General features: G+C 71.4%; 43 protein-coding genes, 1 tRNA gene and 2 pseudogenes. 29 read left to right on the forward strand and 17 right to left on the reverse strand.

Translation table 11 applies throughout. The features are described from left to right. Nucleotides 1–110 precede the first annotated feature (110 nt). The 3 genes from ACWDAG_RS43580 to ACWDAG_RS43590 all read right to left on the reverse strand — a co-directional run bounded on the left by ACWDAG_RS43580 (nucleotide 111) and on the right by ACWDAG_RS43590 (nucleotide 2,751). Nucleotides 111–362, reverse strand: coding sequence for a hypothetical protein (locus ACWDAG_RS43580; protein WP_398950296.1), 252 nt, complete (start codon nucleotides 360–362; stop codon nucleotides 111–113). Between the two features lie 70 nt (nucleotides 363–432). Then, entirely contained in the window at nucleotides 433–2,520 is a 2,088-nt protein-coding gene (malQ, locus tag ACWDAG_RS43585; RefSeq protein WP_450701116.1) for a 4-alpha-glucanotransferase, read from the reverse strand. Next, nucleotides 2,521–2,751, reverse strand: coding sequence for a hypothetical protein (locus ACWDAG_RS43590; protein WP_450701117.1), 231 nt, complete (start codon nucleotides 2,749–2,751; stop codon nucleotides 2,521–2,523). It lies immediately after the preceding gene. 177 nt (nucleotides 2,752–2,928) lie between these two features. Here ACWDAG_RS43590 and ACWDAG_RS43595 point away from each other — a divergent pair, with 177 nt between their 5' ends. From ACWDAG_RS43595 to ACWDAG_RS43605, 3 genes are read left to right on the forward strand one after another with little or no spacing between them, the layout of a single operon-like run. Next, nucleotides 2,929–3,462 (forward strand): PadR family transcriptional regulator, encoded by a 534-nt coding sequence (locus ACWDAG_RS43595; RefSeq protein WP_450701118.1) that lies wholly within the window; start codon nucleotides 2,929–2,931, stop codon nucleotides 3,460–3,462. Then, nucleotides 3,459–4,163, forward strand: a complete 705-nt coding sequence (locus tag ACWDAG_RS43600; RefSeq protein WP_450701119.1) for an ABC transporter ATP-binding protein — start codon at nucleotides 3,459–3,461, stop codon at nucleotides 4,161–4,163. The genes ACWDAG_RS43595 and ACWDAG_RS43600 overlap by 4 nt, the downstream gene beginning before the upstream one ends. Beyond that, nucleotides 4,160–5,515 (forward strand): FtsX-like permease family protein, encoded by a 1,356-nt coding sequence (locus ACWDAG_RS43605; protein ID WP_450701120.1) that lies wholly within the window; start codon nucleotides 4,160–4,162, stop codon nucleotides 5,513–5,515. Before ACWDAG_RS43600 ends, ACWDAG_RS43605 begins: the two co-directional genes overlap by 4 nt. 90 nt (nucleotides 5,516–5,605) lie before the next feature. Here ACWDAG_RS43605 and ACWDAG_RS43610 read toward each other — a convergent pair whose 3' ends face one another. Then, nucleotides 5,606–6,142: an HNH endonuclease gene (locus ACWDAG_RS43610; protein ID WP_030609777.1), complete on the reverse strand. Its 537-nt coding sequence runs from the start codon at nucleotides 6,140–6,142 to the stop codon at nucleotides 5,606–5,608. A 333-nt stretch (nucleotides 6,143–6,475) separates the two neighbouring features. On the opposite strand from ACWDAG_RS43610, the gene ACWDAG_RS43615 reads away from it, so the two are divergent. The 14 genes from ACWDAG_RS43615 (at nucleotide 6,476) to ACWDAG_RS43680 (ending at nucleotide 25,266) form a co-directional block, all read left to right on the forward strand. Next, the gene (locus ACWDAG_RS43615) at nucleotides 6,476–7,573 is read left to right on the forward strand and encodes a mechanosensitive ion channel family protein (protein WP_450701121.1); all 1,098 of its coding nucleotides are present in this window, start codon (nucleotides 6,476–6,478) and stop codon (nucleotides 7,571–7,573) included. A 216-nt stretch (nucleotides 7,574–7,789) separates the two neighbouring features. After that, the gene (locus ACWDAG_RS43620) at nucleotides 7,790–9,001 is read left to right on the forward strand and encodes an ROK family transcriptional regulator (RefSeq protein WP_450701122.1); all 1,212 of its coding nucleotides are present in this window, start codon (nucleotides 7,790–7,792) and stop codon (nucleotides 8,999–9,001) included. Nucleotides 9,002–9,093: 92 nt separating this feature from the next. Next, a complete protein-coding gene (locus ACWDAG_RS43625) occupies nucleotides 9,094–10,431 on the forward strand; it encodes an ABC transporter substrate-binding protein (protein WP_450701123.1) in 1,338 nt (445 codons plus the stop codon). Beyond that, a complete protein-coding gene (locus ACWDAG_RS43630; protein ID WP_450701124.1) occupies nucleotides 10,431–11,372 on the forward strand; it encodes a carbohydrate ABC transporter permease in 942 nt (313 codons plus the stop codon). The genes ACWDAG_RS43625 and ACWDAG_RS43630 overlap by 1 nt, the downstream gene beginning before the upstream one ends. 5 nt (nucleotides 11,373–11,377) lie before the next feature. Next, nucleotides 11,378–12,271: a carbohydrate ABC transporter permease gene (locus tag ACWDAG_RS43635; protein WP_450701125.1), complete on the forward strand. Its 894-nt coding sequence runs from the start codon at nucleotides 11,378–11,380 to the stop codon at nucleotides 12,269–12,271. A 6-nt stretch (nucleotides 12,272–12,277) separates the two neighbouring features. After that, nucleotides 12,278–13,543, forward strand: a complete 1,266-nt coding sequence (locus ACWDAG_RS43640; protein ID WP_450701126.1) for a 6-phospho-beta-glucosidase — start codon at nucleotides 12,278–12,280, stop codon at nucleotides 13,541–13,543. Further along, entirely contained in the window at nucleotides 13,534–14,523 is a 990-nt protein-coding gene (locus ACWDAG_RS43645) for an N-acetylglucosamine kinase (protein WP_450701127.1), read from the forward strand. Before ACWDAG_RS43640 ends, ACWDAG_RS43645 begins: the two co-directional genes overlap by 10 nt. Nucleotides 14,524–14,715: 192 nt before the next feature. After that, complete coding sequence (locus ACWDAG_RS43650; RefSeq protein WP_450701128.1) at nucleotides 14,716–16,170, forward strand: hypothetical protein; 1,455 nt, start codon at nucleotides 14,716–14,718, stop codon at nucleotides 16,168–16,170. A 14-nt stretch (nucleotides 16,171–16,184) separates the two neighbouring features. Continuing rightward, nucleotides 16,185–17,234: a glutamate ABC transporter substrate-binding protein gene (locus ACWDAG_RS43655; protein ID WP_450701129.1), complete on the forward strand. Its 1,050-nt coding sequence runs from the start codon at nucleotides 16,185–16,187 to the stop codon at nucleotides 17,232–17,234. 65 nt (nucleotides 17,235–17,299) lie between these two features. Further along, nucleotides 17,300–18,631 (forward strand): hypothetical protein, encoded by a 1,332-nt coding sequence (locus tag ACWDAG_RS43660; RefSeq protein WP_450701130.1) that lies wholly within the window; start codon nucleotides 17,300–17,302, stop codon nucleotides 18,629–18,631. 25 nt (nucleotides 18,632–18,656) lie between these two features. Beyond that, complete coding sequence (locus tag ACWDAG_RS43665) at nucleotides 18,657–21,149, forward strand: tetratricopeptide repeat protein (RefSeq protein ID WP_450701131.1); 2,493 nt, start codon at nucleotides 18,657–18,659, stop codon at nucleotides 21,147–21,149. Further along, complete coding sequence (locus ACWDAG_RS43670) at nucleotides 21,150–22,484, forward strand: PP2C family serine/threonine-protein phosphatase (protein WP_450701132.1); 1,335 nt, start codon at nucleotides 21,150–21,152, stop codon at nucleotides 22,482–22,484. Between the two features lie 98 nt (nucleotides 22,485–22,582). Further along, nucleotides 22,583–23,929 carry a vWA domain-containing protein gene (locus ACWDAG_RS43675; protein WP_450701133.1) on the forward strand — a complete coding sequence of 449 codons (1,347 nt, stop codon included), beginning with the start codon at nucleotides 22,583–22,585 and terminating at the stop codon, nucleotides 23,927–23,929. An 80-nt stretch (nucleotides 23,930–24,009) separates the two neighbouring features. After that, the gene (locus tag ACWDAG_RS43680; RefSeq protein WP_450701134.1) at nucleotides 24,010–25,266 is read left to right on the forward strand and encodes an FHA domain-containing protein; all 1,257 of its coding nucleotides are present in this window, start codon (nucleotides 24,010–24,012) and stop codon (nucleotides 25,264–25,266) included. Between the two features lie 99 nt (nucleotides 25,267–25,365). Here ACWDAG_RS43680 and ACWDAG_RS43685 read toward each other — a convergent pair whose 3' ends face one another. Beyond that, nucleotides 25,366–26,349, reverse strand: coding sequence for a methyltransferase domain-containing protein (locus ACWDAG_RS43685; protein WP_450701135.1), 984 nt, complete (start codon nucleotides 26,347–26,349; stop codon nucleotides 25,366–25,368). A 218-nt stretch (nucleotides 26,350–26,567) separates the two neighbouring features. On the opposite strand from ACWDAG_RS43685, the gene ACWDAG_RS43690 reads away from it, so the two are divergent. The 5 genes from ACWDAG_RS43690 to ACWDAG_RS43710 all read left to right on the forward strand — a co-directional run bounded on the left by ACWDAG_RS43690 (nucleotide 26,568) and on the right by ACWDAG_RS43710 (nucleotide 34,829). Next, nucleotides 26,568–26,972, forward strand: a complete 405-nt coding sequence (locus ACWDAG_RS43690; RefSeq protein ID WP_030934622.1) for a globin — start codon at nucleotides 26,568–26,570, stop codon at nucleotides 26,970–26,972. A gap of 145 nt (nucleotides 26,973–27,117) precedes the next feature. After that, entirely contained in the window at nucleotides 27,118–30,549 is a 3,432-nt protein-coding gene (locus tag ACWDAG_RS43695) for an FtsX-like permease family protein (RefSeq protein ID WP_450701136.1), read from the forward strand. A 168-nt stretch (nucleotides 30,550–30,717) separates the two neighbouring features. Further along, entirely contained in the window at nucleotides 30,718–33,429 is a 2,712-nt protein-coding gene (locus ACWDAG_RS43700; protein ID WP_450701137.1) for an ABC transporter permease, read from the forward strand. A 191-nt stretch (nucleotides 33,430–33,620) separates the two neighbouring features. Continuing rightward, nucleotides 33,621–34,574 (forward strand): ATP-binding cassette domain-containing protein, encoded by a 954-nt coding sequence (locus ACWDAG_RS43705; protein ID WP_450701138.1) that lies wholly within the window; start codon nucleotides 33,621–33,623, stop codon nucleotides 34,572–34,574. Between the two features lie 93 nt (nucleotides 34,575–34,667). Beyond that, on the forward strand, nucleotides 34,668–34,829 hold the full coding sequence (locus ACWDAG_RS43710; RefSeq protein ID WP_450701139.1) for a hypothetical protein: 162 nt from the start codon (nucleotides 34,668–34,670) through the stop codon (nucleotides 34,827–34,829). Between the two features lie 77 nt (nucleotides 34,830–34,906). Here the strand turns inward: ACWDAG_RS43710 and ACWDAG_RS43715 are convergent, their stop codons facing one another. The 9 genes from ACWDAG_RS43715 to ACWDAG_RS43755 form a co-directional block, all read right to left on the reverse strand. Continuing rightward, nucleotides 34,907–35,584, reverse strand: coding sequence for a hypothetical protein (locus ACWDAG_RS43715; protein WP_450701140.1), 678 nt, complete (start codon nucleotides 35,582–35,584; stop codon nucleotides 34,907–34,909). Beyond that, a complete protein-coding gene (locus ACWDAG_RS43720; protein WP_389070799.1) occupies nucleotides 35,581–35,994 on the reverse strand; it encodes an acyl-CoA thioesterase in 414 nt (137 codons plus the stop codon). Before ACWDAG_RS43720 ends, ACWDAG_RS43715 begins: the two co-directional genes overlap by 4 nt. Before the next feature lie 6 nt (nucleotides 35,995–36,000). Then, nucleotides 36,001–37,665, reverse strand: a complete 1,665-nt coding sequence (gene ettA, locus ACWDAG_RS43725; RefSeq protein ID WP_450701141.1) for an energy-dependent translational throttle protein EttA — start codon at nucleotides 37,663–37,665, stop codon at nucleotides 36,001–36,003. A 132-nt stretch (nucleotides 37,666–37,797) separates the two neighbouring features. Continuing rightward, nucleotides 37,798–38,094: a zinc-ribbon domain-containing protein gene (locus tag ACWDAG_RS43730; protein WP_450701142.1), complete on the reverse strand. Its 297-nt coding sequence runs from the start codon at nucleotides 38,092–38,094 to the stop codon at nucleotides 37,798–37,800. 124 nt (nucleotides 38,095–38,218) lie between these two features. Beyond that, entirely contained in the window at nucleotides 38,219–38,557 is a 339-nt protein-coding gene (locus ACWDAG_RS43735) for a hypothetical protein (RefSeq protein ID WP_450701143.1), read from the reverse strand. 80 nt (nucleotides 38,558–38,637) lie between these two features. Next, nucleotides 38,638–40,047 carry a Cys-Gln thioester bond-forming surface protein gene (locus ACWDAG_RS43740; protein WP_450701144.1) on the reverse strand — a complete coding sequence of 470 codons (1,410 nt, stop codon included), beginning with the start codon at nucleotides 40,045–40,047 and terminating at the stop codon, nucleotides 38,638–38,640. A gap of 260 nt (nucleotides 40,048–40,307) precedes the next feature. Further along, nucleotides 40,308–40,784 carry a single-stranded DNA-binding protein gene (locus tag ACWDAG_RS43745; RefSeq protein ID WP_450701145.1) on the reverse strand — a complete coding sequence of 159 codons (477 nt, stop codon included), beginning with the start codon at nucleotides 40,782–40,784 and terminating at the stop codon, nucleotides 40,308–40,310. Nucleotides 40,785–41,057: 273 nt separating this feature from the next. Further along, entirely contained in the window at nucleotides 41,058–42,932 is a 1,875-nt protein-coding gene (locus tag ACWDAG_RS43750; RefSeq protein ID WP_450701146.1) for a GTPase, read from the reverse strand. A 3-nt stretch (nucleotides 42,933–42,935) separates the two neighbouring features. Beyond that, nucleotides 42,936–44,543 (reverse strand): dynamin family protein, encoded by a 1,608-nt coding sequence (locus ACWDAG_RS43755; RefSeq protein WP_450701147.1) that lies wholly within the window; start codon nucleotides 44,541–44,543, stop codon nucleotides 42,936–42,938. Nucleotides 44,544–44,864: 321 nt separating this feature from the next. Between ACWDAG_RS43755 and ACWDAG_RS43760 the strand changes: the two genes are divergently transcribed. Continuing rightward, nucleotides 44,865–44,937: transfer RNA gene (locus ACWDAG_RS43760), tRNA-Arg, on the forward strand. A 187-nt stretch (nucleotides 44,938–45,124) separates the two neighbouring features. On the opposite strand, the pseudogene ACWDAG_RS43765 reads toward ACWDAG_RS43760, so the two are convergent. Together ACWDAG_RS43765 and ACWDAG_RS43770 are read right to left on the reverse strand one after the other, a co-directional pair. Further along, a pseudogene (locus ACWDAG_RS43765) lies at nucleotides 45,125–45,280 on the reverse strand (transposase); the annotation flags it as partial. A 787-nt stretch (nucleotides 45,281–46,067) separates the two neighbouring features. Beyond that, on the reverse strand, nucleotides 46,068–46,583 hold the full coding sequence (locus ACWDAG_RS43770; RefSeq protein WP_450701148.1) for an AAA family ATPase: 516 nt from the start codon (nucleotides 46,581–46,583) through the stop codon (nucleotides 46,068–46,070). 22 nt (nucleotides 46,584–46,605) lie between these two features. Here ACWDAG_RS43770 and ACWDAG_RS43775 point away from each other — a divergent pair, with 22 nt between their 5' ends. The 6 genes and pseudogenes from ACWDAG_RS43775 to ACWDAG_RS43800 all read left to right on the forward strand — a co-directional run. Next, a complete protein-coding gene (locus tag ACWDAG_RS43775) occupies nucleotides 46,606–46,953 on the forward strand; it encodes an acetate--CoA ligase family protein (protein WP_450701149.1) in 348 nt (115 codons plus the stop codon). Further along, nucleotides 46,950–48,296 (forward strand): 3-hydroxyacyl-CoA dehydrogenase NAD-binding domain-containing protein, encoded by a 1,347-nt coding sequence (locus ACWDAG_RS43780; RefSeq protein WP_450701150.1) that lies wholly within the window; start codon nucleotides 46,950–46,952, stop codon nucleotides 48,294–48,296. Before ACWDAG_RS43775 ends, ACWDAG_RS43780 begins: the two co-directional genes overlap by 4 nt. Then, nucleotides 48,293–49,183, forward strand: a complete 891-nt coding sequence (locus ACWDAG_RS43785) for an amidohydrolase family protein (protein ID WP_450701151.1) — start codon at nucleotides 48,293–48,295, stop codon at nucleotides 49,181–49,183. The genes ACWDAG_RS43780 and ACWDAG_RS43785 overlap by 4 nt, the downstream gene beginning before the upstream one ends. A gap of 453 nt (nucleotides 49,184–49,636) precedes the next feature. Then, nucleotides 49,637–50,743 (forward strand): hypothetical protein, encoded by a 1,107-nt coding sequence (locus tag ACWDAG_RS43790; protein WP_450701154.1) that lies wholly within the window; start codon nucleotides 49,637–49,639, stop codon nucleotides 50,741–50,743. 136 nt (nucleotides 50,744–50,879) lie between these two features. Beyond that, complete coding sequence (locus ACWDAG_RS43795; RefSeq protein ID WP_450701152.1) at nucleotides 50,880–52,790, forward strand: TerD family protein; 1,911 nt, start codon at nucleotides 50,880–50,882, stop codon at nucleotides 52,788–52,790. A 1,209-nt stretch (nucleotides 52,791–53,999) separates the two neighbouring features. Further along, nucleotides 54,000–55,258: pseudogene (locus tag ACWDAG_RS43800) on the forward strand (mobilization protein); the annotation flags it as partial. A 216-nt stretch (nucleotides 55,259–55,474) separates the two neighbouring features. On the opposite strand, the gene ACWDAG_RS43805 reads toward ACWDAG_RS43800, so the two are convergent. Continuing rightward, the gene (locus ACWDAG_RS43805; RefSeq protein ID WP_450701153.1) at nucleotides 55,475–56,041 is read right to left on the reverse strand and encodes a TetR/AcrR family transcriptional regulator; all 567 of its coding nucleotides are present in this window, start codon (nucleotides 56,039–56,041) and stop codon (nucleotides 55,475–55,477) included. Between the last annotated feature and the right edge of the window lie 144 nt (nucleotides 56,042–56,185).

Below are 56,185 nucleotides of genomic sequence, written 5' to 3' on the forward strand. Positions count from 1 at the left end.
ATCTGAACGGTTTTTTTATACTCCTGATTTCACCCCCCCCCCCCAAACCCCGGTTTGTTGGGCCACAACCGTCCCGACGTCCCCCCCCCACACCCTCGGGGAACCTGGGGTCAGGCCTTCGCCTTGGCCTTCGGCTGACGGTCCTTGGACTTGTCCAGCGCCATCACCAGGCCCGCGATGACCGCGAACAGGGCCAGGGGGGCCAGGACGTAGAGGCCCAGCGTCTCGCCGACGCTCAGGCCCTTGCCGGGGTCGTCGCCGTCGTCGCGAATCAGCGCGGAGGCGGGGGACGACATGAGCAGCATCATCAGCGTCGTACCGGCGGCCAGGGCGCCGGCGCGCAGGGCGTTCTTCTTGTCCACGCTGTCAAAAGTATCGAACGACGATTGGGGCCGCTCGTTCGGGGGGTGTTCTACGGGATCCGCCCCCTCCTCACCCCTGCCGCGCCGTCCGCAGCACGTCGATCAGCGCGTGCAGCCGCGGCGACCCGGCCAGGTCCTCCAGTGTCACCGGGCGGCCCTCCGCGTCCGCGATCGGCAGCCGCCAGTTCGGGTACTGGTCCCAGGTGCCCGGGAGGTTCTGCGGGCGGCGGTCGCCGACCGTGTCGGGGAGCCAGATGCCGATCATGCGGGACGGGGTGCGCAGCAGAAAGCGGTGGACGGCCTGGATCTCGGCCTCCTCCTCCGACACGCCGTGCCCGCCGCCGGTGCCGTGCAGCAGGCCGAGGCGGGCGAGCAGGCCCAGCCACTCCCCCGTGTCGTTGGCCGCCTCCGCGCGCTCCTCCTCCAGCGGGCGGGTCAACAGGCCCAGGCGGTCGCGGAGTTCGACGTGTTCGCCGGTGAGGCGGGCGGCGGTGGGGGGCAGGTCGTGGGTGGTGGCGGTGGCGAGACAGTCGGCACGCCAGGCCTCCGGCGGGAGGGGCTGCCCGTCGCCCTCCCAGTCCCGCTCGAACCACAGCACCGAGGTGCCGAGCACCCCGCGCTCACGCAGCGTCTCCCGCACCCCCGGCTCGACCGTGCCCAGGTCCTCGCCGATGACGACCGACCCGGCGCGCGAGGCCTCCAGCACGAGGATCGCGAGCATGGCCTCGGCGTCGTAGCGGACGTAGGTGCCCTCCGTGGGCGGATGCCCCTGCGGCACCCACCAGAGGCGGAACAGGCCCATGACATGGTCGATGCGCAGGGCGCCCGCGTACCGGAACAGGGCTCGGAGCAATCGCCGGTACGGCGCGTAACCCGACTCGGCGAGGCGGTCCGGTCTCCAGGGCGGCAGGCCCCAGTCCTGGCCGCGCGCGTTGAAGGCGTCCGGCGGAGCGCCCACCGACATCCCGGCGGCGAAGTACTCCTGCTGCGCCCAGGCGTCGGCGCCGCCGGGGTGCACGCCCACCGCCAGGTCGTGCACGATCCCCACCGGCATCCCGGCCTCGCGCGCGGCGCGCTGGGCGTCGGTGAGCTGGGCGTCGGTGAGCCAGGCGAGCCGGGAGTGGAAGTCGACGCGGTCCATCAGCTCCCCGCGGGCGCGGGCGGTTTCGGCCGAGCGGGGGTCGCGCAGGGCGGCGGGCCAGCGGCTCCAGTCGGAGCCGTGCACCTCGGCCAGGGCGTACCAGGTGGCGTGGTCCTCCAGGGCCTCACCCTGCTCGGCGAGGAAGTCGACGTACGCGGCGCGCCGGCCGGGCCCGAGCTCCACCTCGCGGATCAGCTCCAGCGCCTCCCGCTTGAGCTCCCACACCGCGTCCCGGTCGATCAACACGCCCTTCTCCAGCACCGCTTCGCGCAGTTCGGCGGCCCGCCCGAGCAGCGCCCGCACCCGCTCCTGGTCCTCGACGTGGGCGTATTCGGGGATGTCCTCGACACGCAGGTGTACGGGGTCGGGGAAGCGGCGGGAGGAGGGGCGGTACGGGGAGGGGTCGGTGGGGGCGCCGGGTACGGCCGCGTGCAGCGGGTTGACCTGCACGAACCCGGCACCGAGCGCGCGCCCGGCCCAGGCGGCGAGTTCGCCGAGGTCACCGAGGTCGCCCATGCCCCAGGAGCGCCGGGACAGCAGGGAGTAGAGCTGGACCATCAGGCCGTACGAGCGCGTGGAGGGCGTGGGCAGCCGGGGCGGGGCGACGACGAGGTGGGCCTCGGCGCTGCGGCCGTCGGGCGCGGTGGCCGTCAATCGGTGGACGCCGGGCGGGAGGTGCTCGACGGAGGCCCGCGTCTCGCCCTGCTCGGTCTCGATGCGCAGTCGGGTGCCGGCCGGCAGGGCCGCGAGGGTGGCGGACGGGGCGCCGCTCCACAGGACCACCGTCGGCGGCAGCAGCCGTTCGCCGAGCTCCCGCTCGCGGGCGGCGAGCGCGGCACGGGTCACGTCGTCGGTGCTCGTGTCGATGCCCAGGGCGGCGAGGGCGAGGGTGACGGCGGTGGCGGAGGCCGCGACCGTGCGGTCCGGGGAGGGGCTGTAGGAGGTGGCGACGCCGTGCAGTGCGGCGAGCCGGGACAGCTCCTCGGAGGGCGGGTCGGCCGACCCCTGCGCTGTCATCTAGTGCCTCGGAGCGTCCGGCTCGGGGGCCACCGCCTCACTCGTCAGGGGCGCGGCGTCGGCGAGCGGCGGCTCACTGGTGAGGGGCTCGGCCTCGGGCAGCGGCGGTTCGCTGGTCAGCGGGGTCTCGGCGCAGGCGCCCTCCGCGCTGAAGACGCAGAAGTGCGGCTCGGGGTCGAGGGACGGCAGCTGCGCCACGGGTTTGGAAAGGGGGTAAGCCGGTGCGGCCACGGGGGCCTCCTTGTCGAGTACGTAAGAGCTTGCGGGTTAACGCAGCCCTACCCACCGGACGCGGCGGCAGACGTACAGAAAGGGACTACGTGCCTCTCCTCACATTCTGCGTCAACTTCAGGACCCCGCAGCCGTCACTATTCACTCAGTACATGTATCGAGTGTATAATGATCGGCATGAGCACCCGCCACATCCTGCTCGGGCTGCTCGCTTCGGGGCCGAGCCATGGCTACGACCTGAAGCGGCGGCACGACGAACGCTTCCCGCAGGCCCGTCCGCTGGCCTACGGGCAGGTCTACACGACCCTGCAGCGCCTGGTCCGGGACGGCCTCGCGGAGGTCGAGGGCACCGACTCGGACGGCGGCCCGGAGCGGACGACGTACCGCTCGACCGACGACGGGGCGCGTGAACTGGCCGCCTGGGCCGGGGAGATCGCCCCGCCGGCCCCCTTCGTGACGAACGAGATCTTCGCCAAGGTCGTCGTCTCGATCCTCTCCGGTGGCGACGCGGGCGCCTATCTGGCCGCCCAGCGCGCCGCCCACATGCAACGGATGCGGGAGCTCACGGCGGTCAAGACGGCGCCCGGCGCCGATCTCGCGACCGTGCTCTCGGCGGACTACGCCCTCAACCATCTCGACGCCGACCTCCGCTGGATGACCACGACGGCGGCCCGGCTCACCACCCTGACCGCGGAGGTCGACGCAGCATGAGCAACGGGGACAGCCCAGACAGCACAGTGCCGCTCCTGGCGGCCCGTGACCTCACCAAGGCGCACGGCAGGACCGAGGCGCTGCGCGGCGCCTCGGTGGAGCTGCGGGCCGGCGAGATCCTCGCCGTGACCGGCACCAGCGGCAGCGGGAAGTCCACGCTGTTGCACTGCCTGGCCGGCATCGTCCGCCCGGACGCGGGCTCGGTGACGTACGACGGGCAGCGGCTCGACCAGCTGCCTCAGAAGCGGCTGAGCGAGCTGCGCCGGACCGCCTTCGGGGTGGTGTTCCAGTTCGGTCAGCTGATTCCGGAGCTGACGGCGCTGGACAATGTCGCGCTGCCGCTGATGCTCGCGGGCGCCGCCCGCAAGGATGCCCAGTCGGCGGCCGGCGAGTGGCTGGAGCGGTTCGGCGTACGGGGGCAGGAGGCACTGCGGCCCGGCGAGATGAGCGGCGGCCAGGCCCAGCGGACGGCACTGGCGCGGGCGCTGGTCACCGGCCCCGAGGTCGTCTTCGCCGACGAGCCGACCGGTGCGCTGGACTCCCTGGCGACCGAGCAGGTGATGACGGCCCTGGTCCATACGGCTCGCGAGGCGGGCACAGCGGTCCTGCTGATCACGCACGACGCCCAGGTCGCGGCCTACGCGGACCGCGAGGTCCGGCTGAGCGACGGGGTCGTGCTGCCGGTGGGGGTGACCGCATGAGGGCCGAACTGCGGCTGGCCTGGCTGCTCACCCGGGGTTCGGACCGCCGCGAGGGGTGGCGCGTGCTGCTCACCGCGGTCGGCGCGGCCCTGGCGACCGGGCTGGGGCTGGTGATCGCCGCGCTGCTGTCGCTGGAGGGCCAACTCACCGTGTCCGTGGGCGGCGGTCTGCTCGACCAGCCCGGCACCCGTATCGGCGTGATCTTCGCGCTGCTGATGCTGTTCATCCCGGTGCTCGGCTTCCTCGGTCAGTGCGCCCGGATCGGCGCCGTGCACCGGGACCGCAGACTGGCCGCGCTGCGGCTGGCGGGGGCCACACCCGCCCAGGTGCGGCGGATCGCGGCGCTGGAGTCGGGGCCTGCGTGCCTGGTGGGGTCGGCCGTGGCCACGGTGATCTCCGTGCTGACCCTGCTGCGGCTGTGGCACAGCCCCGCCCCTCTGGCCTGGGCGGGCATCGCCGTGGTGGCCGCCGGGGTGCCGGTACTGGGCGCGGCCGTGAGCGCGCTGGCGCTGCGCCGTGTGGTGACCTCGCCACTGGGGCGGATACGGCGGTTGCGGCCCGCCGAGGGTCCGGGGCGGATGTTCCGGGTGGCGACCGCGGCGCTCGCGCTGACGGTGGCGTACATCGTGACCATCCCCTTCTTCGACGACGTCCCGTTCGAGTTCGCGCTCGCCCCGCTCACCGTGTTCGTGGTGTGCCTGCTGGTCGGCGCGGTGGCGGTGTGGCTGACCGGGGCCTCGGCCCGGCAGCTGGGCGAGGGGCTCACGGCCCGCGCCAAGAGCCCCGCCGTGCTGATCGCGGCGGGACGGCTGCGCGACGACCCGTGGGCTGCGGCCCGCACCCATGCCGCGGTGCTGCTGGTGACGGTGGTGGCCTCGGCCTTCGCGGGCGTACGGCAGGTCCTGCTGTCGCAGCTGCACTCCTCGCACGCGCACTACGCCGAAAGCAACGGGTTCTACGAGAACGGTCTGAACCTGACCGGCGCCGCGATCCTCGCCGCCCTCGCGCTGCTGCTGACCGCGCTCGCCGTGGGCACCGCCGAGTCCGTCGCCACCCGGCGCCGGGGCCTGGCGGCACAGGCCGCCGCCGGAGTGCCGCACGGCGTACTGGCCCGGGCGCTGCTGCTGGAGACCGCGGTGCCGCTGGCGCCCGCGATCGCGGCGGCGGGCCTCGGCGGCACGGTGATCAGCTTCTGGTACGGCTCGATCGCCTCGGAGCACCTGGCACTGCCCGTGCCGTACGCCGCGCTCCTGGTCCCGCTCGCCGTCCATCCGGCCTGTCTGCTCGCGGCTGCCACCTCGCTGCCGCTGCTGCGCCGCTCGGTCCGCCCCGCGGAGCTGCGCTACGCATGACGGTCCGGCCCCGGGAGTACGGGGGACTCCCGGGGCCGGACCCCTGTGACCGCAGGCCCCGTGACCGGGGGTGTGCGAAGGCCCGGATCGTCAGGCGGAAATGCCGTCGATCCGGGCCATGGCGTCCTCCGCGCCGTACGGCTGCAAGTACGGCAGCCAGCGCGGGTCCCTATGACCGGTGCCGATGATGCGCCAGGCCAGACCGGAGGGTGGAGCGGGTTTGTGGCGCAGCCGCCAGCCGATCTCGAAGAGGTGTCGGTCGGCCTTCACGTGGTTGCAGCGGCGGCAGGACGCCACCACGTTGTCCCAGACGTGTTTGCCCCCGCGGCTGCGCGGAATGACATGGTCGACGCTGGTTGCGACGCCACCGCAGTACATGCACCGGCCCCCGTCGCGCGCGAAGAGCGCCCGCCGGGTGAGAGGAACGGGCCCCCGATAGGGAACCCGGACGAATCGCTTGAGCCGGACCACGCTGGGTGCGGGGACTGTGACGGTTGCGCTGTGCATGAAGGCGCCGGATTCCTCCAGGGAGACAGCCTTGTTCTCCAGGACGAGGACGAGCGCGCGGCGGAGCGGTACGACGCCGAGTGGCTCGTACGACGCGTTGAGGACCAGGACATGCGGCACGGATGCCTCCTTGGGCGTCGGCGGCGCGTGGCTCGCGCCGGGACGATCTGTAGTCAGTCTCCCCTCTTGCCTGGTGGAAGCGCCACCATGTCCCGGTAACGGGCTGGGAGTGTTTTCGACCACACCTGATTCATCCCCCGGAGAGGCATCGGTTTATCCCGCCTGCTCAGCTCGGGGTGAGCACGGTCTCTCCTCAGAAGACGGCAAGAATCCGCACATGATGCCCCGATAGTGTGGTGGAGCTGCCGCCCGGTGACCTTTTCGTGACCTTGACCAAGTCGGACCATCAGGACCGTGCCGGACGGCAGACCGTTGCACCTGGAGGTACCTGCCGTGTCCTTGCCCGCCGTCCTATTGGCCGCCGGTTCGTCGCCGTCGCCGTCTCCCTCGGAGCCGACGACCCCGACGGTGCCCTCGTCGATCCAGGACGCCCAGCAGAGCGCGACCAACGCCGCCAGCTGGGTGGAGCAGAACTGGTCGAACTGGCTCGCGATCGGCCTCAGGGTCGTGCTGATCCTGGTGGTCGCGGGAGTGCTGAGAGTCGTCGTGCAGCGGGCGATCACCAAGCTGATAGACCGGATGACCCGCACCGCCGAGGCGGTCGACGGCACCTCGCTGGGCGGCCTGCTGGTCAACAACGAGCGCCGCCGCCAGCGCTCCCAGGCGATCGGCTCGGTGCTGCGCTCGGTGGCGTCCTTCCTGATCCTCGGCACCGCGGCCCTGATGGTCCTGGCCGCGTTCCAGATCAACCTGGCACCGCTGCTCGCCTCGGCCGGTGTCGCCGGTGTGGCGATCGGTTTCGGCGCCCGCAACCTGGTCACCGACTTCCTCTCCGGCGTGTTCATGATCCTGGAGGACCAGTACGGCGTCGGCGACTCGATCGACGCGGGCGTGGCCTCCGGCGAGGTCATCGAGGTCGGCCTGCGCGTGACGAAGCTGCGCGGCGCGAGCGGCGAGATCTGGTACGTCCGCAACGGCGAGGTCAAGCGCATCGGCAACCTCTCCCAGGGCTGGGCGACGGCCGGTGTGGACGTGACGGTGAAGGCGAACGAGGACCTGGACCGGATGAAGTCCACCCTCGACGAGGTCGCCGAGAAGATGAGCGCGGAGGAGCCCTGGAACGAGCTCCTGTGGAGCCCGATCGAGGTCCTCGGTCTGGACAGCGTGCTGCTGGACTCGATGGTGGTCCGCGTCTCCGCCAAGACGATGCCCGGCAAGTCCCTCGCCGTCGAACGCGAGCTGCGCTGGCGCATCAAGCGCGCCTTCGACGCGGCAAACATCCGCATCGTGGGCGGCGCGACGGCGCCGCTGGACGAGGAGCCCGCCGACTCGACGGCATCGGTCGCGGCCCCGTCGGTCCTCGCCAACCCCGACTCCCCGCAGACGGAAGCGGCATCCCCGATCGCCCAGCAGCGGCCGGCGGTGAAGTAAGGGGCCGGTCCCCCGCCGAACTCTCCCACCCGCCCCCGAGGTAACGAGTCTGTTGCCTCGGGGGCGGTTTCTATTGACGCCCACTTCGCCCTGGGCTTACGTTCCTCTCCAGCCAATAGGAAACTTTCCTAACAGTGATCAACGGCCCATCCACAGCGACCCACCAACGCAGTGATCAATGAGAAGCTGGGCAGTCGAAAGGCAGGTGTCGACCACATGGCAGGAACAGCCGGTACGCCGGGCACCCCGCGCGTCCTGCGCGCCATGAACGACCGCGCCGCCCTGGACCTCCTCCTGGAGCACGGGCCGCTGTCCCGCACGCGGATCGGCAAGCTCACCGGCCTCTCCAAGCCGACCGCCTCCCAGCTGCTCGCCCGCCTCGAAGCGGCCGGGCTGGTCCTCGCCACCGGCACCACCGAGGGCCGCCCCGGGCCCAACGCCCAGCTCTACGAGGTCAATCCGGCCGCCGCGTACGCCGCCGGGCTCGATGTCACCCCCGAGCGCGTCCTCGCCGCCGTCGCCGACATCACCGGCCGCACGGTGGGCTCCTTCGAGCTCCCGACCCCGGGCAGGCGGCCCACCCAGCCCGTCGTCCGGCAGGTCACCGACGCCCTCGACGGTGCCGTGAAGGCCGCCGGGCTCGCCCGTGACGACATCCACCGGCTCGTCATCGGCACCCCCGGCGCCTTCGACCCCAACACCGGCCGCCTGCGCTACGCCTCCCACCTCCCCGGCTGGCACACCCCGGCCCTCCTCGACGAAATCGCCGCGGCCCTGCCGATGCCGGTCGAGTACGAGAACGACGTCAACCTCGCCGCCGTCGCCGAACAGCGGCTGGGTGCGGCCCGCGGGCACGAGGACTTCGTACTGCTGTGGAACGAGGGCGGCCTCGGTGCCGCCCTCGTCCTCGGCGGGCGACTGCACCGCGGCTGGACCGGTGGCGCGGGAGAGGTGGGTTTCCTTCCTGTTCCCGGCGCACCACTGGTCCGGCATGTCACCAAAGCCAACAGTGGCGGCTACCAGGAGCTCGCCGGCTCCCAGGCCATCCCGCACCTGGCCGGTGAGCTCGGCATCGGGAACATCCCCTCGGGGCCGTACGCCGAGGTCGCCGCCGCCCTCGTCGAGCGGGCCGCCGCCGAGGACACCGTCCTCCATCGCAAGCTGCTGCAGACGTACGCGACCCGGCTGGCCACCGGTCTCGCCTCCCTCGTCTCCGTCCTGGACCCCGAACTCGTCGTCCTCAGTGGCGCCTCGCTGACCTCGGGCGGCGAGGTGCTGCGCGCCCTCGTCCAGGCCGAGCTGGAGGAGCTGGCGGCCTCCCGGCCCCGGCTCGTGGTCGGCGACGTCCGTGACCACCCCGTGCTGCGCGGCGCATTGGAGAGCGCCCTCGCGGCCACCCGCGACGAGGTCTTCGACACCTCGCGCTGAGACCCCGTACGCACCGCGTACGGGCCCCGGTACTCACCCCCCCGCCTTCCCTCACCATCCCCTGCCCTGCCCTGCCCCTGGGAGACCCTGCCATGCCCGGAATATCCCGGAAAGCGGCCCTCGCTCTCGCCGCCTCCGCCTCCTTCGCCCTGCTCGCCACCGCCTGTACCGGCCAGTCCTCCTCCAGCGCCGACGACGACGCCTCGAAGGACACCACCATCAACTTCTGGCACGCCTGGAGCGCGCCCAATGAAGTGAAGGCCGTCAACTCCCTGATCTCCGGCTTCGAGAAGGCACACCCCAACATCCATGTGAACGTCGTCGCCAACATGACCGACGACAAGATCAACCAGGCGCTGCGCACGGGCGGCGACAAGGCCCCGGACGTCATTTCCTCCTTCACCACCAACAACGTCGGAAAGTTCTGCTCGTCGGGTGCGCTGGTCGACCTGGGCCCCTTCTTCAAGAAGGCGGGCATCGACCCGGAGACGACCTTCCCGAAGGCGATGAACGAGTACACCCAGTTCGACGGCAACCGCTGCTCGGCACCGCTGCTGGGCGACGCCTACGGGCTCTACTACAACAAGACGGCGTTCGCGAAGGCGGGAATCAAGACCCCGCCGAAGACATGGTCCGAATTCGAGACCGACGCCAAGAAACTGACCGTCCCGGACGGCGACAGCTACAAGCAGCTCGGCTTCATGCCGGACTACCACGGCTGGGAGACCACGACCGAGCACTACTTCGGCCAGTTCTCTCCGACGTACTTCGACAAGGCCGGCAAGTCGCAGCTCGCCACGGACCCCGCCTTCGAGGCCGGGTTCACGCTCCAGAAGAAGCTCGTCGACGACCTCGGCGGCTTCAAGAAGCTGGAGACCTACCGCTCCAAGCTCGGTGACGAATGGGGCGTCAAGCACCCCTTCCACACCGGTCAGGTGGCCATGCAGCTGGACGGCGAATGGCGCCTGGGAATGGCCCTGGACGCCAAGCCGAAGTTCGACATCGGCGTGGCCCCGCTGCCCGTCCCCGACGACCAGGCGAGTCAGTACGGCAAGGGCTACATCACCGGCACCATCACCGGTATCTCCGCCGCCAGCCACAAGCAGAACGCGGCCTGGGAGCTGGTGAAGTACATGACCACGGACACGGACGCGGTGGTGGACTTCTCCAACGCCATCCACAACGTGCCCTCGACGCTGGCCGCCCTGAAGTCCCCGAAGCTGAAGTACGACCCGCGCTTCAAGACGTTCCTGGACATCGCCGCGAACCCGAACTCGACCACCTCTCCCGCTTCCATCAACGGCGGCGTGTACCTCGCGACGATCCAGAACTTCGGCTACGACTACGAGAGCGGAAAGGTCACCGACCTGAAGGCGGGCCTGAAGAAGACGGCCGCGCAGATCGACACGGACATCGCACAGGCGAAGTAATGGCCACGATCACCCTGGCGTCGAAGCGCCGCAGGTCGGCGCTTCGAACTCTCGCCTTCATGTCGCCCTGGTTGATCGGGTTCTCGGTCTTCTTCGCGTACCCGATGATCTCGACGGTCTACTTCTCGTTCATGCACTACGACGGCTTCAAACCGCCGACGTGGAGCGGGACGAAGAATTGGACGTACGTCTTCGAGCACTATCCCTACTTCTGGCCCGCCCTGCGCAACACCCTCTGGCTGGTCGTGATCACGGTGAGCCTGCGCGTTCTGTTCGGGCTCGGGATCGGCCTGCTCATCACGAAGATCAAGACGGGGACGGGAGTCTTCCGCACCCTCTTCTACCTGCCTTACCTGGCCCCGCCGGTTGCCGCGACCATGGCTTTCGCCTTCCTCCTCAATCCCGGCACAGGGCCCGTCAACTCGATCCTGGAGAAGATCGGTATCCCGGCCCCGGGCTGGTTCAACGATCCGGACTGGTCCAAGCCGGCGCTGACCCTGCTGTTTCTGTGGGGCATCGGCGACCTGATGGTCATCTTCATGGCCGCCCTGCTCGACGTACCGAAGGAGCAGTACGAGGCCGCGGAGCTGGACGGCGCGTCGGCCTGGCAGCGGTTCCGGTTCGTCACCGTTCCCAACATCTCGCCGATCATCATGTTCGCGGTGGTCACCGGCGTGATCGCGGCGATGCAGTGCTACACGCAGCCGCTGGTCGCCGGGAAGGTCGCCTCGGGCGTGATCCAAGGCGCGGGCACCCAGTTCGAGCCCGGCTATCCGGAGAAGTCGACGCTCACCCTCCCCCAGCTCATCTACAACCTCGGCTTCCAGCGCTTCGACTACGGCTCGGCGTGTGTCGTGGCCCTCGTCCTGTTCGTCCTGTCGATGGCGTTCACCGCGCTTCTGATGCGGCGCCGGGGCGGTCTCATCCAGGCAGGTGACTGATCCTCATGACCCAAGTACTCGACCGTCCGGTGGAGTTGCGGATCCCACCCTCGCCCGCCGAGCGCACGGCCCGCCGCAAGGCGGTCCTGGAGTGGATCGCGATCCACTCCCTCGGCATCGCCGCGGCCCTCTTCTTCACGCTTCCCTTCGTGTTCGTGTTGCTGACCTCCCTGATGAGCGACTCACAGGCACTCAGCCGGGACCTGATCCCGCACACCTGGGAATGGGCCAACTACAAGAAGGTCTTCGACACGCCAGGCTTCCTCACCTGGTGGAAGAACACCTTGATCTACGCCGGACTGGGAACAGTCCTGACAGTCGTGTCCTCGATCCCGGTCGCGTACGCACTCGCCAAGTTCCGCTTCCCTGGCCGGAATCTTGCGCTCATGCTGGTGATCTCGATGATGATGCTGCCGCCCCAGGTGATCGTCATCCCGATGTACCTGTTCTGGGCAAAGCAGCTGGACCTCTCGGGCACCCTGTGGCCGCTGATCATCCCCCTGGCTTTCGGTGACGCGTTCTCCATCTTCCTGCTGCGCCAGTTCCTGATGACCATCCCGAACGAGTACCTGGACGCGGCGAAGGTGGACGGCTGCGGAGACCTGCGCACCCTGCTGAAAGTCGTCCTTCCGATGGCGAAGCCCGGCATCGCCGCGGTGGCTCTCTTCCAGTTCTTCAACGCCTGGAACGACTACTTCGGCCCCCAGATCTACGCCTCGGAGAACCCGGGCGCCTGGACGCTGAGTTACGGCCTGGAGTCCTTCAAGGGCGCGCACCACACCGACTGGAACCTCACCATGGCCGCGACCGTGCTGGTCATGGCCCCCGTGATCCTCGTGTTCTTCTTCGCCCAGAAGGCGTTCGTCGAGGGCGTCACGCTCACCGGAGTGAAGGGTTAACCCCGTATGAAACTCACCGTGGTCGGCGGCGGCTCGACCTACACCCCCGAACTCATCGACGGCTTCGCCCGGTTGCGCGACACCCTGCCGGTCGAGGAACTGGTCCTCGTCGACCCGGCCCCCGAGCGGCTGGAGCTGGTGGGCGGCCTTGCCCGCCGTATCTTCGCCAAGCAGGGGCACGGCGGCCGGATCGTGACGACCGACGATCTGGACGCCGGCGTCGAAGGCGCCGACGCCGTGCTGCTGCAGCTGCGCGTGGGCGGACAGGCGGCCCGTGAGCAGGACGAGACCTGGCCCCTGGAGTGCGGCTGCGTGGGCCAGGAGACCACCGGCGCGGGCGGCCTGGCGAAGGCGCTGCGCACGGTCCCGGTGGTGCTGGACATCGCGGAACGCGTCCGCCGTACGAACCCGGGCGCCTGGATCGTCGACTTCACCAACCCGGTCGGCATCGTCACGCGCGCGTTGCTGCAGGCGGGCCACAAGGCGGTCGGCCTGTGCAACGTGGCGATCGGCTTCCAGCGGAAGTTCGCGGACCGGCTCGGGGTCTCACCGGCCGACGTCCACCTCGACCACGTGGGCCTCAACCACCTCACCTGGGAGACCGGGGTACGCATGGGCGGCCCGGAGGGCGAGAACGTCCTGCCCAAGCTGCTGGCCGAACACGGCGACGCGATCGCCTCCGACCTGCGGCTGCCGCGGGCGCTGCTCGACCGCCTGGGCGTCGTCCCGTCGTACTACCTGCGCTACTTCTACGCCCACGACGAGGTCGTACGCGAACTGCGCACCAAGCCCTCCCGTGCCGCCGAGGTCGCCGAGATGGAACGGAACCTGCTCAAGATGTACGGCGATCCGGCTCTCGACGAGAAGCCGGAGCTGCTCGCCAAGCGGGGCGGCGCCTACTACTCGGAGGCGGCGGTGGACCTGGCGGCCGCCCTGCTCGGCTCGGCCGGCAGCCCGTACCAGGTGGTGAACACCCTCAACCGGGGCACGCTGCCGTTCCTGCCGGACGACGCCGTGATCGAGGTGCAGGCGGCGGTGGGCCCGAAGGGGCCGCTCCCGCTGCCGGTACCGGCCGTCGACCCGCTGTACGCGGGCCTGCTGGCGAACGTGACGGCGTACGAGGACCTGGCTCTGGAGGCGGCGCTGCGAGGCGGCCGCGACCGGGTGTTCAAGGCCCTCCTCGCCCACCCCCTCATCGGCCAGTACGAGTACGCGGAAGCGCTCACCGACCGACTGATCGCACACAACCGGGAGCATCTCGCGTGGGCATGACCGCACGTGTCCTCGCCGTCGACGCGGGCAACAGCAAGACCGACGTCGCGGTCGTGGCGGCCGACGGAACCGTCCTCGCAACGGCCCGCGGCGGCGGGTTCCGGCCGCCCGTGGCGGGCGTGGAGGCAGCCGTCGACAAGGTCGCCGAGGCCGTGGGACGGGCCTTCGCCGCTGCCTCGGTGAGCTCGGTGGACCATGTCTCCGCCTGTCTCGCCAACGCCGACTTCCCCTTCGAGGAGGAGCAGCTGGCGGCCGCGCTGCACGCGCGCGCGTGGGGCGCGGGCGTGGAGGTCCGCAACGACACCTTCGCCATCCTGCGCGCGGGCGTCACCGAACCCCGGGGGGTCGCCGTCGTCTGCGGTGCCGGCATCAACTGCGTCGGCATGCGACCCGACGGCCGCACCGCGCGCTTCCCCGCGCTCGGCCGCATCTCCGGCGACTGGGGCGGCGGCTGGGGTCTCGCCGAGGAGGCCCTGTGGCATGCGGCGCGGGCGGAGGACGGCCGCGGCGACCCCACAGCCCTCGCGCACACGCTCCCCGCCCACTTCGGCCACGCCACCATGCTCGCGCTGATCGAGGCCCTGCACCTGGAGGAGGTGGAGCCCGCCCGCCGCCACGAGTTGACACCGGTCCTCTTCGCCACGGCGGCGGACGGCGACCCGGTCGCCCGCGCGATCGTCGACCGGCTGGCGGACGAGGTGGTGACCATGGCCACGGTGGCACTGACCCGCCTGGACCTGCTGGAGGAGGAGACCCCGGTGCTGCTGGGCGGCGGCGTCCTGGCCGCACAACATCCTCAACTCAGCGATGGAATCCGCGAGTTGCTGTCGGCGCGCGCGCCGAAGGCAGTACCCCGGGTGGTGACGGCGAGCCCGGTGTTGGGGGCGGCACTGCTGGGCCTGGACGAGGTGGGAGCGGAGGCGGAGGTGCACGAACGAGTAAGGGCCCACTTCGAACACCCCAGCCCGTCCGGCGTTTGAGGACGAGGCCGTTCAGGGCCGAAAGGCGGGGGCCTGGGGCGGCAGCCCCCGGACGGAACCGAACTGATTCCCAAAACGTGTTCATGGGCAGGGGGGATACGGGATCCTGCAAGCCGCCGGCAGGCACCCCGTGCGGATGTCAGTCCCGGCGGTGATACTTGCTGTGACGGATGACCATGGGGGAGGTCAAAAGTGGCACACCCGCCGAAGAGCAGCGCGGCAAGGCCGGGCACCGCCGTGCCCACGATGCCGTCCGTACCGCCTCAGCCGAGCCGGCCCGTTCCCCCCGCACCGACGGGCCCCGCAGCCGTTCCCGACGTCGTCTCCGCACGCCGTACGGCCTTCGCGGAGGGCGTAGACCGGCTGCGCGAGGCCGCGACCACGGAGCCGGGGCGGCTGCGCATCATCGGCGCGCTCCTCGCGCTCCTCGTCGTCGCGTTCGGTGCGGTCACCGCCTGGCAGATGACGGCCCGGGCGACGGCCGCCGAGGACGTGCTCACCCGCAGCCAGCCGCTGAGTTCCGACGCGGCCGACATCTACCGCTCGCTGGCCGACGCCAACACGGCGGCGGCCAGCGGCTATCTCGCGGGCCCGCAGGAGAAGCCCGAGACCCGGCAGCGGTACGAGAACGGCATCAGGAGGGCCGCGGAGAAGCTGGTCACGGCCGCCTCCAGCTCGCAGCCGGGGTCCGAGTCGGCGAAGACCATCGCCGAGCTCAACAAGCTGCTGCCCCGGTACAAGGGCCTGGTCGAGACGGCCCGGGCCAACAACCGGCAGGGCTACCCGGTGGGCAGCGCGTATCTGCGGGCGGCGAACGAGCAGATGCAGCAGCAGATGCTGCCGAAGGCCGAGGCCCTGTACCAGAAGGAGAACCAGCGGCTGAGCTCCGACTACGCGGACGCGAAGTCGTTCCCGTGGGCGGCGGTCGGTCTCGGTCTGCTCGCCCTCGGCGCTCTGGCCTGGGCCCAGCGCCGCAACTACCTGCGCACCAACCGGGTGTTGAACCACGGCCTGGTCATCGCCTCGGCCGCGTCCGTGGTGGTCCTGCTCTGGCTGGCCGTCGGCCACACGGTCGCCCGCTCGGGGCTGAACGCCTCGTACGACCACGGCGTACGCTCGCTGAACGTGCTGCATGACGCCCGTATCGCGTCCCTGACGGCCCGCAGTGACGAGAACCTCAGCCTGATCCGCCGCGGCGCGGACACCAAGGTCGTGGGCGGCAGTCCGGTGGACGCCTACGCCGCGGGGTACGACGAGCAGATCGGCGAGTTGGCGAAGTCGCTGACCAGGGCCGACGGTCTCGCGGACGACTCGGCGGGCCGGAAACCCGTCCAGGACGCGAACGGCTACATGAAGGCGTGGAAGCAGCGGCACGAGGTCGCGCAGGGCTGGAACGACAAGGGCGAGTACCAGCAGGCCCGGGACAAGGTCATCGGTGTCGGCAAGGACCCGACGAGCGAGTGCTTCGACAACATCGACATCGCTCTGGAGACGGCGCTCGACCATGAGCAGGCCGAGTTCAAGCAGTCCGCGGGCGACGGCCGGGACGCGCTGACCGGCCTTCCGTACGGGGCGGCGGTCCTGGCGGTGCTGGGTGCGGCCGGCGCGGTGGTCGGCATCGGGCGCAGGCTGTCGGAGTACCGGTGAAAGGGGGCGTGACGATGGATGCACGGCGTCTGGCACAGCGTCTGCGGGCCGGTCTGAGGGGCTGGGGCGGGGTGGGCGCGATGGCAGCCCTGTGCGCGCTCGCGCTGGCGTTCGCGCTGCTGCTGCCCCTGACCCAGTCGAGCGGCACGGACGACGCCGCGGGCAGCGGCGGACCGGGGGTCGCCCAGGGCCTGCAGGCCAGGGCGGCGGTCACATGCGACAACCCGCAGGACCGCAGCCTGTCGCCGTCGGGCGGAGACGGCAGCACGCCGATCATCGACAGGATCAAGGCCCGCAAGGACCGGCGTCTGATCGTCGGCATCGACACCAACAGCTACCGCTGGGGCTATCTCAACCCGAACAACACGTCCGGTGCGCCGGAGGGCTTCGACATCGACCTCGTCCACCAGATCGCCAAGGACATCCTGGGCGACCCGGACGCGGTCTCGTTCAAGGCCATCCCGACCAGCCGCCGGATCAAGGCAATTCAGGACGACGAGGTCGACATGGTGGTCCGCACCATGACGATCAACTGCGACCGGATCAAGCAAGTCGCGTTCTCCGCCCCCTACTTCAGGACCGGCCAGCAGGTCCTCGCCCCGCGGACCTCGGCGATCACGGGCTACAACAAGACCCTCGCCCACAAGAAGATCTGCGCGGCGGACAGTTCGACGGCGCTGGACCGGCTGCAGAAGGACAAGGCGAAGGGCGCCCTCCCCACCGGGGCGGACATCGGGACTGTGGTCCCCAACCAGCTCGACTGCCTGGTGAAGTTGCAGCTCGGCGAGGTCGACGCGGTCGTCACGGACGGCGCGCTCGCCGCGAGCCAGGCCGCCCAGGACCCGACGGTGCAGCTGAAGGGCGGCCTGTTCAGCGACGAGTACTACGGCGTGGCGATGAAGCTGGGCTCCCAGGATCTGATACGCCAGGTCAACCGGACCCTGCAGAACTACGTCAAGGACGGCGACTGGGCGGCCTCGTACGAGAAGTGGCTGCATCCGACCATGGACCAGGGCGGCGAGAAGTCGGCGTCGGCGACCCCTCCCGAAGCCCACTACAAGTGACCGATCATCAACTGACGGACGTACGGCACCATACGACGGAACACGACAGCAGCGAGAGGTGATCGATGGGCGTCACGGACCCCGCCGGGCCGGTGATGGACCGGGACGAGGTGGACCGTGCGCTGGCGCGGCTCGGCGCGGAGCACGAGGCGATCGAGACCTCGCTCCTCGCCCTGCAGGACCACGCGGGCCGCAGACTCCTCGAGGGCGCCGAGCTGACGGGCATCACCAAGGAGCGGTGGGCGTCCACGGAGGCGTCGATCACGCTGCTGTGGGCGTACTTCGACGCGTACACGGACGCGTTGCGCTCCGCCCGGGAGATCCGCTCCCGCCGCCGCTGGTCCAGCCGCGAGGACCTGGTGGAGCTGACGGAGCTGCTGCGCGGCGAGTCCGTCACGGTCGCGGGCTCGACGACGGCCGCGGCGAACGCGCCGACGCTGCTGTCCGCCCCCGGCAAGCTCAGCCGGCAGTTCTCCCTGGCCGCCCTGGTCGACCTGATGAACGAGCTGTACGCGTCGAGCCTCGACATGGTGGTCGCGGCCGACGCGGTCTGGTCGGCGCTGCCGGCCCGGATCGATTTACTGGCCGCGGAGCTCCAGCGCACCCGTGCGCTCGCCCACTCCGTCGGTGTGCGCCCCGGCGAGCACCCCTCGGGGGACGACCTGGAGCGCATCACCCGCACGCTGACCACCCTGCGCGAGCAGGTGATCTCCGACCCGCTGGCGTACTGGATCCCCGCGCAGGGGAGTTCGGCGCCGGGCGGCGGCCGGCCGGACACCACGGTCTACGACCGGGAGGCGCGCGCCCTGGAGGAGGTGCGCCGGGAGATCGACGCCGTGCTCACCGTCCGGCAGGACGCGGAGCAGCGGCTGGTGAAGCTGCGGGACGTGCTCAGCCGCGCGGACCGCACGCTCGCGGAGGCGCGCAACGCGCGCGGGGAGGTCCTCGCGAAGATCGCCGCGACGGAGGTGCCGGTCGTCAGCGGCCCGCCGACCGCGCTGCAGGAGCAGCTGGCGACGGCCGCCGAGTACCGCAGACACGCCCAGTGGCACCGCCTGTCCCCGCTCCTGGAGTCCCTGGAGCAGAAGGCGGAGGACGAACTGCTGCGTGCCCGCGAGTCGTTGACCGCGGTCACCGCGCCCCTGGCGGTCCGCGCCGAGCTGCGCGGCCGCCTCGACGCGTACAAGGCGAAGGTCGCCCGGCTCGGGTACGCCGAGGACCCGTTCCTGATCGAGCGGTACGACGCGGCGCGCCGCATGCTGTGGAGCGCCCCGTGCGACCTGCGCGTCGCCGAACAGGCCGTGCTGCGCTACCAGCAGGCGGCCGCCGAAGTGCTGGGCGCCCCGCGCGTGCCGGGGCAGGGCGGGCCGCAGGACCGCAGGGGGCCCGGAGCATGAGCGACAAAGGGGGTACGGCGTCGTCATGAGTGAGGCACAGCAGACCTGCCAGCGACCGGACTGCGAGGGCACGTACGAGGACGTGGGCGGCGGCGAGCTGTACTGCGACACCTGCGGTCTCGCACCGGTCGTGTCGGCGAAGGGCATGGTGAGCTCGCCGGCCACCGGCATCAGCGGCGGTGGCAAGGGCTCGCAGGACAGCGGCAGTTCGCGGGCCGGGAGCCGCGGCAGCTCGCGTACGTCCTCGCAGTCGTCGAAGTCGAGGCGCTCGGTGTCGGGGCGGCTCTCGCGCTCCCTGTCGGGGAGGTCCACGGGCCGTTCGGTGTCGGTGCGCAGCTCCGGTTCCGGCACCAGCACCGGTTCCCGCGGCCGGCTGGGCGTGGGCCTGGTGCAGGTGCCGGACGTGCCGCGGCCGGACCCGCGCGTCATGGTGCTGGAGAACCCGGAGGTGCCCGAGCGCAAGCGGTTCTGCTCGCGCTCCGACTGTGGTGCGCCGGTGGGCCGTTCACGCGGGGAGCGCGCGGGCCGCACCGAGGGCTTCTGCACCAAGTGCGGCAACCCGTACTCGTTCGTACCGAAGCTGAAGGCCGGCGATGTGGTGCACGGCCAGTACGAGGTCGTGGGCTGTCTGGCGCACGGCGGCCTGGGCTGGGTCTACCTCGCCGTGGACAAGGCGGTCTCCGACCGCTGGGTGGTCCTCAAGGGCCTGCTGGACACCGGTGACCAGGACGCGATGGCGGCGGCGATCTCCGAGCGGCGCTTCCTGGCCGAGATCGAGCATTCCAACATCGTGCGGATCTACAACTTCGTGGAGCACCTGGACCAGCGCACCGGTTCGCTCGACGGCTACATCGTCATGGAGTACGTCGGCGGCAAGTCGCTGAAGGAGATCGCCAACGGCCGCCGTACTCCCGACGGCAAGCGGGATCCGCTGCCGGTGGAGCAGGCCTGCGCGTACGGCATCGAGGCGCTGGAGGCGCTCGGCCATCTGCACAGCCGCAACCTGCTGTACTGCGACTTCAAGGTCGACAACGCGATCCAGACCGAGGACCAGCTCAAGCTGATCGACATGGGCGCGGTGCGCAGGATGGACGACGAGGAGTCGGCCATCTACGGCACGGTGGGCTACCAGGCGCCGGAGGTCGCCGAGGTCGGCCCGTCGGTGGCGTCGGACCTGTACACGGTCGCGCGCACGCTGGCCGTCCTGTCCTTCGACTTCCAGGGCTACACGAACGTGTTCGTGGACTCCCTGCCCGACCCCGACAACATCGAGGTCTTCCGCCAGTACGAGTCCTTCTATCGGCTCCTGGTCCGCGCCACCGACCCCGACCCGGCCCGCCGCTTCGCCTCCGCGCAGGAGATGGCGGAGCAGCTGACGGGCGTGCTGCGCGAGGTCGTGTCGTTGCAGACGGGGCGTGCGCGGCCCGCGCTGTCCACGCTGTTCGGCCCCGAACTGAAGGTCACGGACACGGAGTTGTTCCCGAAGCTGGAGGGGGACGTGTCGCGGCTGGGGGCGCGGGTGGTGCAGCCGCGGAAGGGGCAGCAGCCGCAGCTGCCCGCCTCCGCGGGCGGCAAGGCCCTCGTCAAGGACGTCGACTCGTCCACCGCGGCCCTCGCCCTGCCCGTCCCCCGGGTCGACCCCTCCGACCCGAACGCCGGTTTCCTCGCGGGCCTGATGACGACCGCGCCGGCCGAGCTGCTAGGGGCGCTGGCCGCGGCTCCGGCGGCGTCGGTCGAGACCCGGCTGAGGCAGATCCGCGCCTGGCTGGAGAACGGCGACTCGGCCACGGCGCGGGGCGCCCTGGAGACCCTGGAGACCGAGCGGCCCGACGACTGGCGGGTCGTCTGGTACCGGGGCGTGGCCGCGCTGGTGACCGGCGACGAGGAGGGCGCCGCGCTCGCCTTCGACGCGATCTACGACGCGTTCCCCGGCGAACCCGCGCCCAAGCTGGCGCTCGGCCTGTGCGCGGAGATGCTGGGCCAGCTGGACAACGCGGCCGAGTACTACCGCCTGGTCTGGTCGACCGACCCCAGCTATGTGAGCGCCGCGTTCGGCCTGGCCCGCGTCCAGCTCGCGGCCGGGGACCGGCGCAGCGCCGTACGGACGCTGGAGTCGGTGCCGGAGTCCTCGATCCACTACACGGCCGCGCGGGTGGCCGCCGTACGGGCGCGGCTGCGCGGGCGTACGGCGGCCGCTTCCGACGTACCGTTCCTGGAGGACCTGGGGGCCGCCGCCGGGCAGGTCGAGGCGCTGGACGCGTACGGTCTGGATCCGGCGCGCCGGGAGCAGTTGTCCGCCGAAGTCCTCGGTTGCGCGCTGGACTGGATACTCTCCGGTGGCCAGGTGGTTGCTCCCACCGCGCAGCGCGTGCTGCTCGGCAGCGACCTGGACGAGCGGGGACTCCGCTTCGGCCTGGAGCGTTCGTACCGCACGCTGGCCCGGCTGGCGCGGGGCGGCGAGGAGAGGATCGACCTGGTGGAACGTGCCAACCGTTACCGCCCCCGGACGTGGGTGTAGTTGATGTCGCAGATGCCCCAGCAGGCCGCCCTGTCGAACTGCCCGAGCTGCGAGTGGCCGCTCGAGTCGGGTGACCGTTTCTGCGGTGCGTGCGGATACGACCTGTCCGTCGTACCCGCACGGCCGGACGACCATCCGACGATCGCCCTGAACGGCTCGGACCTGCAGCCGGGCGACGGCGACGGTGCCGCCTGGCCCGTCGCCGCCGTGCCGGGCGGCTCCGACATCCCGGCGGCGACCCATCTGCCGACGGACCTGCACGGGACGGACTCGGGCGGCTCCCCGCTGCCGGAGCAGCCCACGGGATCGCCGGTCTCCCCGGCCTCCGGCGTGCGCTTCGACCGGCCGCCGCAGCCCGACGAGTACCCGCTGCAGGCCCCGGACCCGCGCGTCGCCTCGCTCGCCGCGCCCGCCGAGGAGGCCAAGCTGTGCGTGGCCTGTCGTGCGGGCCGTGTCGACGACGACGGCTACTGCGAGAACTGCGGGCACGCCCAGCCCCGGGAGCGCGATCACATGGAGCAGGAGTCCGGCCCGGTGGCCGCCGTCAGCGACCGCGGTCTGCGCCACCACCGCAACGAGGACGCGTTCGGCATCGGCACCGCCACCCTGCCCGACGGCGCGCCCGCCTCCGTGGCGATCGTCTGCGACGGCGTCTCCTCGGCGACCCGCCCCGACGACGCCTCGCTCGCCGCCGCCCGCGCGGCGAACGACGCGCTGCTCACCGCCCTGCCGCGCGGCACGCACCCGCAGCAGGCCATGCACGACGCGATCGTGGCCGCCTCGCACGCGGTCAACGCCCTGGCCGACGAACCCGCCACCGCCCGCGAGCACTCCCCGCACCAGAACGCGCCCGCCTGCACGATCGTGGGCGCGGTCGTGACGGCCGGGCTGCTGGTCGTCGGCTGGGTCGGCGACAGCCGCGCCTACTGGGTGCCGGTGGACCGCAGTTCGCCCCCGGCCCGCCTCACCGAGGACGACTCGTGGGCCGCGCAGATGGTCTCCGCGGGTCTGATGAGCGAGGCCGAGGCGTACGCCGACGAGCGCGCCCACGCGATCACCGGCTGGCTCGGCGCGGACGCCTACGAACTGGAGCCGCACACCGCTTCCTTCAAGCCAGACCGGCCAGGTGTAGTGGTGGTGTGCACGGACGGACTGTGGAACTACGCGGAGGCGGCCGAGGAGATGGCCGAGGTCGTGCCCCCGGATGCCGCCGTACGTCCGCTGCACAGCGCCCGTGTGCTGGTCGGTCACGCCCTGGACGGCGGGGGCCACGACAACGTAACAGTGGCCGTCGTGCCGTTCCCCGCCGTGCCTCAGGGGGCAGGATCGGCCTGAGGCCGTATACGGGGATGCCTCAGCGGACCGGAGGGGACCGGTCCGCATACAGTCGTCACCCCGCGAACGCGGGGTTTTCGAGGGGGATTTGAGTAGGCATGGCCAATTTCTCGAAGTCCAGCGTGCCGCAGTTCTCGATGGACGTGTACCAGAACGAGTACCTGCCGGAGGGCGGCCGCGAGGTCAACGCCATCGTCACGGTCACCGCCACCGGCGGCGGCACGGTCGGCAGCGCGGTCGGCGCGCCCCATCTCTATGCGCCGGGGCGGGGCCCGGCCGCGGGGGTGGCGATCATGGTCGACTGTTCCGGCTCGATGGACTACCCGCCGACCAAGATGCGCAACGCCCGCGACGCGACGGCCGCCGCGATCGACACCCTGCGCGACGGGACGCACTTCGCGGTGATCGGCGGCACGCACGTCGCCAAGGAGGTCTACCCGGGCGGCGGGCGCCTCGCGGTCGCCGACGCCGCCACCCGCAGCCAGGCCAAGGAGGCCCTGCGCAAGCTGAGCGCGGGCGGCGGGACGGCCATCGGCACCTGGCTCAAGCTCGCCGACCGCCTGCTCTCCTCGGACGACGTCGCGATCAGGCACGGCATCCTGCTCACCGACGGCCGCAACGAGCACGAGTCGCCGGAGGACCTCAAGCGGGCGCTCGACGAATGTGCCGGACGGTTCACCTGTGACGCACGTGGCGTGGGCACCGACTGGGAAGTGAAAGAAGTCACAGGGATCGCCTCCGCGCTGCTCGGCACCGCCGACATCGTCGCCGACCCGGCGGGCCTGGCCGCCGACTTCACGCAGATGATGGAGGCGGCCATGGGCAAGGAGGTCGCCGACGTCGCTCTCAGGCTGTGGACTCCGGTCGGCACCGCCATCAAGTTCGTCAAGCAGGTCGCCCCCACCGTCGAGGAGTTGACCGACCGCCGTACCGAGGCCGGCCCGCGCGCCGGGGACTACCCCACCGGCTCCTGGGGAGACGAGTCCCGTGACTACCACGTATGCGTCGAGGTCCCGGCCGCGGGCCTCGGCCAGGAGATGCTCGCCGCCCGGGTCTCGCTGGTCGTCCCGCAGCCCGACGGCAGTGCGCAGAACCTCGGCGCCCAGGGCCTCGTAAGGGCCGTGTGGACCGACGACATGGTGGCTTCCACCTCGATCAACCCCCAGGTCGCCCACTACACCGGGCAGGCCGAACTGGCCCAGGCCATCCAACAAGGGCTGGATCTTCGCAAAGCGGGCGATATGGATGGAGCAACGGCCAAACTGGGCCGGGCCGTTCAGCTCGCGAGCGCCTCCGGAAACGCGGATACTGCGAAACTGCTTGCGAAGGTGGTGGACGTGGTCGATGCCGCGACAGGTACTGTGCGACTGAAAGCGAAGGTCGAGGAGGCCGACGAGATGACTCTCGAGACACGGTCGACAAAGACTGTTCGTGTAAAGAAGTGACACCGGACGTCACGTCGCCGTACAGATCACACACATCACAGGACCGAGTAGGACCCTGCAGGAAAGGGGGAAGCGCCGACATGCCGACCTGCCCGAACGGACACCAGTCGGGTTCCGACGACTGGTGCGAGGTCTGCGGTCACCGCATGGCCGGTGCCGTGCCTCCGCCCCCTCCCCCGCCGCCCCCGCCCGGCGGCGGCTACGGCTTCCCGCCCCCCGGCCAGGGCCCTCAGCCCGGCGGCCGCCCGCTGTCCGCGGTGCCGGACCACGAGCCGGAGCTCTGCCCGCAGTGCCGTACGCCCCGTGAGGGCGGTGCGCCGTTCTGCGAGGAGTGCCGGTGGAACTTCCTGACGAACACCGCGACCTCGTACACCCCGGCCGCCCCGCGCCCGCCGGCGCCCGGCCCCGGCGGGCCCTTCCAGCAGCAGCCCGGACCGTCGTACGGCGGCGACTCGTACGAGTACCAGGGCTCGCGCCCGTCCCAGATGAACCGCCCGGCGGAGCCGATCCCGCCGAGCCCGTTCGGCAACGAGCCCTCGGGCCCGCCGCCGAGCCCCTTCGGCAACGGGCCGTCCGCTCCGCCGAGCCCGTTCGCCGACCGGTCCGGCTTCGGCTCCGACCCGTCGCGTCCGGTCCCGCCGCCCCCCGGACCCACACCGCACGGGGGTCCCGGTGGTCCCGGTGGCGCCCCTCAGGCGTTCCAGCAGTCAGGTCCGCCCGCCCCGCCCCGCTTCCCGCAGGAGACGGGACGGCCGCCGCAGCAGGGCGGTCCGTCCTTCGGCGGCGGTGACGACGACTGGGTGATCTCCCCGCCGTCCGGCAGCCCCGGTCCCGGCGCTCCCGGTCAGGGCGGTGGCTACGGCTATCCGCAGCCGGGCTCGACCCAGGCGCCGCCGCCCGGCCAGGGGTACCCGCAGACCCACGGCGGGCCGGTGACCTGGACGGCGACCATCGGTCCGGACCGTGAGTACTTCATGGCGATGATGCAGCGCTCCGGCCCGGAGGCCGCGGGCCTCAACCTGCCCGCGTACTCGCCGGAGCAGCAGCGCACGCTCAGCGGCAACCAGATCACCATCGGCCGCCGCCGGCACTCGACCGGCGACACTCCCGACATCGACCTGGCGGTGCCGCCGGAGGACCCGGGCGTCTCGCACCAGCATGCGGTGCTTGTGCAGCAGCCGGACGGCAGTTGGGCGGTCGTGGACCAGAACTCGACGAACGGTACGACCGTCAACGGCTCTGATGAGCCGATTCAACCTTTTGTGCCGGTGCCGTTGCAGGACGGGGATCGGGTCCATGTCGGTGCGTGGACGACCATCACTATTCGCCGTGGATAGCTGATGTCGTTGTGGGGTGCGGCGCCGTCGTGGCTGGTCGCGCCCACGCGGCGGTAGCCGCATATCGACACAGCCCCGCGCCCCTTAAAAGCCGCTGACTCAACGGAGGGGCCAGACGTACGGTCCCTCCGGGTCGTCCAGCCATGCCCACGCACGGTCTGTGCCGATGGTGATGCCATAGCGCTGGCGCTCCGGCTGTTCCTCGTGTTCCCACAGGGCGAGGGCCTCGTGGGGGTCGAGGGTGCCGCGGGTCAGGGCCACGAGGAAGCGGAAGAGTTCGTGGTCCCTGGCGCGGCGAGGGATGGTGCCGAGTTGGAGTGACTCCGGGTCGGGGCGGGTCTCGCCGCGCAGGGGTACGAAGTAGGCGGGGGTGTGCAGGAAGCGGCCCTCGGCGTGCTTGGGGTCCTGGACCGTGAGGGCGATCAGGCCCGTCGCGAACGGGGCCAGGATGCGGGCGCCGGGGTTGCACTGGGCGAGCCAGGCGCGCGGGATCGAGGTCAGGGTGCAGGTCGCGATGATCCGGTCGTAGGGGCCGTGCTCGGGGACTCCGCGCGCGCCGTCGCCGGTGACGACGGCCGGGTGGTAGCCGGCGGCGGCCAGGTGCTGCCGGGCCGACTCGGTGATCTCCGGCTCCAGATCGACGGTGGTGACCAGGTCGTCCTCGCCGAGCCGGTGGGCCAGCAGGGCCGCGTTGTAGCCCGTGCCCGCGCCGATCTCCAGCACCCGGTTGCCGTCCTCGACCCTCAGCTCGGCCAGCATCTTCGCCATCAGCGACGGCTGGCTGCTGGAGGAGAGCAGCTCGCCGTCGCGCAGCCTGGTGGCCAGCGGAGCGTCCTCGTAGGCCCCGCGCAGCCAGCGCTCGCGGGTCCGTGGATCAGGGCTCTCGCCCCATCTCCGCTCGTAGCCGCCCACGACTCCGACGTAGTAGTACGGCACGAAGAGATGGCGCGGCACGGCCTCGAACGCCTCCCGCCACACCGGGTCGTCGTCCCAGGCCCCGCTCGCGTCGATCTCCCGTACGAGCTCCGCGCGCACGGTGGCCGCGAGGTCGTCCAGTTCCTTGTCGAGAGCAGCTGCGCCCATGGGTCCACTGTCCTGCGGCAGAGGGCACGAGGCGAGTACCGGGGCCGCCAGATCCGGAATGTCCGCTTCCCGGATGTGGGGCGGGGACCTAAGCCTCAAGTCCTCCGCCGAGCGGTCTGAGAGCATGGGGAGCGTACTGCAATTCCCGGGGGACAACCCCCGGACCCCCGGCAGAAGAACTCGGGCGGACCGGAACAACCCATGCGAGGCAGCTCAAAGTGACCGAGATTCGGCGCGGCACGCTTCAGGAGCAGACCTTCTACGAGCAGGTCGGCGGGGAGGAGACCTTCCGCCGCCTCGTCCACCGTTTCTACGAGGGTGTGGCCGAGGACCCGGTGCTGCGGCCCATGTACCCCGAGGAGGACCTCGGCCCGGCCGAGGAGCGCCTCACGCTGTTCCTGATCCAGTACTGGGGCGGCCCGACGACGTACAGCGACAACCGCGGCCACCCCCGGCTGCGTATGCGGCACGCCCCCTTCACCGTGAACCGTGAGGCGCACGACGCCTGGCTGCGGCACATGCGGGACGCGGTCGACGAGCTCGGTCTGTCCGAGGAGCACGAGCAGCAGCTGTGGAAGTACCTGACGTACGCCGCGGCCTCGATGGTGAACGCTCCGGACTGACCCTGACCGTATGACGTGCGGATTCCGGTCGTACGACGCCGGAATCCGGTCACGATCCGGTCAAGCCCGCCCTACAAGCGCTTACCGAGGGGCCGCCCCTCTGACAGCATCGCCCGGAGGTCTGGACAACCACGGGGGGTTGGGCGTGACGGCGTTCGGTGCGGTGGTGCGGTTCGTCCTGTTACGTGCCCGTGCGCACCGTCTGCTGCTCGCCGCCGCGCTGCTCACCGTCCTGCTGACCACGGCCGTCCTCGCGACCCTCACCGCCTACTCGGGCGCGATCGGTGACGCGGCCCTGCGCCACTCGCTGCAGGACCCGCAGAACGCCGCCGACGCCGCGCTGATCGTCAAGGCCGAGGTCCCGGCGGACCGGCGCGCCGCCGCCGACGAGGCCGTACGGCAGGGGGCGCGGCGGACGTTCGACGGGCTGCCGGTGACCGTGCGGACCCTGGTGCGGTCGGGGCCGTACGGGCTGCCGCGCTCACTCCAGCCGCCGACCGAGCGGTCCGGGAACCCCGCTCTGACGTATGTCGCGGCGCTGGATCCGACGCAGGTCCGGTTCGTCTCGGGACGGGCACCTCGGACGGTCTCCGGCGCGGGCATCGAGGCGGCCCTCCCGCAGACCGCGGCCCGGCGCCTCGGTCTGAAGCCCGGCACCCGTCTCACCCTCGCCGACCGGCTCGGCGGCCCGAAGGTGCACGTCACGCTCACCGGCCTGTATCGGCCCGCCCGGGCGGACGCGCCGTACTGGCGGCTGGACGACCTCGGCGGCCGGGGCGTCACCACGGTCGACTTCACGACGTACGGCCCGCTGCTCGCCGCCCCCGGCGTGCTGAGCGGCGGCAGGGTGAGCGCCGGCTCGTCCGGGTGGCTGGCGTCGGCCGACTTCTCGACGCTGACGACCGGGCGGATCGGCGAGCTGCGCAGCACGGCCGGAGCGGGTGGGCCCGCCCTGCGCCGGCAGCCCGCGCTCAGCGGCACGGCGGTCGCGGGCACTTCCCTGCCCGACGTTCTCGACCGCGTCGAGCGCTCGCTGCTCGTCTCCCGTTCGACGCTGCTGATCGTCGCGTTGCAGCTGGTGCTGCTGGCCTGCTGTGCGCTGCTGCTGGTGGCCCGGCTGCTGGGCGCCGAGCGCGCGGTCGAGGTCCGGCTGCTGCGGGCCCGTGGCGCCTCCCGTGGGCGGGTCGCGGCGCTGGCCGCCCTGGAGGCCCTGTTCCTGGCGGCGCCGGCGGTGGTGTGCGCACCGCTGCTCTCTGGCCCGCTCACCCGACTGCTGGCCGGCCAGGGGGCGCTGGCGCGTCTCGGGCTGCGGCTGGAAGTGCCGGCGGGCGGGGGGCTCGCGGTGTGGGTGGTGGCGGGGGGCGTGGGGCTGGGGTGCGCGCTGGCGGTGACGCTACCGAGCGCTCCGCGGGGGGCCGTTGATCGTGTGCGGGTGCGTCGTGGCTGGTCGCGCAGTTCCTCGCGCCTTTTCAGGGCGCTGTCGATCCGCACGGTCGTGCAGCCCGGCCTTCAAGGGGCGCGGGGCGGTGTCGATTTGCGGCTCCGCCGCGGGGCGCGAGCAACCACAAAACAGCCGCACCCGGCGAACTACGGAAGTGCCCGAGTTCTCAGCCGTACAGCAGCCCCCGCGCGCGGCGGCGCCGACCTGGCCCTCCTGGCCGTGGCCACCATCGCGTACTGGCAACTACGAAAGCAGACGTCCGGCGCCGTGAACGGCGACAGAACCGGCACCCTGGGCATCGACCCGCTCCTGGTTGCCGCGCCCGCGCTCGCGCTGCTCGCCGGCACGGTGCTGACCCTCCGCCTGCTGCCCCTGGTCGCGCGGCTCGCCGAGCGCCGGGCGGCCGGTGGGCGCGGGCTGACGGCGGCGCTGGCGGGCTGGCAGCTGAGCCGCCGCCCGACGCGCGGGGCGGGCCCGGTGCTGCTGCTCGTCCTGGCCGTCGCGCTCGGCATGCTGGCCATCGGGCAGCGCGCCTCCTGGAACCGCTCGCAGGAAGACCAGGCGGACTTCGGCGCGGGCGCCCCGGTGCGCGTTCTCGCCGCCGGGGAGGACGACCTCGGGCGCACGGAGACCTATGCGGCGATCCCGCACGTACGGGGGGTCGCCCCGGCCCTCCGTACGAACCTGCCGTTGTCCGGCGACCGCACGGCCGCACTGCTGGCGCTGGACACCGCGCGGGCGGCGGACACGGTGCTGATGCGCCGGGACCTGGCCTCGCAGCCGGTACGGCCGCTGCTCGCGCCCCTGGGTCCCAAGGGGCCGACGGCCGGCGCGAAGGTACCCGTGCACACCGCCCGGCTGCGGCTGACGGCGACCCTGGGCAGCTCATCCCGGAACGGGGCGGGCACGGCGGCGGACGTGACGGCCACGCTGGTGGACCGGTACGGGACGCCGTACCAGGTGCCGGCCGGTGAGCTCCCCGGCGACGGGCGGGCGCACACGCTGAACGTGCCGGTTTCCGAGGGGTCCCTGACGCTCACGGGCCTGCAGCTGGTGCTGCCCCAGCCGGTCGGGGAACCCGAGCAACATCGCCTGACCCTGGGCGAGTTGACGGCTACAGGAACGGACGGGACCGTGCGGACGGTCCCGCTGCCCGCCTCCTGGAAGGCGTCCGTGCGCAGTGACGGGCAGGTCGCCTCGCCGGACGAGAAGACGAACCCGACGCAGCCGGGCGTGAGTTCGTCGGGGCCGCTCACGGTCGAGTACGGCACGGGGTATGTGCCGGCCGAGGAGACCTGGGTCACCGCGTCGTTGACGGTGCGGGTGCAGGTCGTACAGCCGAGCGCGCCCGAGATCACGGCGGTGGCGACCGACCGGTTCCTCGCGTCGGCGGGCGCGCGCACCGGGCAGCGGGTGGACGTGACGGTCGGCGGGGAGAACGTACCGGTGCGGATCGTCCGTGCGGTACGGGAGTTGCCGACGACCGGCGATGCCGACGGGGGCGCCCTGCTGGTCGATCTGCGGTCCATGAACCGGCTGTTGGAGGCGCGGTACGGGACGGGCGCCACGCCCACCGAGTGGTGGCTGCGGACGGACCCCGGCGAGTCGGCCGGGGTCGCGGCGGCCCTGCGGGCGCTGCCCGAGCTGGACCCGGCGCAGGTCGTGGTGCGGGACGAGACGGCCGCCCGGCTGCGGGACGATCCGTTCGGCGCGGGCGCGGAGGCGGCCTTCGCCGCGGCGGCCGGGGTGGCGGCGGCGTTGGCGGCCGTCGGTTTCGCGGTGAGCGCGGCGGGCTCGCTGCGGGAGCGGGGCGCCGAACTGGCGGTGCTACGGGCCCTGGGCGCCCCGCGCCGCCACCTGGCCCGCATGATCGCCGTCGAGCAGGGCGTCCTGGTGGCGCTGGCACTGGCCGTGGGAGCCGCCCTGGGGACGGTGCTGACCCGGGCGGTGATCCCACTGATCGTGCTGACCGCACAGGCCACGCGTCCGGTGCCACGAGTGCTGGTCGAGCTGCCGGCGCCGCATGTGGCCGTACTGCTGGCGGCGGTGGCGGCGACGCCCCTGCTGGTGACGGCGGCGCTGGCGATGCGACGCGGGGACCCGGCGGTGTCCTTGCGCGAGCAGGGGGGTGAGTGACATGAACACGATGCCGCCCCTCTGGCTCCGCACACGGCCGCACACGGCGCCCGCTGCGGACGGTACGACGGCATCGCTCATGACGCCCGCCCCTGCCCGTGACCACCGCACCCGCAATGCCACAGACGGACCCGACTCCCGCCGTGCGGACGACAGGAAGCGAGCGACGTGAACCCCATACCCGCTCCCTGGGTCCGAACGCGGTTGCGTGCCGCGCCCGGTGGCGCCTGGGCGCTGGCGCTGCTGGTGGCGCTGACCGCCTGCCTTGCGGCTGCGTTTCCGCGGGCGGTCGACCGGTACGAGGACGCCGCGCTGCGTCGGGCCGTCGAGCGGGCGCGGCCCGCGACCACCAGCGTGGGTGTGTGGGCCGAGCAGCCCAGTCTGCTGCTGCCGAGGGAGCGGCGCGAGGAGGCGCTGCTTCCCGGCACGCTCGCCACCCAGTACACGAAGGTGCGTGCCGCCGTGCCGCGGCCGCTCGCCGTCGACGCGGACCAGTCGACGTACGGGGTGCGCACCAGTCCCCAGGCGGTACCGGACCCTTGGCTGCCCCGGCCCAGCGGTCTGCCGGCGCAGCTGTCCCTCGCCGCGCAGCACGGCCTCGCCGACCACGCGACGGTGCGCAGCGGACGTCTCCCGCGCACCGCCGGCCGGGTCACCGCCGCCACCGCCGGAGTGGAGGCCGCCGTCACCGTCGAGACCGCGAAGAGCCTGCACATCAAGGTCGGTTCGGTCGTCCACGTGCCCGGCGTGGGACGCGCACCGCTCGCCGTCCGCGTCACCGGCATCGTCACCCCGCGCGACCCGGAGGGCGCCTACTGGGCCACCCAGCCCCTCCTGCGCACCCCCGACCTCGTCCTGCTGCCGGGAAACGGCGCCGATCCCGACAAGTACTGGGTCGGCTCTCTGCTGCTCGCCCCCGAGGCGGCCCCGGCGATGCTGGGCACATCCCGAAGCCCTTGGCGCTACTGGCAGTTGGCCCCCTCGGCCACCGCCCTCCACGCCTACGAAGCGGGCCGCCTCAAGTCCGCCGTCGCCTCCCTCGAGTCCGGCCCCACCCTGCGCAAGGTCCGCACGCTCACCGACCCGTCCACGACGGTGAACACCGACCTCGACGACGTACTGAACGGCTTCACCGGCCTCCGGTCGGGCGTCCGCCCACTCGTGACCGTCGCCGCCTTCGGCACCGGCACGGTCGCCGCCGTGGTCCTGCTGATGGCGGGCGGCCTGGCCGCCGACCGCCGCCGCGCCGAACTCACCCTGCTGCGCGCCCGCGGCGCGTCCCTGCCCGGCCTGGCGGGCCGTCTGCTCGCCGAGACCGCGGTGGTCGCGCTGCCCGCGGGGGCCGTGGGCCTGGCGATCGCCCTGCTCGCGCTCCCCGGCAGCCGCGCCCCCTCCGCGATCGCCGCGGCGGCAACGGTCACAGCCGTCGCCTGCGCGGCCCTGCCCCTGCGAGCTGCTGCCGCGCACCGGGCCGTCCGTCTCCACGGCGGCCGCGCGGACGTGACCTCCGTACGACCGTCCCGACGCCGTACGGTCGCCGAGCTCACCCTGGTCGTGGTGGCCCTGGGCGCGGTCGAGACCCTGCGCAGACGGGGCACGACCGGCGATCAACTCACGGCGCTGGCACCGGTGTTGGTGGGGGTGGTCGCGGCCCTGCTGCTCGTCCGGCTCTACCCGCTCCCGCTGCGCGGCCTGGCCCGTCCGGCGGCCCGGCTGCGCGGCGCGCTGGGCCACCTGTCACTGGCCCGCGCGGGCCGCACCTCCGCCTCCGCGGTCCTGCCCCTGCTGGCCCTGCTCACCGCCCTCACCACGGCGGCCTTCGGCGGCTCGGTCCTCGCCGGTGTACGTGAGGCCCGTGACCAGGCGGCCCTTCTCGCGGTCGGCGCCGACGCCCGCATCGAGGCGACGTCCCCGCTGCCTCCGGGCCTGCCGGACCGGATCCGCCGGACGCCGGGGGTTCAGGGGCTCGCGGTCGCGAGCATCACCTATCAGGCCAGGCCGACGGACCTCACCCGGTCGGTGCCGCTGGCCGGGGTGGACCCGCGGGACTACGCGGTACTGGCGAGCCGGACGGGCCTCGGCCCCTTCCCGGAAGGGGAGTTGAGGCGCCGGCCGGGCCACGGCCCGCTCCCCGCACTCGCCTCCCCCGCGGTGGCGCGGACCTACGGCACCCGGCCCTTCCCGGTACGCCTGGAGGACGGCACCTCTGTCACCGTCCGCATCGCGTCCGTCCGCGACCGCACCCCTGCCGTCACCGGCGACAACTTTCTGGTCGTGGACCGCGCCGGCCTGAACGGGCCGGCGTCCCTCCCGACCGCACTGCTGCTGACCGGCACCCATCTGAGCGGGCCCGCCCTGCGCAGAACGGCACCCGACTCGGCGGACGTACAACTGCGCACCGAAGTACGCGCGCGATACGCCGACTCGCCCCTCCAGACCGGCGCCGAACGCGTCTACACGACGGCGGTCGCCGCAGGCGCCGGCTACGCCGTGCTGTCCCTGCTCCTGTCCCTCCTGCGCACGGCCCCCGAACGCACGGCCCTCCTGGCCCGCCTGCGCACCATGGGCCTGACCCGCGCCCAGGGCCGCCACCTGCTGATCCTGGAGTCCCTGCCACAGGCGGCACTGGCGGCAGCAGGCGGCACCCTGACGGGCTGGGCGACGATACGGCTGCTGTCCCCGGGCGTCGACCTGACGACCATCGCACTGGCCTCGGCCCAAACTCCGGCAACGGACGCGGTGCTACGAACAGACGCGACGTCACTACTACTACCGGCAACGGCGATCGTCCTGCTGACGGTGGGGGTCGCAACGGCTCAGGCTTGGTGGACCGGGCGGCGCGGAGGGGTGGCGGAACTGAGGGCCGGGGATGCCCGATGACCCACACACTCGGGTACGACCGCGGCCGGCAACCCCAGCTGCGGACAACCGCCGTGGCTGCGGGCAGTCGTGCCGCTGGGGCGGCTCCCGACCCAAGGAAAGCGGCACCCCGGCGCGGGCAAGCAGACCCACCCCCACAGCAACCCCCACCCCGGGCCACTGTCGACCGAAACCGATGCCCAGGAGACCCGATGCCCCCGGCAAATCCCACCCTCACCGACCTCGCCACCCGCGCCCGCGCCACCCGCAACCGCCCCGCCTACGGCCACGACGCCCTCATCACCTGCGACCGCCTCGTCCGCATCTTCACCACGGACGGCACAGAGGTCCAAGCCCTCCAAGGCCTCGACCTCCTCGTCCACGAGGGCGAACTCATGGCCCTCGTAGGCGCATCGGGCAGCGGCAAGTCCACCCTCATGAACATCCTCGCGGGCCTCGACACCCCCACCGCCGGCACGGCCCGCGTAGCCGGCCACAACCTCCTCACCATGACCGCGAAGGATCGCCTGGCCTACCGCCGCACCACCGTCGGCTTCGTCTGGCAGCAGACCTCCCGCAACCTCCTCCCCTACCTCACCGCGGCCCAGAACATCACTCTCCCGATGCAGCTCAGGGGCACCCGACGAAAGCGCCATCAGCGCACCGAACGCGCCCTGGAACTGATGGAGTTGCTGGAGGTCGCCGACTGCCGCGACCGCCGCCCCCACCAGATGTCCGGCGGCCAGCAGCAACGCGTCGCCATCGCCGTGGCCCTCGCCAACAACCCCGCGGTCCTGCTCGCCGACGAACCCACCGGCGAACTCGACTCCCACACCGCGGAACAGGTCTTCGCCGCCTTCCGCACCGCGAACGAACACCTGGGCACCACCATCGTCATCGTCACCCACGACCAGGCGGTCGCCGGCGAGGTCCGCCGTACGGTCGCCATCCGCGACGGCCGCACCTCCACGGAGGTCCTGCGCCGCCGCGAGGTAGACGCGACAACCGGCCACGAGACGGTGGTCGCCCGCGAGTACGCGATGCTCGACCGCGCCGGCCGCCTGCAACTCCCCGCCGAGTACACGGAGGCCCTGGGCATGCGCGACCGCGTGGCCCTGGAACTGGAGCCGGACCACATCGCCGTACGACCGGACGACAGCAAGTGATCACGTGCCGTCGCCAGGTCGAGTCGGCCCTGTTCGGCAGGAACGGCACCACAGCAGCCCTCCGCTCCGGCACCACGGTCATCCTCACCAGCGATGCCGATCGCGTACGGCGTCGCCCGTGCCTCCGACGACTCCGCCCTCCGCGCCCGGCGCGGCTGGGACCGTACGCCCAACACGAGCGTGATGGGCTCGGCCCTGCCGTCCGTGACGATGGTGATCTTGGTGGCGGCGCGGGCGGTGTCCGGAGGGTCCTGATGGCCACGATGGGTGGCCTCGGCTTCGGGCTGACGGCCAAGCTGCGGCCGCCGGCCGGACGAGCAGCGGCGGAGTGACTAGCGGACGCTGACGTCCAGCGCCCCAAGTCCCGCCCTCCGTACGGCAATCGACCCGTACGGCGTGCGCAGCCGCAGCCAGGCGCCCGACGAGACCAACGCCAGGTCCCCCGCGCTCTGCGTGGACCGGAGGAACCCGAGCGACTGTGCCGCGTGTACGGCTCGTACCGGAAGGTGTGTGCCGCCGACCGTCCGGGACCAGATCTCCCGTCCGATGCGGTCGAGTTCGGCGCGCGTGCGCAGCTCGGGCGCCAACTCCCCCGTACGGGAACGGAATTCGGCGACGGCCGCGCCCACCATGGCCCGCAGGGCATCGGGCGCGGGCAACCCGGGCTCGGGCCGCCATCCGCCGCGCGGCGGGAGGACGCCGGCCCACGGCGGCCCGGTGACCGCCGCCGGAACGCCGACCGTCGCGGCCGACTCGTCCACCGTCTCCAGGAGTTCACCGGCGGACACGGTCACGTCGAGCGTGACGTCGAGCCCGTTCTCGTACGGCTTGGCGAGCCGCACCGCGCGGATCGCGAGTACCTCGAAGGACGGCGGCCGCCCGAAGACGGCGAGCGCGGTCCCGGCGGCCTGGAGGCGTACCGCGGCCCCACGGTCGTAGTGGAGCAGCCGCGAGAGGAAGGCGGCGAGGTCCGCCGCCTCCCCCTCGTCGGCAAGGTGGAGCGCCGTCATGCGGCGACGGCCTCCTCCTCGGCGTCGTCCCGGTACCCCTCGAGGAACTCCCGCTCCTCGGAGGTGATCCGGCGCGGCCGCTGCGTCTCGAAGTCGAACGGCACGACGACGGTCGAGGCCCGTACATAGACCAGGTCCTCGTCCTTCACCTCGTAGGTGACGGTGAAGGACGCGGCCCTGATCTCGGTGACCCACAGCTCGATGTCGACCGGGTCGGGCCGGTGGACGAGCTGCCGCTTGTAGTCGATCTCATGGCGCGCCACCACGGACCCCTGCTTGGACTCCTTGCCCCGAAGGGACAGGAAGTCGATGCGGGCCTCCTCCAGATACCGGAGGAAGATCGCGTTGTTGACATGGCCGTATGCATCCATGTCCGACCAGCGCAGGGGGCAGCGGTAGATGTGACGCAAGATCGATCAGCCCCGGGTCAGCTTCTTGTAGGTGGCGCGGTGCGGACGCGCGGCGTCCGGTCCGAGCCGCTCGATCTTGTTCTTCTCGTACGACTCGAAGTTGCCCTCGAACCAGAACCACTTGGAGTCGCCCTCGTACGCGAGGATGTGCGTGGCGACTCGGTCGAGGAACCACCGGTCGTGGGAGACGACCACGGCCGCGCCCGGGAACTCCAGCAGCGCGTTCTCCAGGCTCGACAGCGTCTCGACGTCCAGGTCGTTCGTCGGCTCGTCGAGGAGCAGCAGGTTGCCGCCCTGCTTGAGGGTGAGCGCGAGGTTGAGGCGGTTGCGCTCACCACCGGAGAGGACTCCGGCGGGCTTCTGCTGGTCGGGGCCCTTGAAGCCGAAGGCGGAGACGTAGGCACGCGACGGCATCTCGACCTGGCCGACATTGATGTAGTCGAGCTCATCGCTGACGACGGCCCACAGGGTCTTCTTCGGGTCGATGTTCTCGCGGCTCTGGTCGACGTACGAGATCTTGACGGTCTCGCCGACCTTGATGGAGCCGGAGTCCGGGGTCTCCAGACCCTGGATCATCTTGAAGAGGGTGGTCTTGCCGGCGCCGTTCGGGCCGATGACACCGACGATGCCGTTACGCGGCAGGGTGAAGCTCAGGTTGTCGATGAGGAGCTTCTCGCCGAAGCCCTTGCTGAGGTTGTTGACCTCGACGACGACATTGCCCAGACGCGGGCCCGGCGGGATCTGGATCTCCTCGAAGTCCAGCTTCCGCATCTTGTCGGCCTCGGCGGCCATCTCCTCGTAGCGGGCGAGACGCGCCTTGGACTTGGCCTGACGCCCCTTGGCGTTGGACCGCACCCACTCGAGCTCTTCCTTGAGCCTCTTCGCCCGCTTGGCGTCCTTCTGCCCCTCGACCTTGAGACGGGTCTGCTTGGTCTCGAGGTACTTGGAGTAGTTGCCCTCGTAGCCGTGGAGGCGGCCGCGGTCGACCTCGCAGATCCAGCCGGCGACGTTGTCCAGGAAGTACCGGTCGTGGGTGACGGCCACGATGGTGCCGTCGTACTTGGCGAGGTGCTGCTCCAGCCAGTTCACCGACTCGGCGTCGAGGTGGTTGGTGGGCTCGTCGAGGAGCAGCAGGTCGGGGGCCTCCAGCAGCAGCTTGCAGAGCGCGACGCGGCGCCTCTCACCACCGGAGAGGTTGGTGACGGGCCAGTCGCCCGGGGGGCACCCGAGGGCGTCCATGGCCTGCTCGAGCTGGGCGTCGAGGTCCCACGCGTTCGCGTGGTCGAGCTCTTCCTGCAGCTTGCCCATCTCGTCGAGCAGCGCGTCCGAGTAGTCGGTGGCCATCAGCTCGGCGATCTCGTTGAACCGGTCGAGCTTGCCCTTGACCTCGGCGACGCCCTCCTGGACGTTCTCCAGGACGGTCTTGTCCTCGCTGAGCGGCGGCTCCTGGAGCAGGATGCCCACGGTGTAGCCGGGCGACAGGAACGCGTCACCGTTCGACGGCTGCTCCAGCCCCGCCATGATCTTCAGGATGGTCGACTTACCGGCACCGTTCGGGCCGACCACACCGATCTTCGCGCCGGGCAGGAAGTTCAGCGAAACATCGTCAAGGATGACCTTGTCGCCGATTGCCTTGCGCGTCTTGCGCATGGTGTAGATGTACTCAGCCAAGAGAAACCGTCCGGCAGCTTGAAATCAGGCAGTGGGCAGATACACCCCATCTTGCCTGAGGTCCAGCCTTGGGTGGTAACCCATATGGCCGGGCGCCTGTGACCTGGGGTTTCGCTGTCGGCGTCGGTGGGCTCAGGCTCCGGGGTGCTGGTGGGGCTGCTGTGGCTGACCGTAGGGCTGACCGCCGGGGGCGCCTGTGGCTTGCGACTGGAGCTGCTCGGCCTGTTCCTTGGTCACCTTGTGTTCCGTGCCGCAGAAGGTGCACTGCGTCGCGTACCTCGTCGAGATGGGGAACAGCGGCACGAAGAACAGCGTGAACTTCGTGACCCGCTTCCTGAGCGTGTGGGCGGCAGGGTTGCCGCAGCCTCCGCAGACCAGCGTGAGTATCGCGAGCTGGTACAGGTATCCCTTGGTGCCAAAGATGATCACGAGATCGGCCCTTCTCGGGTCGGTGTCCGCCGCCGGTGGAAGACGCTGACCGAGATCCTCTCTCAGATCTACCCCGGCGGTGCCAGGGTCACTGTCAGTCGTCGCCGTTCACCTTCGGCAGCGCCTAAGCCAACAGCAGGGTCGCTACGGCTGCCGCAGCCACCACACCGGCCGACCGGAAGGCGCGGGAGGAACGCCAGGACAACACCGACCACCGGGACTGCGCGGACAGCAGCGATCCTGTGCTCAGCCAGGATCCGGCCGAGATCAGCGACAGCGCCGAGCCGATCGATCCGACGGAGAGCGTGCTCCCGACCGAGGCGACGGACAGGGCGGAGCCGACGGACCCGATGGACAGCACCGACCCCACCGAGCCGATCGACAGCACCGAGTCCTGCGACCACAGGGACAGCGCCGAGCCCGAGGAGGTGTGCGGCGCCGGCGATACGGATGGCTTCGTCATGGGTCCATCCTGCCCATCGATCTCGCCGGGCTCCATGGATGTGGCCGAACACGTCCTGGAGGAGCGTGTGTTGGGGAGGCTCAGTCCTGCGTCGGTGCGTCCTTCTTCCCGACGAGGACCAGGGCCGCGCCGCCGATCACCACGAAGGCGATGGCGATGCCCGCGATCAGTGGGGTCGCGGTGGACCCGCCGGTTGCGGCGAGGTTGGTGTCGTCCGCCGTGCCGCCGACCGTCGCGGGGCTCGGTTCGCTGAGGATCTGGGTCGCGTTGCCGGTCCGGGAGGCCTGGGTCCGGCAGTCGAGGATGCCGGTGAAGCGCTTGTGGAAGCCGAGGGGTCCCCTGATCGTGAAGTCGTAGGGCTGGTCTTCCTGCAGCGGCATCGTCACGGTGCGGGACTCGCCTGCCGGGATGCTGTGCTCGATCCCCATCAGCTCGAAGGTGAACGCCTCGTCGCCCTGGTTGGCAGCGGTGATGTCCACACCGCTCCTGGCGCAGTTCCTGGCCGCGGAGAGGGCGGGTATGGCGCCCTTCTTCGCCCAGGTCGCGTCGGCCGTCGCCGAGACCGTCGACTCGCTGGAGCCGGCCAGGATCTGCGTCTGGCTGCGGGTGTCGGAGGCGAAGGCGCGGCCCACGGGCACGGTGGTCGAGGCCTGCACGGTGAGCTCGGCCGAGCCGTCGGCCGCGTGTTCGGGCACGTCGAAGAAGACCTGGCTGCCGTCGACCGCGGAGGTGAGGGGCTTGCCGTCCTTGCCGACGATCCGCACCCCGGTGGTCGCCGCGTTCGCCGGCGGCGTCACGGTCACACCCGCCGCGTTGGTGTGCACGGTCACCGGGCCGAGCAGCTCGCCGGGGTGGCCGGAGACCGCGGGCGGGTCCAGCGTCAGCGACGCCTGGGGCTCCGCCATGTCGACCGCGCTCTTCTCCAGGTAGTCCGCGAGCTTCTCGGCCTCGGGGTCGACGGCGTCGACGTCGGCGTGGTCCGAGTAGCGCCAGATGGCCACCTGGGTGCCGGCCGCCGCGTCCTGCTCGGTCAGGCCGCCCTGGACGCCCGCCTTCGCCGCGAGCGCCACGAGGTCGTTGACCTGCGGGTAGGAGTTCTGCAGGATCCAGCGGATCCTGCCGGCGTTCTTGTTGGCGCCCAGCGAGGTGCCGCTCCAGGCGGTCTCGTGGTACTTGGCGTCCCGCTGGGTGGGGTTGTGGATGTCGACGCAGTACGTCTGCAGGGTGCCGCCCCCGTCGACGGACATCTCGAACAGGCCTGCCGAGACCTGCTGGTCCCCGGTGTCCTCGTGGATCACGGCGGTGCCGTACGTCTTGAGGCCGCCTATGGTGGCGGTCGCCCCGCCCTGGCTCTGTGTCGTCTCCTCCGCGGTGGCCGTGCCGGCGCCGGTGAGCACCCCGACGGCGACGAGACCGGACACCAGCGTCGCGGCGGCGAGGCGCACGGCCCCTCGCCTGCGCGCGGACGGCGCAGAGAAAGAAGAAAACACCAAATTCCCCTTCGAGCAGGACCCATTGACGTGGGGGGTGTGGTCCCACCAGCAGAATCAGAAGCCCCGAGAGCTATGCCGGGCATCCTATGGAGGCGGCGCACCACGCTCGCCGGTCATACCGTCGGACAAGCGATCCGACTCGGAATCGTTATCGCCAAGACGGCACATGAGCAGGGCTTATCGACAAATCCACCGGACCCTTCGGAACGCATTCGTCGATAAGCCGCAGTACGGTCAGCTCGGGGCACCGTCTCACATCACGTCACCGCGGCCGGCTCCGGCTCCCGTTGGGTCGAGTCGGTCGCCGAACCGCCGGGCGGGGTCTCCCAGTTGGGCTCGGGCTGCTGGGGCGCAGCAGCGACCGGCTCCGGTTCCGGCCTGCCCGGCCGCCGGAAGGCCGAGGTCCCCCGCGTGAGGTCGTGGCCGATCGCCACGGCCTCCAGATCCGCCGAGGCCCAGTTCTGCCCCTCGCGCACTTCCTGACGCACCTTGAGCCTGCCCTGCACGATGACGGGATCGCCCACGTCGAGCGAGGCCGTCACGTTCGTGGCCAACTGCCGCCTGGCCCACACCGTGAAGAAGTTGGTGTGGCCGTCGGTCCACTCGTTCTTCTCGCGGTCCAGATAGCGCGTGGTCACCGCGAGCCGGAAGCGCGCCGACGGCCCCGACGCCAGCTCCCGGAACGCCGGCTTCGTGGCCACGTTCCCCACGGCGCAGATGATCGTCTCGTTCATCACGACCCCCTCCCTCGCCCGACCGCCGGGGCCGGGCGGACATGCCTACGGGCCCGTCCCGTACGGCTGCGTCTGCCGCGGCGACCGCGTCCCTCGCGATCGCCGCACCGCCAGACTGCCTGTGCCGGGCCGAGCCCGCCGAGCCCTGTGGACCGTCCCCCACCTGTGGAAAACTCCATCACCCGGACGAGTGAGCCCAGAAGGACCCCCACGAGTGATCATCTGCAGAAAGGCTCAGCGTCACCCTCCGGGGCTCACCGCCCCGTCCGGGTGTCACCGGGGGCCGTTCCCCACCCCCGTCACCCGCCCGTACTGCTCCCGCACCTCCCGGTAGCGCAGCAGCTCCGCCGCCACCGGATCCAGCACCCGGGCCCGACCGCACCCGGCGGCCGCCTCCCGCAATCGCCGTTCCGCGTCGGTGCCGTAGCGGCGGGCCGGCCCGCGCGCCGCCATCCGGCAGCTCCACTCGACGATCGGGCCGCCGATGATGCCCGCCGCCATCAGCAGCACCGGGACCCCGAGGTTCGGCGCCATGAACCCGATGATCTGCCCCAGCAGCCACAGCCCGCCCACGACTTGAAGAAGCGTCATGGAGACCTGGGCCATGACGGCCAGCGGCCACCAGCCCGGCCGCGGTGGCCGGCCCGGCGGCAGACCCGCCCGTACCGCCAGTTCGTCCAGCGCCTCGGGCAGCCCGTGGGAGCCGCGTACGGCCGCCTCGCGCACCGCCTGGGCCCAGGGCGCGGGCAGCCCGGTCGAGGCCCGGTCGGCGAGCGTCCGCACCGCCTGCTCGACGCGCTGGCGTGCCGTGACCTCCTCGTCCGTCTGGGTCGGCAACGGCACCCGTCCGGTGGTCGGTTCGGACCGGTCCCGGTACCAACGCCACAGCCGCAGCCATGGCGTTCCGCAGGCGCGGTTGGCGTTGCGCAGCCAGGCGCGCTCGGCCGCCTCGCCCGCCGCGGAAGCGCCCACCGCGTCCGCGAGCCGGGCGGAGAACTCGTCCCGTGCCTCCTCACTCAGGCCGGTCCGCCGCCGCGCCGCGTAGAGGGGCCGCAGCTCTGCCGCGGCCGCGTCGAGATCGGCTGAAATTCGCCGCGCAGGAGCGCCGCGTTCCGCCACAAACTGCCCAAGTGCCTCGCGCAGTTCACCGACGCCGTCTCCGGTGAGCGCGGACAGCGCGAGCACGGTGGCACCGGGATCGCCGTACTCGCCCAGCGCGATCCCGTCCTCGTCGAGCAGCCGCCGCAGGTCGTCCAGGACCTGGTGGGTGGCCTCGCCGGGCAGCCGGTCGGTCTGGTTGAGGACGACGAACATGACCTCCGCATGCCCCGCCATGGGCCGCAGATAGCGCTCGTGGAGGACGGCGTCCGCGTACTTCTCGGGGTCGACGACCCAGATGACGGCGTCGACGAGGGCCAGGACCCGGTCCACCTGTTCGCGGTGCTGTACGGCCGCCGAGTCGTGGTCGGGCAGGTCGACCAGGACGAGCCCGCGCAGTTGCGCCTCCGTCTCGGGGTTCTGCAGCGGGCGCCGCCGCAGCCGGGGCGGGATGCCGAGCCGTTCGATGAGACTCGCCGCGCCGTCGCTCCAACTGCAGGCGATGGGTGTCGCGGTGGTGGGCCGCCGTACTCCGGTCTCCGAAATGGGCACCCCGGCCAGGGCGTTGAACAGCTGCGACTTGCCGCTGCCGGTCGCGCCCGCGATGGCGACGACGGTGTGCTGCCCGGAGAGCCTGCGCCGCGCAGCCGACTCGTCGAGCACCCGTCCGGCCTCGGCGAGCGTCTGGCCGTCCAGCCGGGTGCGGGAGAGCCCCACGAGTTCCCGCAGCGCGTCGAGCCGCGACCGCAGGGGGCGGTCGTAGGTGAGCGGAACCGTCGGCTGGGCGCTGAGCGCCCGTGTCTCCACCACCGGGACGTGCTCGGACCCGGTGTTCTCCTCGGTGGCGCGCCGCGCGATCAGCCCGTCGTCCCAGGCGCTCGCGGAGTCCGTACGACGGGCGGTGGCGCCCTCCACCACGCGCGCGTGGCCGCCTTTGTCACGTACGCCGGACTCCTGCTTCGCAGTCCCGCCCCCTCCGTTCGGGCCCTTGGCGCTCTCTTCGGGGTGCTCGGCACGGCCCGTGTGGTCCTCGTCTGTGACGGCGGTCACCGGTCACCTCTCCTTCTGCAGTACGGACAGCGCGGCGATGAGTTCGGCCTGGGGTTCGGGTTGGATCTCCAGGGCGTCGAGGGGTGCGAGACGGCGCTCGCGTTCGGTGTTCATGACGCGGTCGAGGTGCTCGGTGAGCAGCCGCCCGCCCCGGTCGCGCAGCCGCAGCGCCCCGTGCGCGCCGATGCGTTCGGCGAGGCTTTCGCCGGCCGAGCGCGCCCGGCGGCCGCCGAGCAGCGCGGTGGTGACGAGGGCGGCGACGACCTCGGGGTCCGGTGCGACGTTGCGGTCGAGGTCGCGGATCTCTTCCTCGGCGTACTCCTCGAGCTCGCGCCGCCAGCGCCGTACGGCCATCCCGATGCGGTCCTCGGCGCTCTCCGGGGACGGTTCCTGCTGCGTCAGCTCCGGGGCGCCCGCCGCGGGTTCGCGCCGCCAGGCCTCCCGGATGCGCTCGTCGGCGGCGGTGACGGCGCACAGCAGGAGTGTGGCCAGGCTCTCCACGAGCGCGTCCAAGAGCTCTCCGGCGGAGCAGTCCAGGGGGAACGCGCGCCACCGCTTGAGGGCGTCTCCGGCGAGTACGGCGCCGGCCTGCAACCGCCCTCGTACGCGCGCGTGCTCGCTGTCGTACGCCCCTTCGACGGCGTTGGTGAGCCGCACGGCCGCCGCGTACTGGGCGGCGGCGGCACTGGCCAGTTCGGGCAGCCGGGTCTTGAGGGAGTCGAGCATCCCGTTCGCGGTACGGGACATGGCCTGCTGCCGGGCGGCCGGGTCCTGCGCCAGGTGTACGAGCCAGGTCCGCAGCGATGCCACGGCGGTGGCCGGCAGCAGCCCGCTCCCCCAGGCGGACTCGGGCAGTTCGGGCACGGTGAAGCGCGGTACGTCGCCGAGTCCAGCCTTGGTGAGCAGCGCGCCGTACTGCCGTGACACCTCGGAGACGACCTGGTGCGGCACGCGGTCGAGCACCGTCACGAGGGTGGCGTCGTACTCCTTGGCGGTGCGCAGCAGATGCCAGGGGACGGCGTCGGCGTAGCGGGCGGCCGTGGTGACCATCACCCAGATGTCGGCCGCGCAGACGAGTTCGGCGGCCAGGACGCGGTTGTCGGCGATCAGGGAGTCGATGTCGGGGGCGTCGAGGAGGGCGAGCCCGCGCGGCATCGTGTCGGCGGTCTCGACGCGCAGCACGCGCGCGGGGTCCTCTCCGGGCAGCAACAGGTCTTCCCCGGGGTCCTGATGGGGCACCCACACGCGGGTGAGGTCGGGCAGCACCCTCATCCCGCTGAACCAGTGATGGTCATCCGGGTGGCACACCAGTACCGGGGTCCGCGTGGTCGGCCGCAGCACGCCCGCCTCGCTGACCCGCCGCCCCACGAGGGAGTTGACGAGAGTCGACTTGCCGGCTCCTGTCGATCCGCCCACGACGGCCAGCAAGGGCGCTTCGGGCTCCCGCAGGCGGGGCACCAAGTAGTCGTCGAGCTGTGCGAGCAGTTCGTCGCGGTTGGCACGCGCGCGTGGAGCCCCGGCCAGGGGCAGCGGGAAGCGTGCGGCAGCGACACTGTCGCGCAGGGCGGAGAGTGCGTCGAGCAGCTGAGGCCGTACGTCCAAGGTCACCACATGCGGAGAATGCCCGATTTTAGGGGAATTCTGAAGCATATGAGCATGTCTGCGCGCCGATAGGACACAAGGGACGGAAGGGACGACTGGGACGCAGGCACAGTCCAGGCATAACGAGTGCACAACACCCGGTGCGCGAGAGCCCAAAAGCGATGCACGATTCGTACCTGCCTGCGATTATCAGGACCGCTTCACTGAACCTCCACATCGAGCCACGGAGGCGAAGCAACAGGGACAAGGACACGGGAGCCCTATCCTTGTCCCCGGCAACGTCACGGATCGGCCCACACCCGGGCACCCACGACAGCGGCCACACACCCGGCCCCCGTAGCTCAGTGGATAGAGCAGGCGCCTTCTAAGCGCTTGGCCGCAGGTTCGAGTCCTGCCGGGGGCGCCCAGTCTCCGCCCTCCCATCGGGAGGGCGTTTTTGCTGGTCAGAGGCCGCTTATAGGGCTCGACGGAGAAGCTTCGCAAATGCGGGTGGCCCCTCGGGCGGAGTCGGCGAGTGTCCGGCTGGAGACGATTTCACCCGGCCCTCGGCGGGTGTTCTTCCCGAAAACTTCCCGAAGTTTCGGGGGTCTTCAAAGTTGAGCGGTGCGGAGGTGTCCGCGGGCTCGACGAGTCGTGACGCAGCGTGTGCGTAGGCGCTGGTTCGTAGCGTTGCGGAACCCGAAGGCGGCGCGGGCGACAAGCTTGATCACGCGGTTGATGCCCTCGCTTTTGGCGTTGCTGTGTCCGAGACCCCGCAGGCCGGGCAGGCCCGCGCCGAGGCACCCGCCGTGGCCAGATGGACCCGGCGCCCAACGTCCTCGCCCAGCTCGACCCGTATGACGGACACCCCGTCGAGGTCCAGCAGCAACGTCGTATCGTTGACCAAGCCCGTGGCTCCCCAGTGATCCTTCTGCGTAGAGAACAGAAATGTTCACCCAGGACCACGGGCGTCCTACATCCAGGGCCGACAACCACCCCACCCATCACAGACCGTGACGGGCAGTCAGCGGCCACCGACCCTGCACCGCTCAACTTCGAAGACCCTCGATGGCGACCGGCAAGCCAGCCGGGTCACCGTGGCGGCGCAGCCTGGCCGGCGCACTGGCGATCCCGGCCTCGGTATGGGCCGGCGCCCATCGGTCGGTCCTCGTCCCGGCCTGGTCGATCACGGTTACATCGTGCGAGCCGGTGGCCCAGTCCCATCCCGCGAACACGCGCGCGGCGCTCCTTCGTCAGTGCTGAAGGACCAGATCGGCTGTGAGGACGCCCGCCGGAAGCTCACTGATCGGCCCTCGCAGGGGCATGTTCCCAAGGCCGGCCAGGCGGCCTCGGCCAAGTGGGGCCGGCAGTACTCATGCTGGCCGTCAAGCGGCACGCACAAAGGGTCATGCACCCCCCGGGACCGAGTGGTCACAACCCTGCCCCTCAGGGCTGCAGAAAGGATGGTGGCCTAGGGTCTGTCCGGCGGATCTTCCGGGCCCGGCGCTCCTGGCACGGTTGCGCTACTGGGCCGCACCAAGGCTGGCCGGACAGTCACGCGAGCGATGGCCACCGATCGGCGGCCCACTCCAGCCATCCTGACCACCCATGAGGCGGACCTCCAACCTCATGTCCATCGAGTTCCGTGGCGTCGGGCTCCTCGAACAGCGTCCTCCAGTGCACGAGGTCCGCCTCGCTCATCGCGAAGGTCTGATCAGGGGTGGTCGACTGGCGATGGGCGATCCGAGCACGTTGGGTCTCATGGTCCACCGGCACGTACACAAGTTGACAGGACGCGCCCACAGACATCACCAACCAGCGGATCGCGGACCTCTCGTCACGAGACCAGCAGCCGAAATCCAGGACCACGTTCGTTCCCAGCTTCAGCGCCTCCAGACCCAGCCAGAGCAGCCGTCCTTCCAGCACATCGCGCTTCCCGGCCGGCTGCGGATCGCCGAACAGCGGGCGCATCCACTCATCCGGCGTCAGCCGCAGCGCGCTGTGCTCCTTGGCCAGCTGCCGCGCTGTCGTGGTCTTTCCGGCCCCTGGCAGGCCGACCGTCAGGAACAACGTCGCACCCGGGCTCGAACTCGTGGTGGGCGCCAAACGGCACGCCGCGTGGGGCCCCGTCGTCCTGGTGGGCCTCGGCGGGATCTGGGTGGAAGCGCTGGCCGACACCCGGCTGCTGCCACCCGACCTCGCGGTGCCGCACATCGTCGATGAGCTCCGGCAGCTCCGGTCGGCGGCCCTGCTCGGCCCGTTCCGCGGCCGGCCGGCCGTCGACGTGGAGGCCGTGGCGAGGGTCGTGTCCACGATCGGCGGGCTGATGCTCGCGCGCCCCGAGATCGAGGAGATCGACATCAACCCGCTGGTCGCGCGACCGGACGGCATCACGGCGCTCGATGTGCTGCTCACGACCACCGGGGAAGGTGCGCGGTGAACGCGAAGTCCGAGACTCCCGAGGCGCGGGCCGCGCTGGCGCACGTGCGCCGGGCGGTCGAGCGAGCCGGGCAGCTGCCCGGCCTGCCCCCTGACGAGGCGGAGTGGAGGCCACTTCGGGCGGCAGTCGTCGGCGCCGGGACGATGGGCGTCGGCATCACGGAGGCCCTCGTCACGGCAGGAGTGCCCGTCACGCTCGTGGACCGGACCGAGGCGGATGTCGCGCGCGGCCTGCGCGGGCTGGACGCGATCCACGCCTCCAGCGTGCGGCGCGGGCGCCTCGACCAGGCCGTCGCCGATGAGCGGCGCAGCCTGGTCACGGGGGCGGCCGAACTCACCGCGGTGGCCGGCGCCGACCTCGTCATCGAGGCGGTGTTCGAGGAACTCTCGCTCAAGCGCGAGGTCTTCGCCGGCCTGGACCGGCACGCCGCCCCGGGCACGCTGCTGGGGACCAACACCTCCTTCCTGGACATCGATGTGATCGCCGAGGCCACGGGGCGGCCCGAGGACGTCGTGGGAACCCACTTCTTCAGTCCCGCACAGGTGATGAAGCTGCTGGAGGTCGTGCCCGGAGCACGAACCTCGCCCCGGACCGTGGCCCGGGTGATGGCCCTCGCCCGCCGGATGGGCAAGGTGGCCGTGCGCGCCGGCAACGCCAACGGCTTCATCGGCAACGCGATGATGGAGGACTACCTGCGCGAGGCGTGGTTCCTCGTCGAGGAGGGCGCACTCCCGGCCGACGTCGACCGGGTCCTGACGGAGTTCGGCCTTGCCATGGGTCCCTTCGCCATGACCGACATGGCGGGCCACGACATCGGGGTCGAGAGCAGGCGGCGCGAGATCGCCACCCGGCCCACCGGCCGCCGTTACTCGGACATCGCTCTGCACCTGGTGGATCTCGGCCGGCTCGGCCAGAAGAGCGGCGCGGGCTGGTACCGCTACGAGGCCGGTGACCGGACCCCGCACCCCGATCCGGAGATGGAGCGGCTGCTCGCCGAGCACTCCGCCCGGATCGGGATCGAGCGGCGCCCGATCGGCGACGAGGAGATCCTGCAACGCACGATGTTCGCGCTGGTCAACCGGGCCGCCTGGCTGCTGGGTGACGGCATCGCCGCGAAGCCTGGCGACATCGACGTCGTCTACACCACCGGCTACGGCTTCCCGGCGTGGCGGGGCGGGCCGCTGTACTGGGCGGACTCCGTCGGCCTGCCGACGGTCCTGGCGACCGTGGACAAACTCCACGGCGGCCACGATGCCTGGTGGGAACCCGCTCCCGTGCTGAAGCAGCTCGTGGCCGACGGCAGCACCTTCGGCGAACTCGACGACAAAGGACCCTCAGCATGAGCACGACCTACCGGCCGGCGATCGACGTCGCGGGCATCGACGCACTGGACATGCACACCCACGTGCATTCCTCGGTGCACGACGACCCGTCGGCGGTCAACGAGACGCTGCGGGAGATGGCCAAATACTTCAAGTCCGACGAGCTTCCCCCCGGGACGGTGCCGGACCTCGCCGAGTACTACCGCAAGCGCAACTTCGCCGCCGTGACGTTCCACGTGGACAACGGACCCGCCGCACCCGGCGAATCCGCGCTCACCAGTGACGAGATCGTCGAGCAGGCCGCGGTGAACAACGACGTCCTCATCCCCTTCGCCTCGGTCCACCCGGATCGCGGTGAGGAGGGAGCCCGGCTCGCCGAGCGGCTGATCACGCAGGGCGGGGTACGTGGCTTCAAGTTCCACCCCAACACGATGCACTTCCTCCCGAACGACCGGAAGGCCTACGACCTCTACGAGGTGCTCAACGCTCACCAGGTCCCGGCCCTGTTCCACACCGGGCAGAGCGGCGCCGGCGCGGGCACCCGGGGTGGTGGAGGCTACCGGCTGAAGTACTCCAACCCACTGCACCTCGACGACGTCGCGGTCGACTTCCCCGACATGCCGATCGTGCTGGCGCACCCGTCCTTCCCCTGGCAGGAGGAGGCACTCGCGGTGGCCGTGCACAAGCCGCAGGTCTACATCGAGCTCTCCGGCTGGTCGCCCAAGTACTTTCCACCGATCCTCGTCCAGTACGCCAACACGTTGCTGCGCGACAAGGTCCTCTTCGGCAGCGACTTTCCGCTGATCACTCCGGAGCGCTGGCTGTCCGACCTGGACAAGACCAACATCCGCGACGAAGTCAAACCGGGCTTGCTCAAGGACAACGCAGTCCGGCTACTGGGCCTCTGAGCGGACGATCCGGCACCACACGAGCTGCGCCTGGCAGTCGCAGCTCGTGTCCGGGCGAGACCGACAGCCGGAGGGCTGCCGGCCCGGTGAGAACCACCATCCACCGACCGCCGCATCGCAGTCCGTGGTGTCCGCGAGATCAAGCTCGTCGCCCGCGTCACGACTCGTCGAGCCCGCGGACACCTCCGTACCGCTCAACTTTGAAGACCCGGTTTCGGTGCGGTCTCTTGCCGTCGAGCCGCTCACCAACGCCACGGTCTGTGGTCGGCCACAAGCATCGCCCTCGGCCGCACAGACGGGGGCTGCCGTCATGGACGGCGGCTGGCACTCGCCCACGCTGCGTTGGCGCTCCCTGACGGTGGTAGGTGCAGTGGTGCCGCGACGGATGAAAACACGTTGGCGGGCCGCCTCCGAGCTGCGACTATGCAGCTGTTTCCCATACGGAGGGTGCCTTTGTTCGTATTCATTTGTGCGCGCTGTGGCGCCGAGCTGACAGTCCGCTTGACCCAGGTCTCCCTTCCGTCCCATGCCCGTCAGAAGTACGGGAACGGGGTCCAACTACCGGTGCTGATGGAGTCAGGGACGTTTGCCGTGGACCCAGACCCATGGGGAGGACCGTGGCGGATGTGGGACGAGATCGATCCGGGCGAGGCGGAGGCACGCGGCATCTACGCGCCGGTCTACGCCCTGTCCGACGGTACGCCCGGGGCGATTGTCATCGCTCCCGGTGATCTCCGCGGAGCCCGGCTGATTCCCGAGAAGCGTGGCGGTGCCTGCTGTGGCCTCGACGGAGCCGACGGGCCCAACATGGCCTGCGAGGCATGCGACCTGCCCGTGGCAACAAGGGTCGACGACTGCTCGCTCTGGCAGGCAGTACGGCTCAGCTCAGACGCCGTGCGCCGCGTCCCCATCGACGGTGTCCACACTGCGCCGTCCTCCTGGACGGAATTGGCAGAAACGGGGGAGAGCACGCCCCCGTTCGAGCCGATTGGCACGTGGGGAGGACGGTCTGGGTCGAGCCACTACTGGTCGTGGAGTCCTCAATGGGAGGCAGCAGCCGGCCAGGCGCTCGCCCACCTGCTGGTGGCCTCCAAAGGGCAGCCGGTGAAGGTCCCGGGCGGTCTGACCGCGGACGTGTTCCAACGCGCGCTCGACGTCCTGCTGCCCGCAGGCCCGCCAACGCGGCACGCCGTCCTGGCTGGGCCGGGAGAACCCTCCGCCAGTGCGGGCGTCGACATCCTCCTCGTACCGGTCCATCCCCAGACGGGTCAGACCTGGACCCCCGCCGGCCCGGCGGCATCGGCATACCCGGTGCCCCTGCCGCTGGGGGTGTGGCTGTGGCTGGTCTCCCCCGAGCCGTACTTGCCTGTTCCCGCGTCGGGCGGCATACCCCAAGACGTACTCCGCGACGACCCGCTCCCGCCGCGCCCCACCTACCTGTTCCGTGCCGACCGGGGAACGTTCCAGCACACCTTGGTCCGGCTACCAGCCGTTCGCAGCCCGTGGATACGCACGATCCTCGAAAACCTCACGCAGGATGCGTCGGCCGACATCTTCTAGCCGTACGGCAATCGAACAGCGCCACCCGCCGGTTCAACGGTCGACGTCGTAGGACCGCCTGGTTGCAGCCTTCCAGACGATGGCAATTCGGCATACGGGTTGAAGGGGCGCTGGATATCAGATCATCCTTGCCGCCATGAGTCTCGTCTCCACCTCCTTCGCTGCGTCCGACCGGGGCGACTACGCACACGACTGGGCCTTGGTTGATGTGGAGACGTCGGGCCTCATCGCCCGGCGAGATCGCGTGCTCTCCGTCGCGGTGATCACGATCGGTCCGGACGGTGAGCAGACCGGGGAGTTCTCGACACTGCTCAATCCGGGCTGCGATCCGGGACCGGTGGGGGTGCACGGGCTGACCGTCGAGCGGTTACAAGGCGCGCCGACCTTCGACCAGGTCGCCGGTCGGATCGGCACGATGCTTCAGGACCGGGTCCTGGTCGCCCACAACGCCCAGTTCGACTACGACTTCCTGGCCTACGAATTCGCCCGGGCGCGGATGTGGCTGCCGGTGTCGCAGCGGCTGTGCACCCTGGCTCTGAATCGCCAGGTGGATCCGCCGACGGACGACATGAAGCTCGGCACCCTCGCCGCCCACTACGGCGTCCCCCAGCAGCGTGCACACGATGCGCTGGACGACGCCCGTGTACTGGCCGGGATCCTGCGGGCGTCACTGCGCGAGGCGGCGCGGCTCGATCTGCCCCTGCCGCTGGTGACCTGCCCGCCCCGGGCAGAGTCGCAGTTCACGCCGAAGCCGCCGAAGACTCCCTGCGCCTATCGCAATCCGGGACGGCTGGCTCCCGGCGGACCTCTCCTGCAGGGGATGAAGGTCGCGATCACTGGTGAGACCGCCCATGCCCGGGCGGAGCTGGTCGGGCGGGCGGTCGCCGCCGGGCTGAACATGATGACCTCCGTCAGCCGGCACACGAGCGTGCTGGTCACCAATGAACCGGCGTCCGGTTCGGCAAAGGCCCAACGCGCACTCGCCGAAGGCGTACCGGTCATCGACGAGCACACCTTCCTGCGGCTGCTGGCCGACGTACGGCCGGGAACAGCGCATGAGGCGACGGCCGTCGCTGTCGCCCCCGCGGCTAAACCGGAACCAGAACCCGTCGCCCGGCCCGTGGAGTCGGCGCCCACCACGGCCTCTGCCGTACCCGTCCCGGAAGCCGCAGCCCTCCCCACGGCCGCGCCCGGTGCGTCGGAACCCGCTCCACGCCGGCCGGCGCCGTCCGTCGGCACGTTGGACAAGCCCCTGGCCGGGCGTCGCGTGCTGGTGCTCGGCGGTGTCCATGCCGATGCCGCAGCGGCCCGTACCCGCATCGTCGAGCTCGGCGGGTCCGCGGCAATCAACCTGTCCGCCGGCGTCACCGACGTCGTACTCCTGGAGGGAGGGCAGGGCGACCGGCGCATGAGCCGCATCACCGCCCTCGAACTCCCCGTGCACGACCTCCAGTGGCTCACCGCTCCGACCGCCCCCGCCCCGGCCGCGACGACACTCCGGACCCAGGAGCCGCACGTGATGCCAAGAGGCGGCGTCATCGACCTGCCCATGCCGCACGGCAGACCCGCGCCCGAGTGGTACGTCACCGCCGGCTGGGCCCCGCGGACCGACTACGAAATCGATGTCGTCGCCTTCCTCCTCGACGAGGACGAACAGGTCACCTTCGACGAGGACTTCATCTTCTACGGAGCTCCGGAGAGCCCCGCCGGGACCGTGCGACTGCTCACCGGCGGCCCGGCCGAACAGACCATCGCCCTCGACCTGGCTTCCCTGCCACCCGCGACGCGCAAGGTCGTCGTCGCTGCCGCCATCGACGGCGCCACCACCTTCGGGACGGTCGGCGCGATCCAGATCGGTGCGGCCCCCGGCAGCAATGAGGCACCGCTCGCCCGGGCAACCCTGGACGCCGCCACCACCGAACGCACCATGCTGCTCGCGGAGATCTACCGCAGGGGCCCGGTGTGGCGCCTGCGCGCCGTCGGCCAGGGCTACGACCACGGCCTCGACGCCCTCGCACGCGGATACGGCGTCGACATCGCCGACTGAACCCCAGCGCCGAGAGCGAAGATCTGCGCGTCTTTGCGCCCGGTTCAGGCTCGGCGACGCGGTGCGGGCGTGGATCCAGGCTTGGGCACCGGCATGCTCGGGGCCGGCCCGGCTGGTAGTCGCTGGGGGCCTTCGATGCGCTGCTGGAGCTCGGCGAGCTGGCCCGTGATGCAGCGGGCGTAAGTGGCGAGCAGGACGGGGACACTGTGCCGGCCCACTCGGCGACCTGGGCGGGTGGGATGCCGTGGTTGAGCCAAGTGGTCAGGCAGGTGTGGCGCAGGTCGTAGACGCGCTTGCCCACGGGTGACTCGTGTTCGTGCTCCGGCAGGACCGCCTTGCGGGCCTTGTTCCAGGCACGGCGGAAGACCGATCCGGCCAGCAGCCCGCCCTTCTCACCGGGGAAGAAGAGGTCGCCCGGCTGGAGGCCGTCCCTCTTGATCAGGTCGCGAAGGACAGCGACGAGTGCCGGGTGGGCGGGGACGGGGCGGGTGTCGCCCTCGGCGCGGCCTTTGAGGTCGCGGGTTTCGTGGACGCGGCCGTCGTCGGTCCACTGGCTGCCGACCTCGGGCTCGGCGGTGTGGACGAGCAGCTCGCCCCAGCCCTCAGCGGGCAGTGTGGCGGCGCTGACGCGGAGGGCTACGGCCTCCTCCGGCCGCAGACCGGCGTAGTAGAGCGTGGCGAAGAAGGCATGGAGGCGGTGGCCGGTGCGAGGGCGGTCGGCGATCCAGGCCAGGAGACCGGCGACCTGACCCGGATTGAGCAGCGACCGCTTGTCGACGGCCTCGGCCACCTTCGGGGCGGCTCCCTCCTCCTTTCCCTTCGGGAGCGGGTTGGCGGTGAGGATCTTCTGCCGGACGGCGTACTTCATCGCCACGTTGAGGATCCGATGCTCGCGCTTGACGGAGCTGGCGGCGGCCGGGCTGCCGTCCAGAAGGGTGTCGAGCGCCTGCATGACGGCGTCGACGCGTTTCGTGTCCTCCCAGGCCGTCATGGGCAGGGAGTTGCGGGCTATCCACGACAGGACGGTGCGGACCTCGGGCGGCGCCTCGTCGCGTCGGATCTTGTTGAAGGCGTACTCACGCAGAGCCCGGCGTACGTCGATCGGGTCGAAGCGGTCCGGGAGTTCGGTGCGCAATGCGAGGGTGACCTTGGTGAGGGCCTTGGCGGTGTTCTTGCGGTTGTTGGCCGAGATGCGCGGCCACTTCATGTCAGCCCCGCCTGCACAACGAGGCTCGCCGTGCCCAGGCCGAATGCCGCCGCATCGAAGTCGACTACAACCTGCGCCGAGTCGCCCCCGGGGACGGCACCGCCGCCAAGCCACCCACCAGCGCCGAACGCCACAAGGCGACGCGCGAGGGCAGGGAGCAGGCGGCACGCGAGGAACTCCGGGAGACCGTACGGCGGGCAGTGGCGGGAGCCATGAGCGAGGAGGAGTTCTTCGATCGGCTGGCCGCCGCCGGCCTGCTGATCCGAAAGCGCGTCGCACCCTCCGGCGACCTGCTCGGCTACAAGGTCGCCCTCCCGGACGATCGCAATGGCAAGCAGGAGCCCGTGTTCTACGCGGGCTCCACCCTTGCCCCCGACCTGTCCCTGCCCCGCATCCGCAAACGCTTCTCCGACGGCACCCCAGGCCAGGGCACGGACGCACCCTCCGTCGAAGCCCCGAGCGGCCCCTCGACAGCACGGCGCCGAACCGCTACGGCCGTGTGGCAGACGGTGCTGGTCATCGACGACGGTGAGGACGCGCAGGTGGCCGCACACATCGCGGCGGCCGGAGAGGTCCTGGACGCACTCGCCAAGACCTCCGCCGCCCACACCCGCGCCGAACTGCGCGAGGCCGCCTTCTCGTTCGAACGGGCCACCCGCTCCCACATCAAGGCCGAGCGCGGACACGACCGGGCCCTGCGCCAGGCCGCCCGCGACCTCGTCTACAGCGGACCCGCGCTCGGACGCGGAGAAGACGGGGCCACCACCGCGATGGCGATCGACATGCTGTTCTTCCTCGTGACCGCCGCCGCCCACTGGCATGCGAAGAAGGACCATGCCCAGCAGGCAGCGGCCGCCCGCCAGGCCGCCGCCGACATCCCGCTGGCCGTGCTGTACCAGCGAGGCCGACGCCCGTCCCAGCCCCTGCGCCAGAAGCAGGCCGCCTGTCTTCGGGCAGCCGTGCCGGAGCTGGCCGAGCAGATCCTGGCCGAGCCGGGCTGGCCCGCACTGGCGGCCACCCTCGCCGACACCGCGAGCACCGGCCACGACCCCGCCGCGCTGCTCACGGAGGCCGCCGGACGGCGGGAGCTGGGCACCGCCGACTCGATCAGTGACGTGCTGGTGTGGCGGCTGCGCCGCATGGCCGACTGCCCGCCGATGCCACCCAGATGCCCGACCACACTCCCGCTGCGGCCAGGGGCAGCGGGCGTTCCGTCTCACCCGCGCCGGGCCGAGACAACCGGCCCCGCAAGACGCGGTGATGCAGTGCATACGCCGGTGCCCCTCTGCCATGGACGGGCAGAGGGGCACCGGTGCGTACGGGCGGTCAGTGAGCAGCACGCGACGTCCCGTGGAGCCATGGGAGATCACGGCCGACGGCTGCGCAGGGTGCGCAACCGCGGTACTGGAGAGGGGAGTTCAGGCTCGGCGGCGTTGCTGGCGGCCGAGTCGTCGGTTTCCGCCCTGCGTCCGGCCGGTCAGGTCGTTCGGCGGCGGGGGCGGGCCAGCAGGCGCTCGGCGGCCACCTGCAGGTGCTCGCGCAGTTCGTCGTCGGCGACCTCAGGGAAGCCGACCGGTGCGATGGCGAGGCCCCGGGTGGCGGCGGCGAGGTAGAGCCGCTCGCTGAGGTCTTCCTCGTCGCCGCAGATGAGCTGGGTGAACTGCTCTCGTACCCGCGGCCACTGGCGCATCACGGGCTCGGGGTCCCGGCGGTCGCCTTCCTTGGCCAGGAACGCGAGGAGGGCGCGGTATTTGACCAGGAGTGCGACGTAGTCGGCGATCGCCGCGCGTCGCCGCGCGGGCTTGAGAGGTCCGGGTTCCCACTTCTCGAAGTACGCGTTCAGGTCGGTGAAGGCGGGCTCCACCACCGCGTTGAGGAGGTCCTCCTTGGTGCGGAAGTGGTAGGTGACCGCCGCCTTCGTCAGTCCCATGCCAGAGGCGATCATTCCGATCGACGCGCCCTCGTAACCGAGCTCCGTGAACAGTTCGAGGGCTCGGCGCAGCATCCGCTCGCGCGTCTGCTCCTGGTCCTTCGTCTCCGACATGGTTCCTCCTCGTTGTGCCATTCCCCCCTCACCCCGGGGATCACGAAGCCCTATGCTCCTGCTCAAGAAGTGCCGCGTACACCTCGTCCTCCCAGACCGTGCGCGCGACCCACGCCGTGCGGCGCAGCGCGTCGTACGCGTACC

Source organism: Streptomyces sp. NPDC001157, assembly GCF_053598255.1.

Excerpts from the sequence above, each read along its gene's own strand:
- malQ (WP_450701116.1), bottom strand. The coding sequence starts at position 2,520 with ATGACAGCGCAGGGGTCGGCCGACCCGCCCTCCGAGGAGCTGTCCCGG.
- ACWDAG_RS43595 (WP_450701118.1), top strand. The coding sequence starts at position 2,929 with ATGAGCACCCGCCACATCCTGCTCGGGCTGCTCGCTTCGGGGCCGAGC.
- ACWDAG_RS43600 (WP_450701119.1), top strand. The coding sequence starts at position 3,459 with ATGAGCAACGGGGACAGCCCAGACAGCACAGTGCCGCTCCTGGCGGCC.
- ACWDAG_RS43605 (WP_450701120.1), top strand. The coding sequence starts at position 4,160 with ATGAGGGCCGAACTGCGGCTGGCCTGGCTGCTCACCCGGGGTTCGGAC.
- ACWDAG_RS43620 (WP_450701122.1), top strand. The coding sequence starts at position 7,790 with ATGGCAGGAACAGCCGGTACGCCGGGCACCCCGCGCGTCCTGCGCGCC.
- ACWDAG_RS43625 (WP_450701123.1), top strand. The coding sequence starts at position 9,094 with ATGCCCGGAATATCCCGGAAAGCGGCCCTCGCTCTCGCCGCCTCCGCC.
- ACWDAG_RS43630 (WP_450701124.1), top strand. The coding sequence starts at position 10,431 with ATGGCCACGATCACCCTGGCGTCGAAGCGCCGCAGGTCGGCGCTTCGA.
- ACWDAG_RS43635 (WP_450701125.1), top strand. The coding sequence starts at position 11,378 with ATGACCCAAGTACTCGACCGTCCGGTGGAGTTGCGGATCCCACCCTCG.
- ACWDAG_RS43640 (WP_450701126.1), top strand. The coding sequence starts at position 12,278 with ATGAAACTCACCGTGGTCGGCGGCGGCTCGACCTACACCCCCGAACTC.
- ACWDAG_RS43655 (WP_450701129.1), top strand. The coding sequence starts at position 16,185 with ATGGATGCACGGCGTCTGGCACAGCGTCTGCGGGCCGGTCTGAGGGGC.
- ACWDAG_RS43660 (WP_450701130.1), top strand. The coding sequence starts at position 17,300 with ATGGGCGTCACGGACCCCGCCGGGCCGGTGATGGACCGGGACGAGGTG.
- ACWDAG_RS43665 (WP_450701131.1), top strand. The coding sequence starts at position 18,657 with ATGAGTGAGGCACAGCAGACCTGCCAGCGACCGGACTGCGAGGGCACG.
- ACWDAG_RS43675 (WP_450701133.1), top strand. The coding sequence starts at position 22,583 with ATGGCCAATTTCTCGAAGTCCAGCGTGCCGCAGTTCTCGATGGACGTG.
- ACWDAG_RS43680 (WP_450701134.1), top strand. The coding sequence starts at position 24,010 with ATGCCGACCTGCCCGAACGGACACCAGTCGGGTTCCGACGACTGGTGC.
- ACWDAG_RS43685 (WP_450701135.1), bottom strand. The coding sequence starts at position 26,349 with ATGGGCGCAGCTGCTCTCGACAAGGAACTGGACGACCTCGCGGCCACC.
- ACWDAG_RS43705 (WP_450701138.1), top strand. The coding sequence starts at position 33,621 with ATGCCCCCGGCAAATCCCACCCTCACCGACCTCGCCACCCGCGCCCGC.
- ACWDAG_RS43710 (WP_450701139.1), top strand. The coding sequence starts at position 34,668 with ATGCCGATCGCGTACGGCGTCGCCCGTGCCTCCGACGACTCCGCCCTC.
- ACWDAG_RS43715 (WP_450701140.1), bottom strand. The coding sequence starts at position 35,584 with ATGACGGCGCTCCACCTTGCCGACGAGGGGGAGGCGGCGGACCTCGCC.
- ACWDAG_RS43735 (WP_450701143.1), bottom strand. The coding sequence starts at position 38,557 with ATGACGAAGCCATCCGTATCGCCGGCGCCGCACACCTCCTCGGGCTCG.
- ACWDAG_RS43745 (WP_450701145.1), bottom strand. The coding sequence starts at position 40,784 with ATGAACGAGACGATCATCTGCGCCGTGGGGAACGTGGCCACGAAGCCG.
- ACWDAG_RS43785 (WP_450701151.1), top strand. The coding sequence starts at position 48,293 with ATGAGCACGACCTACCGGCCGGCGATCGACGTCGCGGGCATCGACGCA.
- ACWDAG_RS43795 (WP_450701152.1), top strand. The coding sequence starts at position 50,880 with ATGAGTCTCGTCTCCACCTCCTTCGCTGCGTCCGACCGGGGCGACTAC.
- ACWDAG_RS43805 (WP_450701153.1), bottom strand. The coding sequence starts at position 56,041 with ATGTCGGAGACGAAGGACCAGGAGCAGACGCGCGAGCGGATGCTGCGC.